The 57,671-nt window shown below is 41.1% G+C and carries 52 protein-coding genes (2 of these 52 cut by a window edge); 21 read left to right on the forward strand and 31 right to left on the reverse strand.

All coding sequences use genetic code 11. From position 1 onward, the window contains the following. From LEP1GSC050_RS19995 to LEP1GSC050_RS20045, 11 genes are all read right to left on the reverse strand, one after another. A protein-coding gene (locus LEP1GSC050_RS19995) for a hypothetical protein (protein WP_010570134.1) crosses the window boundary here: on the reverse strand, nucleotides 1-277 show its 5' portion. It extends 179 nt beyond the left edge of the window; the window shows 277 of its 456 coding nt (coding positions 1-277); the start codon lies at nucleotides 275-277; the stop codon falls past the left edge of the window. 45 nt (nucleotides 278-322) lie between these two features. Then, nucleotides 323-1,327: an alpha/beta fold hydrolase gene (locus LEP1GSC050_RS20000; RefSeq protein ID WP_010570135.1), complete on the reverse strand. Its 1,005-nt coding sequence runs from the start codon at nucleotides 1,325-1,327 to the stop codon at nucleotides 323-325. A 1,171-nt stretch (nucleotides 1,328-2,498) separates the two neighbouring features. Continuing rightward, nucleotides 2,499-3,668: a serine hydrolase domain-containing protein gene (locus LEP1GSC050_RS20010; RefSeq protein ID WP_040911960.1), complete on the reverse strand. Its 1,170-nt coding sequence runs from the start codon at nucleotides 3,666-3,668 to the stop codon at nucleotides 2,499-2,501. Between the two features lie 27 nt (nucleotides 3,669-3,695). Beyond that, nucleotides 3,696-4,127 (reverse strand): HAD-IC family P-type ATPase, encoded by a 432-nt coding sequence (locus LEP1GSC050_RS21185; RefSeq protein ID WP_232225848.1) that lies wholly within the window; start codon nucleotides 4,125-4,127, stop codon nucleotides 3,696-3,698. Nucleotides 4,128-4,453: 326 nt separating this feature from the next. Continuing rightward, nucleotides 4,454-4,822 carry a heavy metal-binding domain-containing protein gene (locus LEP1GSC050_RS21190; RefSeq protein ID WP_010570139.1) on the reverse strand — a complete coding sequence of 123 codons (369 nt, stop codon included), beginning with the start codon at nucleotides 4,820-4,822 and terminating at the stop codon, nucleotides 4,454-4,456. 464 nt (nucleotides 4,823-5,286) lie between these two features. After that, a complete protein-coding gene (locus LEP1GSC050_RS20020; RefSeq protein ID WP_020987916.1) occupies nucleotides 5,287-5,655 on the reverse strand; it encodes a response regulator in 369 nt (122 codons plus the stop codon). A gap of 1 nt (nucleotide 5,656) precedes the next feature. Then, complete coding sequence (locus LEP1GSC050_RS20025) at nucleotides 5,657-7,195, reverse strand: MASE3 domain-containing protein (RefSeq protein WP_010570141.1); 1,539 nt, start codon at nucleotides 7,193-7,195, stop codon at nucleotides 5,657-5,659. A 360-nt stretch (nucleotides 7,196-7,555) separates the two neighbouring features. Further along, a complete protein-coding gene (locus LEP1GSC050_RS20030) occupies nucleotides 7,556-7,756 on the reverse strand; it encodes a DNA-directed RNA polymerase subunit alpha C-terminal domain-containing protein (RefSeq protein WP_010570142.1) in 201 nt (66 codons plus the stop codon). Nucleotides 7,757-7,902: 146 nt separating this feature from the next. Then, entirely contained in the window at nucleotides 7,903-8,448 is a 546-nt protein-coding gene (locus LEP1GSC050_RS20035; RefSeq protein WP_010570143.1) for a hypothetical protein, read from the reverse strand. Beyond that, on the reverse strand, nucleotides 8,441-9,055 hold the full coding sequence (locus LEP1GSC050_RS20040) for a hypothetical protein (protein ID WP_010570144.1): 615 nt from the start codon (nucleotides 9,053-9,055) through the stop codon (nucleotides 8,441-8,443). The genes LEP1GSC050_RS20035 and LEP1GSC050_RS20040 overlap by 8 nt, the downstream gene beginning before the upstream one ends. Then, complete coding sequence (locus tag LEP1GSC050_RS20045) at nucleotides 9,052-10,215, reverse strand: sialidase family protein (protein WP_010570145.1); 1,164 nt, start codon at nucleotides 10,213-10,215, stop codon at nucleotides 9,052-9,054. The genes LEP1GSC050_RS20040 and LEP1GSC050_RS20045 overlap by 4 nt, the downstream gene beginning before the upstream one ends. A 259-nt stretch (nucleotides 10,216-10,474) precedes the next feature. On the opposite strand from LEP1GSC050_RS20045, the gene fabZ reads away from it, so the two are divergent. Continuing rightward, complete coding sequence (fabZ, locus tag LEP1GSC050_RS20050) at nucleotides 10,475-10,966, forward strand: 3-hydroxyacyl-ACP dehydratase FabZ (protein ID WP_020987939.1); 492 nt, start codon at nucleotides 10,475-10,477, stop codon at nucleotides 10,964-10,966. Between the two features lie 105 nt (nucleotides 10,967-11,071). On the opposite strand, the gene LEP1GSC050_RS20055 is transcribed toward fabZ, so the two are convergent. The 8 genes from LEP1GSC050_RS20055 to LEP1GSC050_RS20095 all read right to left on the reverse strand — a co-directional run bounded on the left by LEP1GSC050_RS20055 (nucleotide 11,072) and on the right by LEP1GSC050_RS20095 (nucleotide 17,652). Continuing rightward, nucleotides 11,072-11,479, reverse strand: a complete 408-nt coding sequence (locus LEP1GSC050_RS20055; protein ID WP_010570147.1) for a response regulator — start codon at nucleotides 11,477-11,479, stop codon at nucleotides 11,072-11,074. Further along, nucleotides 11,476-12,588 (reverse strand): sensor histidine kinase, encoded by a 1,113-nt coding sequence (locus tag LEP1GSC050_RS20060; protein WP_010570148.1) that lies wholly within the window; start codon nucleotides 12,586-12,588, stop codon nucleotides 11,476-11,478. The genes LEP1GSC050_RS20055 and LEP1GSC050_RS20060 overlap by 4 nt, the downstream gene beginning before the upstream one ends. A 414-nt stretch (nucleotides 12,589-13,002) precedes the next feature. Further along, nucleotides 13,003-14,286: a hypothetical protein gene (locus LEP1GSC050_RS20065; protein ID WP_010570149.1), complete on the reverse strand. Its 1,284-nt coding sequence runs from the start codon at nucleotides 14,284-14,286 to the stop codon at nucleotides 13,003-13,005. Between the two features lie 270 nt (nucleotides 14,287-14,556). Next, the gene (locus LEP1GSC050_RS20075) at nucleotides 14,557-14,919 is read right to left on the reverse strand and encodes a rhodanese-like domain-containing protein (RefSeq protein ID WP_010570151.1); all 363 of its coding nucleotides are present in this window, start codon (nucleotides 14,917-14,919) and stop codon (nucleotides 14,557-14,559) included. A gap of 100 nt (nucleotides 14,920-15,019) precedes the next feature. Then, nucleotides 15,020-16,255: an RNA polymerase sigma factor gene (locus LEP1GSC050_RS20080; RefSeq protein ID WP_010570152.1), complete on the reverse strand. Its 1,236-nt coding sequence runs from the start codon at nucleotides 16,253-16,255 to the stop codon at nucleotides 15,020-15,022. 60 nt (nucleotides 16,256-16,315) lie between these two features. Continuing rightward, nucleotides 16,316-16,651 carry a YciI family protein gene (locus LEP1GSC050_RS20085; RefSeq protein ID WP_010570153.1) on the reverse strand — a complete coding sequence of 112 codons (336 nt, stop codon included), beginning with the start codon at nucleotides 16,649-16,651 and terminating at the stop codon, nucleotides 16,316-16,318. 67 nt (nucleotides 16,652-16,718) lie between these two features. After that, nucleotides 16,719-17,192 carry a carboxymuconolactone decarboxylase family protein gene (locus LEP1GSC050_RS20090; protein ID WP_010570154.1) on the reverse strand — a complete coding sequence of 158 codons (474 nt, stop codon included), beginning with the start codon at nucleotides 17,190-17,192 and terminating at the stop codon, nucleotides 16,719-16,721. 22 nt (nucleotides 17,193-17,214) lie between these two features. Further along, on the reverse strand, nucleotides 17,215-17,652 hold the full coding sequence (locus LEP1GSC050_RS20095) for a DoxX family protein (protein WP_010570155.1): 438 nt from the start codon (nucleotides 17,650-17,652) through the stop codon (nucleotides 17,215-17,217). 185 nt (nucleotides 17,653-17,837) lie between these two features. Between LEP1GSC050_RS20095 and LEP1GSC050_RS20100 the strand changes: the two genes are divergently transcribed. Then, a complete protein-coding gene (locus tag LEP1GSC050_RS20100) occupies nucleotides 17,838-18,608 on the forward strand; it encodes a helix-turn-helix transcriptional regulator (RefSeq protein WP_010570156.1) in 771 nt (256 codons plus the stop codon). Between the two features lie 64 nt (nucleotides 18,609-18,672). Here LEP1GSC050_RS20100 and LEP1GSC050_RS20105 read toward each other — a convergent pair whose 3' ends face one another. After that, nucleotides 18,673-18,975 carry an ArsR/SmtB family transcription factor gene (locus LEP1GSC050_RS20105; protein WP_010570157.1) on the reverse strand — a complete coding sequence of 101 codons (303 nt, stop codon included), beginning with the start codon at nucleotides 18,973-18,975 and terminating at the stop codon, nucleotides 18,673-18,675. A gap of 105 nt (nucleotides 18,976-19,080) precedes the next feature. Here LEP1GSC050_RS20105 and LEP1GSC050_RS20110 point away from each other — a divergent pair, with 105 nt between their 5' ends. Together LEP1GSC050_RS20110 and LEP1GSC050_RS20115 are read left to right on the forward strand one after the other, a co-directional pair. Beyond that, nucleotides 19,081-19,419, forward strand: coding sequence for an antibiotic biosynthesis monooxygenase family protein (locus LEP1GSC050_RS20110; protein WP_010570158.1), 339 nt, complete (start codon nucleotides 19,081-19,083; stop codon nucleotides 19,417-19,419). Continuing rightward, nucleotides 19,416-20,819 carry an alpha/beta fold hydrolase gene (locus LEP1GSC050_RS20115; RefSeq protein ID WP_010570159.1) on the forward strand — a complete coding sequence of 468 codons (1,404 nt, stop codon included), beginning with the start codon at nucleotides 19,416-19,418 and terminating at the stop codon, nucleotides 20,817-20,819. The genes LEP1GSC050_RS20110 and LEP1GSC050_RS20115 overlap by 4 nt, the downstream gene beginning before the upstream one ends. Before the next feature lie 119 nt (nucleotides 20,820-20,938). Here LEP1GSC050_RS20115 and LEP1GSC050_RS20120 read toward each other — a convergent pair whose 3' ends face one another. Both LEP1GSC050_RS20120 and LEP1GSC050_RS20125 read right to left on the reverse strand, forming a co-directional pair. Then, a complete protein-coding gene (locus LEP1GSC050_RS20120; protein WP_010570160.1) occupies nucleotides 20,939-21,319 on the reverse strand; it encodes an iron chaperone in 381 nt (126 codons plus the stop codon). Between the two features lie 134 nt (nucleotides 21,320-21,453). Next, nucleotides 21,454-23,364 carry an FG-GAP-like repeat-containing protein gene (locus LEP1GSC050_RS20125; RefSeq protein ID WP_010570161.1) on the reverse strand — a complete coding sequence of 637 codons (1,911 nt, stop codon included), beginning with the start codon at nucleotides 23,362-23,364 and terminating at the stop codon, nucleotides 21,454-21,456. A 514-nt stretch (nucleotides 23,365-23,878) separates the two neighbouring features. Between LEP1GSC050_RS20125 and alkA the strand changes: the two genes are divergently transcribed. The 4 genes from alkA to LEP1GSC050_RS20150 all read left to right on the forward strand — a co-directional run bounded on the left by alkA (nucleotide 23,879) and on the right by LEP1GSC050_RS20150 (nucleotide 30,290). After that, on the forward strand, nucleotides 23,879-25,309 hold the full coding sequence (gene alkA / locus LEP1GSC050_RS20135; RefSeq protein ID WP_010570163.1) for a DNA-3-methyladenine glycosylase 2: 1,431 nt from the start codon (nucleotides 23,879-23,881) through the stop codon (nucleotides 25,307-25,309). After that, the gene (locus LEP1GSC050_RS20140) at nucleotides 25,306-25,872 is read left to right on the forward strand and encodes a methylated-DNA--[protein]-cysteine S-methyltransferase (RefSeq protein ID WP_010570164.1); all 567 of its coding nucleotides are present in this window, start codon (nucleotides 25,306-25,308) and stop codon (nucleotides 25,870-25,872) included. The genes alkA and LEP1GSC050_RS20140 overlap by 4 nt, the downstream gene beginning before the upstream one ends. 387 nt (nucleotides 25,873-26,259) lie before the next feature. Further along, complete coding sequence (locus LEP1GSC050_RS20145) at nucleotides 26,260-28,683, forward strand: tetratricopeptide repeat protein (protein ID WP_232225851.1); 2,424 nt, start codon at nucleotides 26,260-26,262, stop codon at nucleotides 28,681-28,683. Between the two features lie 65 nt (nucleotides 28,684-28,748). Then, nucleotides 28,749-30,290, forward strand: coding sequence for an ABC transporter substrate binding protein (locus tag LEP1GSC050_RS20150; RefSeq protein ID WP_020987893.1), 1,542 nt, complete (start codon nucleotides 28,749-28,751; stop codon nucleotides 30,288-30,290). Nucleotides 30,291-30,338: 48 nt separating this feature from the next. Here the strand turns inward: LEP1GSC050_RS20150 and LEP1GSC050_RS20155 are convergent, their stop codons facing one another. Next, a complete protein-coding gene (locus LEP1GSC050_RS20155) occupies nucleotides 30,339-33,080 on the reverse strand; it encodes a TonB-dependent receptor plug domain-containing protein (protein WP_040912044.1) in 2,742 nt (913 codons plus the stop codon). A gap of 639 nt (nucleotides 33,081-33,719) precedes the next feature. On the opposite strand from LEP1GSC050_RS20155, the gene LEP1GSC050_RS20160 reads away from it, so the two are divergent. Then, the gene (locus LEP1GSC050_RS20160) at nucleotides 33,720-34,328 is read left to right on the forward strand and encodes a glutathione S-transferase family protein (RefSeq protein ID WP_010570168.1); all 609 of its coding nucleotides are present in this window, start codon (nucleotides 33,720-33,722) and stop codon (nucleotides 34,326-34,328) included. Between the two features lie 836 nt (nucleotides 34,329-35,164). Then, entirely contained in the window at nucleotides 35,165-36,082 is a 918-nt protein-coding gene (locus LEP1GSC050_RS20165) for an alpha/beta hydrolase (protein ID WP_051185019.1), read from the forward strand. 146 nt (nucleotides 36,083-36,228) lie between these two features. Here LEP1GSC050_RS20165 and LEP1GSC050_RS20170 read toward each other — a convergent pair whose 3' ends face one another. The 3 genes from LEP1GSC050_RS20170 to LEP1GSC050_RS20180 all read right to left on the reverse strand — a co-directional run bounded on the left by LEP1GSC050_RS20170 (nucleotide 36,229) and on the right by LEP1GSC050_RS20180 (nucleotide 38,499). After that, on the reverse strand, nucleotides 36,229-36,957 hold the full coding sequence (locus LEP1GSC050_RS20170) for a hypothetical protein (RefSeq protein ID WP_010570170.1): 729 nt from the start codon (nucleotides 36,955-36,957) through the stop codon (nucleotides 36,229-36,231). 69 nt (nucleotides 36,958-37,026) lie between these two features. After that, nucleotides 37,027-37,542 carry a hypothetical protein gene (locus tag LEP1GSC050_RS20175; protein WP_010570171.1) on the reverse strand — a complete coding sequence of 172 codons (516 nt, stop codon included), beginning with the start codon at nucleotides 37,540-37,542 and terminating at the stop codon, nucleotides 37,027-37,029. 360 nt (nucleotides 37,543-37,902) lie between these two features. After that, nucleotides 37,903-38,499, reverse strand: a complete 597-nt coding sequence (locus LEP1GSC050_RS20180) for a glutathione S-transferase N-terminal domain-containing protein (RefSeq protein WP_084695357.1) — start codon at nucleotides 38,497-38,499, stop codon at nucleotides 37,903-37,905. A gap of 145 nt (nucleotides 38,500-38,644) precedes the next feature. On the opposite strand from LEP1GSC050_RS20180, the gene LEP1GSC050_RS20185 reads away from it, so the two are divergent. Further along, complete coding sequence (locus LEP1GSC050_RS20185) at nucleotides 38,645-39,016, forward strand: TfoX/Sxy family protein (protein ID WP_040912047.1); 372 nt, start codon at nucleotides 38,645-38,647, stop codon at nucleotides 39,014-39,016. Between the two features lie 211 nt (nucleotides 39,017-39,227). Here LEP1GSC050_RS20185 and LEP1GSC050_RS20905 read toward each other — a convergent pair whose 3' ends face one another. Beyond that, nucleotides 39,228-39,476 (reverse strand): hypothetical protein, encoded by a 249-nt coding sequence (locus LEP1GSC050_RS20905; protein WP_010570174.1) that lies wholly within the window; start codon nucleotides 39,474-39,476, stop codon nucleotides 39,228-39,230. 512 nt (nucleotides 39,477-39,988) lie between these two features. Between LEP1GSC050_RS20905 and LEP1GSC050_RS20190 the strand changes: the two genes are divergently transcribed. From LEP1GSC050_RS20190 to LEP1GSC050_RS20205, 3 genes are all read left to right on the forward strand, one after another. Next, entirely contained in the window at nucleotides 39,989-40,579 is a 591-nt protein-coding gene (locus LEP1GSC050_RS20190) for an SCO family protein (protein WP_010570175.1), read from the forward strand. A 322-nt stretch (nucleotides 40,580-40,901) separates the two neighbouring features. Then, nucleotides 40,902-43,895, forward strand: a complete 2,994-nt coding sequence (locus LEP1GSC050_RS20200) for an MHYT domain-containing protein (protein ID WP_010570177.1) — start codon at nucleotides 40,902-40,904, stop codon at nucleotides 43,893-43,895. Beyond that, entirely contained in the window at nucleotides 43,892-44,887 is a 996-nt protein-coding gene (locus LEP1GSC050_RS20205) for a response regulator (RefSeq protein WP_010570178.1), read from the forward strand. The genes LEP1GSC050_RS20200 and LEP1GSC050_RS20205 overlap by 4 nt, the downstream gene beginning before the upstream one ends. A gap of 21 nt (nucleotides 44,888-44,908) precedes the next feature. Here the strand turns inward: LEP1GSC050_RS20205 and LEP1GSC050_RS20210 are convergent, their stop codons facing one another. Both LEP1GSC050_RS20210 and LEP1GSC050_RS20220 read right to left on the reverse strand, forming a co-directional pair. Continuing rightward, a complete protein-coding gene (locus tag LEP1GSC050_RS20210) occupies nucleotides 44,909-46,249 on the reverse strand; it encodes an ATP-binding protein (protein WP_020987858.1) in 1,341 nt (446 codons plus the stop codon). A gap of 430 nt (nucleotides 46,250-46,679) precedes the next feature. Beyond that, entirely contained in the window at nucleotides 46,680-47,015 is a 336-nt protein-coding gene (locus tag LEP1GSC050_RS20220) for a hypothetical protein (protein WP_010570181.1), read from the reverse strand. A 594-nt stretch (nucleotides 47,016-47,609) separates the two neighbouring features. Between LEP1GSC050_RS20220 and LEP1GSC050_RS20225 the strand changes: the two genes are divergently transcribed. Together LEP1GSC050_RS20225 and LEP1GSC050_RS20230 are read left to right on the forward strand one after the other, a co-directional pair. Then, on the forward strand, nucleotides 47,610-48,728 hold the full coding sequence (locus tag LEP1GSC050_RS20225; RefSeq protein ID WP_010570183.1) for a sensor histidine kinase: 1,119 nt from the start codon (nucleotides 47,610-47,612) through the stop codon (nucleotides 48,726-48,728). 17 nt (nucleotides 48,729-48,745) lie between these two features. Beyond that, the gene (locus LEP1GSC050_RS20230) at nucleotides 48,746-49,192 is read left to right on the forward strand and encodes a response regulator (protein ID WP_010570184.1); all 447 of its coding nucleotides are present in this window, start codon (nucleotides 48,746-48,748) and stop codon (nucleotides 49,190-49,192) included. A gap of 529 nt (nucleotides 49,193-49,721) precedes the next feature. Here the strand turns inward: LEP1GSC050_RS20230 and LEP1GSC050_RS20240 are convergent. Together LEP1GSC050_RS20240 and LEP1GSC050_RS20245 are read right to left on the reverse strand one after the other, a co-directional pair. Continuing rightward, complete coding sequence (locus tag LEP1GSC050_RS20240) at nucleotides 49,722-50,075, reverse strand: PilZ domain-containing protein (RefSeq protein WP_010570185.1); 354 nt, start codon at nucleotides 50,073-50,075, stop codon at nucleotides 49,722-49,724. 167 nt (nucleotides 50,076-50,242) lie between these two features. Beyond that, nucleotides 50,243-50,596 (reverse strand): PilZ domain-containing protein, encoded by a 354-nt coding sequence (locus tag LEP1GSC050_RS20245; RefSeq protein ID WP_010570186.1) that lies wholly within the window; start codon nucleotides 50,594-50,596, stop codon nucleotides 50,243-50,245. Nucleotides 50,597-51,491: 895 nt separating this feature from the next. Between LEP1GSC050_RS20245 and LEP1GSC050_RS20250 the strand changes: the two genes are divergently transcribed. The 5 genes from LEP1GSC050_RS20250 to LEP1GSC050_RS20270 all read left to right on the forward strand — a co-directional run. After that, nucleotides 51,492-53,084: a TolC family protein gene (locus LEP1GSC050_RS20250; protein WP_010570187.1), complete on the forward strand. Its 1,593-nt coding sequence runs from the start codon at nucleotides 51,492-51,494 to the stop codon at nucleotides 53,082-53,084. A gap of 45 nt (nucleotides 53,085-53,129) precedes the next feature. Then, nucleotides 53,130-54,905, forward strand: coding sequence for an Ig-like domain-containing protein (locus LEP1GSC050_RS20255; protein WP_010570188.1), 1,776 nt, complete (start codon nucleotides 53,130-53,132; stop codon nucleotides 54,903-54,905). A gap of 35 nt (nucleotides 54,906-54,940) precedes the next feature. Next, nucleotides 54,941-55,636 carry a lipoprotein gene (locus LEP1GSC050_RS20260; RefSeq protein ID WP_010570189.1) on the forward strand — a complete coding sequence of 232 codons (696 nt, stop codon included), beginning with the start codon at nucleotides 54,941-54,943 and terminating at the stop codon, nucleotides 55,634-55,636. Between the two features lie 76 nt (nucleotides 55,637-55,712). Further along, nucleotides 55,713-57,203 carry an efflux RND transporter periplasmic adaptor subunit gene (locus LEP1GSC050_RS20265; RefSeq protein WP_010570190.1) on the forward strand — a complete coding sequence of 497 codons (1,491 nt, stop codon included), beginning with the start codon at nucleotides 55,713-55,715 and terminating at the stop codon, nucleotides 57,201-57,203. Between the two features lie 32 nt (nucleotides 57,204-57,235). Continuing rightward, nucleotides 57,236-57,671 carry the 5' portion of an efflux RND transporter permease subunit gene (locus LEP1GSC050_RS20270; RefSeq protein WP_020987860.1) on the forward strand. The gene runs 2,648 nt beyond the window's last position, so only the first 436 of its 3,084 coding nucleotides appear in the window; the start codon lies at nucleotides 57,236-57,238; its stop codon lies beyond the right edge, outside the window.

Genomic DNA, 57,671 nt, shown 5'->3' on the forward strand with positions numbered 1-57,671 from the left:
GATGAAAAAAAACTTGGATGATGGTCATGCCGACTAAAAGCCCAGTGGTGAAACTTAAATATTCCACTCCCGAAAGTAACAGCAGAAGCATGAAAACGATCATCAGAATCAATATTACGGAATCGAAGATACGAATAATTCTTCCTCCTCCTTTTTCATATACGAGTTCCAGTCCTTTCATTTTTACTTCATCTTTCCGAAAGAAGAACTCGTAAAATTTGACCAACGAGTAGATTATATAAATCGTAAGCAAGATCTTCAGGGTTTTCTGTTCCATTTTTCCATTATACGGAATTATCCCTTTTTTTGTTGAGTATTTTGCTTATTTTTTCAAGAAATCTCGAATCTTGCGTATACTCTCGTCCGGCTTAAGCGTAATCATATTATGGCCTGTTCCTCGCATCAATAGATGAGTCGTTGAAGAAGGAAAGAGATGCTCATGATTCGCTCTTTGATAATCGAATCCGATAAAACTGCATTCGCTGCTAAGTAAAAGTATTTTGCCTTTGAATGATTTTATTCCGGCGGTAAGGTCATAATTAAACAGCTTTGGATCATCCATCAATGGAAGTATCATTTTACTGAAAACTAAATATCCCGCCCTCACGAACGAGCCGTCCGGAATCGATTCTCCTTCGCATTGATAAGGTTGTCCTTTTCCGATTCCCATCATTTTTGTTAGAATATAATCTTTCATTTCCTGGCCGTCTTTTGTCTTAACAAAAATAGATTTAGAAAATATTAATACAATTTGCATCATTTGAGAAAATCCGAGGTTATTTTGCGCCTGCTTAATTTTCTTCAAAAATTCGACAGCCGTTTTTTGATTCAGCATGCCGGGCTCCATTATTACTGCCGCATTGATTTCATTCGGAAACCTTGATATGTAGGCGGTCGAAAGCATTCCTCCCCATGAATGTCCGATTAGAATTACCTTTTTACCGTTAGAATGGACTCGAATCATGCTCCTCGCATCTTCTAAAAACGATTCGATCGTAAAAATCATATGATCGTTTCTATCCGATCTCCCGCTGCCTCTCTGGTCATAGAAGAGAATATGATATTCGTCGGACAATCTCCTTAATTCCTTCAGATACTGAAAATCACCTCCGGGACCTCCATGTAGGACAATGATCAAGGGATTCTTCGGGTCGCCGTAACTTTCCGTATAAAAGGGGTAACCGTTGATATTTGTCCGTGGCAAATTCAAATCCGTTCCAGTCGTCTCCGGGATACGAAACAAACCGATCGTAGACATGAATACAATAAGCAATACTAGGCATACTAGTGCAGCCGAAGATTTCTTTAGGAAGGACCATTCTTTCATAGATCACCTTTAATCGATTTATTTAAGTTTGATTCAGTTTTTCCATTTGATGTCAAACTGTACAATTGATCCTTAATTAAAACGAGCCTTCGCAGGATCTTTAACTTTTCCGAAAGCGTTTAGAGAGCCAGTACTATCGAATTTATCGATGGAAATCGTTTTCTATTTAGTCGCTGGATACTCCTTAATTAATCCAATATAAAATCGGAAAGATCGCTCTTAGGATTTATAAGAAAAGCGGAAACGAAAAATCGGCCCGTAAAGCCCCCGAACATAAAGCGAAAGTTGAAAATCTATAATTCGAAGTCGAGGCAGGTTCATTGCAACCGTTGCAGCTAGGAGCCCCGCAGGGATCATTTTGAATCAGGAGCCGGCAGATATTGATGGAAGATCTATCTAGATAGTCGTAATTAGCACATCCTGTTAAGGAATCAGCTTGCCTCTGTTGAGCCGATGTCGGCTTAGATGAACCCGATGATGAACTTGACGAGGAGCTTGGACCTCCGCAGGGAGTGCTTGCAAACATTAGCGAATAACTCGCTGTCCAGTTATATCCGGAGCTACCGAACTGAGGACATCTTTGCTGCAGTGCGGCAATATCGCCGGTCAAAAGTTGTTTTGCATCATCCCTTTTGATCTTATCTCCTCTAACCTTATAGAATTCTTCTTGTATATCTTGTCCTATGCAGGATGTGCAAAGCAAAACAATTACACAAAATATAAAATATAGAATTCGCGGACAATATTTAATCATAAAAATCATTTCCCTTACAGTTTCTCCCGTCACCATTGCTCGACAAAATGCTTACTTCCGTCCAAATCGTAAGAATGTTAATAGAATTCGGAGAACGACCGGCTTCCTCCGTAAATTGTCGTTGCAAAATTACATGGAAATATGTTCTACGATAAGCTCGAAATATACTGACCGATTTGTTTTACGATAGTGCACTGCGAACTCGAACTCAATTGCATAGAGTCTTTAGAGTATGAAGGATCGAATTCCGCAAATTCAAGAAATTTTCGAAAGGTATAAGAAATTTCCAAGAAAATGCGCCCTATGGGCCGCAACGCTCAATGCTAAACTTCTTGAAGCACAAATGTATAAATAAAAAAATGAATAATTTTATCATAGTTCTCATTTTGAATGAATTTCGTTTTAGAGGTGAAACTCTTAATGGAGGAACTCCGTATCGATAGTATTTAAAAAAGATCTAGTGTCAAAAATTCCGTTATTTGTGAGCACGACTGTGGCAATCCATAAATCAGGATATATGCGCATTTCGCTGTGAAAACCGGCGCCTCCACCCTCTTTATAAAAGAATCTCATTTGATCGAGCTTACCAATATGCCAACCGAGCGTCATTTCAATCGGCTCTCCTTTATTATTCAATTGTTGAGTAAAAAGTAAACGCTTCATTTCGGAGCCGATTAGCTTGGATTTATCTCTTAAAAGATCTTGTAAAATCGAGACAATCGCGTTACTAGTGCAAATTACGCCTCCAAATGCGGGGCCGTCGACATAATGATCCCGAATACGAAGCCAATTTTGTTCATACCCCCCTACGAACTTCTGGTCTATTAGAAATTTCTTAAATAAGTTTATAACGGACCACTTTCGTATATAACCTTTTGAATAAGTCGCTTGCTCGACAATCGCGAAATCGGCTTCATTCCTCGGGATATGTAAACGACCGAATATATTTTTACGGATATATTCCTTGAAATCGAGACCGGATGTCTTCTCTATAATCCGGCCCAATAGCCAATAAGAAATATTAGAATAACTGTATTTCTGTCCCGGAACGAAATTCAAGTCGGGATTTTTTTCTAATATACTTCGTAAACTTGAAATTTCATCAAAAGCGCCATCCTCCTCTTTGAGATGTACCCACCTCAATGGAAGCGGATTAGGAATCCCGGAAGTTTGAGAAAGTAAATGTCTAATCCGAAGTCGGTTCCCGTAAGGAATATCCGGCAAATATTTAATCACAGGATCATCAAGGGAGAGCTTACCAAGTTCCGCCAATTGAAGTATACCGATAGCAGTAATCGGTTTTGACATCGAGTATATCATCATAGTGGTTTTATCGTTTATGAGACGTCCAGAGGCGATATCGGCCAAGCCTCCGTTGAAACGAAAAATTTCCGAATCCGCCTTAACGACAACATACTGAATACCCGGGGTATTATTCTGTGAGATTTGTTCTTCTAAATAAAATCGTATTTTCGATTTTTGGCTTTCGTATCGATCTTCCATAAAACTACTACAGTCCAACATGGATAAAATAAAGACAGTAGTATACGATAATATAATTATATATCGATATCCTAATTTATTCACTTTCTTTTAACCCACCCTTAAAATACTTCATTTCGGACTGGAGACGAGAGGGATTTCAATTCGTTTATGCTCATTCTTTGCGCGAAAGACAAAGGTTCCCGTTCGGTTTGTCGTCGCTCCAAAAACCGTATCACTTCGCTTTTTTCCGACCGGGATCGGCTCTCCCATAAGCATAGATTCGTCGACATAGCTACTGCCTTCCTCGAGCACGCCGTCCACCGGAATTTTTTCACCGGGCTTAACCCGCATAGCATCTCCTACCTTAATCTCTTCTACTCGAATTTCTCTTTCGGATCCATCGGATAAGATCAAATTTGCCGTCTTAGGAGATAAGCCCAATAAGCTCCGAATCGCATCTCCGGTTCTTCTTTGAGCCCGGGCCTGAAGATATTCTCCCAATAACGCTAGGGACAATATCACTACTGCGGCTTCGAAATACGGACCGACTTTGCCGAGCATACGTGCGGAATCGGGAAATATTACCGGAAAGAAAATAGCCGTCACCGAAAAAAAAATACGCAGCGCTAACTCCGATCATAATCGGGCTATACATATTCAATTTTCTTGAAATAACTGAATTCACTCCTTTTTGAATCAGAAAGTATCCGGGACCGAAGTAAACGATAAAAGATAATACAAACTGAATCCAATCTCCCGCGCCGAACGTGATCCGGGATATTTCATGCGGAATAAACATTTCCGCCATTGCTATGAAAATGATGGGAATTGAAAGAAAGGAGGACAAAACCAATTTACGAAATAAATTACGAACGGCAAAATCATTCTCATCCATGTGCATCATTATCCGGAACAAATTCCATTCCGCAAATCGGACAATCCCCGGGATGATCCTGACGTATTTGCGGATGCATCGGGCAGACATATTCGCGCTTGTTAGAAACGGCAAACGTATCCGAAGCGCCGTCTATGCTGCGAGCCTTGGAGAATCTAGAAGAAGTGGCATCGAACTTAGCGGATTTTTCACGCTTAATTAAAGTCATGTTACAAATAGGACATCTTCCCGGAGAATTCTGGACAATTTGCTCGTGCATCGGACAAACAAATTCATATTCGGGTGTCTCTCTCAAGTTAGAATTCTCCGGCCCAATTTCACTACCCTGAGAAGAGTTACGAATCATTTTAGAATCTTTCATATCCATTCCTTCGACAAATCTAACGAAACATTTGCGAACGTATTCAATAGGATATTCGAAGCTGATAATTAATCCATTCAAATAATTAAACTATGTTTGACTATTATCAATCGCAAGGCGGCAAGGCGATAGCTTAAGTGGAATTCAAAAAGTAATGCAAAAACTCGACGAGTTCTACATAAAAGAAACGGAAAATATCTAATACAAGCGAATAAACTTTAACTTAAATCCTAAGGAGGATGCGTTCCCGATATCATTTCGCTCTTCGATATCTAACGTAAAAATGTCTCTCTTGTTTAAATCGTTAAAAAGGAAGTGAATTCGTATTTAATACGGAAATTTAATCAAATAGTTAAATTCTAAATACGGAATATTCCAGTTAACTCTCTTTTTTTGGGAGAATCGTCAACATTTATACAAAATACAAAGATTTAGATGTTGTCATGATGTCGAATACGGATAGTTCAGGAAGAACAAGATGCAATAATAGCTTTCAAATTATTCATTTCGATCGGTTTTACTAGATATGCTAGCGGCGAAATCTTCTCAGCACGGGCTCGAATACTCAAATCCGTATATCCCGTAATAAATATGATAGGAACATCGACCCTGGATCTCAATCGGGAAGCGGTTTCGATTCCATCCAACCCGCCTGCCAACATAATATCCATCAATACCAAATCCGGCGGATTTCGATCGGCGCTCGTTAATGCCTTTTCACCCGTGGTAACGTGTTCGAAAATGATAAATCCCGCCTTTTTCAATTCTCGTTCGATTAACATCGCGGTTAACAATTCGTCCTCAACTAGAAGAATACGCATCTGATTCTTCACTCTATACCCTCGCCTTATAAAGGTTGTCCGGAAATTCCAATAGAAAATTGAACCCTTTATCATTATTAATGACGACTCGACCTTGCATTTGCAATTCCCCAATACCGTAAATCAGTTTCAGACCTAGAGTGTATTGATTACGAAAATCGAAATCATCCGGGAAACCTATCCCGTTATCCGAATAGCGAAGTAGGAAATTTTGCAGCGAGTCCCCTTTCGCGAGAGAAATGTGAATGATTCCATTCCGATCCCCGGGAAACGCATATTTTAAGGAATTTGTAATTAGTTCGTTTAATATTAACCCGATCGGAATTATCGTATCGATTAAAAAGAATCGGTCTTCGATTTCAGTTTTTAGGGTCACTTTTCCTTTAGGGAGAGCAAAACTATCCACGACAAGAGAGAATAGTTGGTTTATATATTCGTTAACGGATATTCGGGATAAGTCCTGCGTGGCGTATAACATTTGATGAACCAGGGAAATCGCCTGAATTCTATCTTCCGTCTTCTTCACGACTAACTGAAGATCTTCGTTTGTCGGATAATCCGCGGCCTGGAGAACGATCATACTCCGAACTATCTGCAAGGTATTCTTAGTTCGATGATACAACTCGCGAATCAGAGTTTCCTTTTCCCGTAATGATTGTAGGATTTTTTCCTCGGCCAACTCATGTTCGAGTATCTTTTCCTGAAGTTTTACATTCGCTTCGGCCACCTGATCATAAGGGCGAATGACGGATGCTACAAACGTTCCTTTATATATTAGATAAAAGGCAAGTACTTTATAAATATGCCCTAATACATTATACTCGTCAAAAACGCTATGATAAACGGATAGGACCGATTCTCCGAAGATGCAAAGTATAAAAGCCGCCAGGTAATACAATATCTCCGATTCTCTCGTTAGTATCCATCGTCTCCAATAAGCGATCATCGACAAACACAGGATAAGAATGATGACATATTCCGATACTTTCTTAAATTGAGTCAAACCGACGCCTTCGACGAACGTAGCCGGCAGATACGAAGGGAAAAAAATAATAGCAACAAAGATCGTCCCCGTAAAGCAAATGCAAAACAAGAGTAGGTTCGATTTAGTCAGCCAAGGAAGACTCTTCTTTGAATAAATGAAAGCGCTTACGAGGAAGACGGAGGCGTTGAAAAACCTTGCGGCGATCCAAAATTGGGTGGACTTATTGGCGGAATTTGGGGTCACAAGATCGGACATGCCCGAATAGGCCAAAGTATGCATAAAATCCAAAACGCCGATCGCAAGAAATGAAGTTCCCAAAAAAAGGGCATGGTCATCCTTGCTACGTTCATACGTGAACCAGCATACTCCGAAAATCGACAGAGAAACAACTATACTAAAAAATTCCGTAATATTATGAAAAAGGAGATATGAAGAATGATCAATTTCAGAAGAAAGCGATTCATGCAACTGGACAATGATAGGAAACGGAATCGATGATAGAATCAAAACTCCTACTAACAACAGATACGGATTCTTCAATGGAGACAAAAGGATATCTTTATTCACAAGAGAATCCCCGGATGGCTAATCTTATCTTTTCCATTATAGAATATAATGAAAATATATGAGCATAATTTCCTTCGAATGATACGTTCCACTTCACCCTGCCCGAATTTTTCCCTTATCGCTTCTCAAAATTATTTCAAAATCGCAATATGCAAACGTAAAGAAATCCAACATACGAATTATATAAGACCGAAGCGCAAACGAATTACCACTAAAAACATGAGAGAATTTTTATCAATATTCGATTATGTTGTAAAATGCCCAGCTACTAAAATATTACGACTATTTGATAATTATCAAATAATCACAGGACTAACGAGACAATCGTCTCATATCGATTCGAGACGAGCGATACCGATATTATAGAGTATTCTTAAGCGAAAGTCCGTTTTCTTTTAAAGTCGATTTAATAACTGACATCGCATTCTCGCCGATCCCATGCAGTCGTAGAATTTCATCCTCCCGGAATTCAGCCAGCTGCTCTAAAGTTTTGATCCCTGCATTTTGTAATGCTCGCTGAGCCGGTTTTGCAATTTTTAGGAATAACAGATCGATTTGCATTCGAAAGTCTCAATAAACAAGAATTTCCGTAGAGCGGTAATTTAAACAACTACGCCGAAAATTTTTCCGACAAATGCGGCGATTCCCATAGCGAGAGTTCCCCCAAAAGAGACAAGAAGAATGTCCTTCAATATATTCAATAAACATTATGGATTATTCTCAGATTTTATCGCACAGCCTCGTGAATATAAATCGACGGACGCAGCGATAATATCCGATAAAGATGAAGGCGAAGATCTAAAGAGAGCTAGTGGTGTCAACAAGATTCCAAAAAATTCGTTGTTCCGTAAATCGTAACTACAGGAATTCATTAAACGCCCCGACTCAAAGACTCGAAAATGAATACTATAATTGACCTGATTATAGAATGGAAAAATAGATCCTGTCGCCGACGTAGCGATTAGATTTAAAATCCTTAGAATCGCCCTGGTCGTACCTCCCTCTTCCAAAATTACTTCCAATCTGGTTGACGTTCCATTCTGGAATATAAACCCGTTTTTTTCCAATCTCGATCGAATTTCAGGAATATAGCGCCCTTGATCCGACCAGGCTATAAACTGCAGACCTAACCCGTGCTTGACCGAACGATCCGGATTCGTATTTAAACTTCCGGAGTTTCGTAAGTCTCCGAAACCTACGCAAGCTATATCGCAAAAAGAAAGAAATATAAAGAGAGCTAGAACTTTACTCATCGTGCAATAAGTTATCTTGGGCGGCATCGAACAGAAATAATCGGGCAACTCTTGCCATATCATATCGTAAATATTTGGACTCGGAGGGTATTAATAGAAATAATGTTCCCCATCCCAAAACTGCCCAAGCATCGCTGTGATAAACGTACTCGTTTCGCAACTTTTCTCCTTTCCATACGAGAAAGGATATTTTTCTCTCTAAATTCAGTAGCACAGGGAAGAAAAGAAATGTATTGCTCGCGATAAAATTATTAATTGTGCTTAATAGAAATCGTCCGGGCCTATCGCTTAGCTGTCCCCCCATTTCCTTGTTACCGGGATACTTTTCCAATACCACTTGAACGTACCAACCGTCGGACCCTACTTCATTCTTAAATTTTCGAAATTGAGCGCTCGTTTCCAAAACTGAAATCATAGTCTCGCCCGCGAGAGTTCCTTCGATTTCCTCGGTTCGCCAATTGACCAGCTCAAAGGATACGGTTCCGAATTTATTCTTTCGGTAATCCGTAAGGTTCCTTGCATTTCGATCGGCACGAAAGATCGCACAGGAAAACAAAAGACAACCAAAAAGAGAAAGAAAGATCATCCGAAACTTATCGAATTTCAAAGTTTTATCTCAGTCCGAACTATTCTAAAAACTTTAACGGAATCCGGATAAGCTTGACTTAGGAGGAATCCTCCCGTTTCCGAACTAACATTCAAGTAGGAGCAAGCTCCATTATGCAATTCTGAATTTCCAGGAATAACTTTACTGATTTTAAGAGATTTAGCTTCCCTTAGAATCCTTGCAGATTCCAAGTCTTCGATCTCGAAGACCATACAACCGTGATAGGCAGGATTCTCATCGTTCGTGGTTGGAGTAACGATTAAATATGTTTTATTCCGGACGGCAATTAATTCGGGCGCGGAGAAACCGGTAAAAGAATTGCCGGCGATAAGAAGCCCCTCCGAGTCACGTCGATTATCAAGTAAAATGCCCGCGTAGTTCCAGTTTCCGTCTCGTCGACTCAGCAAAATTTGGCGACCGTTCCATGGCAAATTTCCATCCGCGCAAGATAGCGCTAGATATAAACTATTTTCCCTGATAAAAGCAGACGGTTCAGTGAAAGCCGCACAATCGCGTAGCTCCGAATGGATTTCGTTTAACCGAACTTGAGGAGTTCCTAGATATTGGTCTGCTGCAGAATCATAGTATTTTCCGGAAAATAATTTAATCTCCTTCGCGATAGCTAATTGTTCCGGGGATTCCGCCTGTTTAAAAGCTATCCAACCGTACTCGAATTTTCTTTCACCGTCGATCAGAGGATACCGGTGCCAAAATAATTTCCATCTTTCCGATCGAGGCGCGCTTGCGTCAAAGATTAGGGATGAAACCTCCTGGTTCCAAGTCATCGGTTTAGGCGATCGACCGAATAGCTTTAAACTCAATTTTTGACCCAGTTCATCTTCGGCTTCGTTTATCACAATGCCCGAATCGTTCCATGTTAGACCTTTATCGATGGAATAAGCCAATCGAGTGCTGACCGTATGAGGATGTTCGACAGGCCACCGATAGGAAGGATCAACCGCCGAATAACTCATGTAAATTTTGTTTAATTGACGATCCATGACGACGGAAGGATCGAAAATTCCGAAAGCTCCGACTCCTTTTATTTCCAGAAATTTTTCCGTCGATGCGGCTCTCCTTTCTATCGTCGAACAGGAATAAAGTAAGAAGAGAGAGAGCAGAGCGAAATAAAAGAAGATAATCGGAATTCTAATTTTCATACGATGGCGCCCGCCTGAAATAAACGGGCATAACTGTTGGAATTCTCAAAATCACAAAATCTCACTATCCTTCATCTCCGAAGAGAACCAAAGGCTCAATTAAAATTTTATACGAAAAAAAGTAGAAAATGTTAAGAGAATCGGTAAATAAGCAGTACCAACCTCTACCGATCCATGTAAGAAAAACGAATTAATTTTCGCTTGTTTTGATTGATTCATTTCGGATTCTAAAAATAGATTCATCAAAGGCCATATGTAAATGAGTAAATTGAAGATGCCTGTTAAGATAGGTGAAATTAGAAAAATTCTACCGCATCGTTTTCCTTTCTTAATGGTAGATAGAGTCATCGAATTAGAGGAAGATCGAATAGTAGCGATCAAAAACGTAACGGTCAACGAGCCCTTTTTTCAAGGACATTTTCCGGAAGTTCCATTAATGCCGGGCGTTATGCAGCTGGAAGCACTTACGCAAGCGGCGGGATTATTTCTGCCTCTGAGCGACCCTACTGTTTTCGGCGAAAATGGCGAAAAAATTGGAGTTTTCTCCAAAGTCAATAATTGCACGTTCGAATCCCCCGTTGTACCAGGGGACCAGTTGCGGTTGGAAGCTACTAAATTCCAGATTGAAAGAAATCAAAAAGGAGATCCAAAACGAGTGTCCGCGCACGCGGAGGCCTCGGTGGACGGAAAGGTCAGCTGTCGTTGCGATTTAGAATTTGCAATAATTCCGACAAAGCTAATCAATCGATAAAACTTTATAATATTCGATATTTTTAAAAAACCCTCCGAGGATATCCGTTCACGGGATTTTTACTCTTTATATTCCGACGGGAACATAAGCCTGAGATTCTAATTCCTATACTGGATTCTTGAAAAATTGTTCCAGGATGGTCTCCAATTTCTCCGGCGATAACGGCTTATTGATAAATAAGGAAATTTCTGAGAATTTCTGCGAACGTTCCTGATCGTCTGGATTTAAGGAAGTCGTAAGCATCAGAATGATGATCCTTTCCTTATCACTAGCGTTTAATTTCCGGTATTCTTCTAAAAATTCCCAGCCGTCCATTCTAGGCATTCGAATATCTAAAAAAATCAAATTGGGACTCCGATTTGATTTCAAAACATCGATAGCAAGAAGACCGTCGTGAGCTACATCCACTTGAACATCCAAGTCCAACTTTTTAATGGCTCTTTGATGAATAAAATTCGCCATCTCATCGTCGTCGACCAGAAGGATTCTTTCTAGACCCGCAATTTTTCTCATATCTCAATAGACTCCGGAATATAAAATATAAATTTACTTCCCACTCCTAGTTCCGACTCCACCCATATCTTACCTTTGTGCAATTCTATAATTTTCGCACAATGGGATAAGCCTATTCCAATTCCTTCATATTCTTCATCTCTATGTAATCTATAAAATAGCGAAAAGATTTTATCAAAATATCTACTGTCGATTCCGATTCCGTTATCCTGAACTGAAAATTCCCAGCCGTCATCGATCTTTCGAGCCTCTATACTAACTGTCGTCTTTAACGAGTTTCTGCCGTATTTGATCGCGTTACCGATGAGATTCTGAAACAATAATCTAAGCTCCAACGCATAGCACCGGATCGAAGGAAGAGCGGAGATATGTAATTCCACATTTCGTTTATCATTCGGAGAAATCAAGTCTTCAAGGACGGAGTGAACTAACCCGTTGCAATCAACCATCTCAAGCTTCCTTTTAACTCCGATCCGACTATAATCGAGAAGCGACTTAATAAGAACTTTCATCCTTTCAACGGACGCACCGATGGCTTTAAGAAAATATCTACTCTCTTCCGAAAAGTCCTTTTCAAAATCCTTTTCCAAAATCTCCAATAAACTACCGATCGTATTCAACGGTTGACGCAAATCATGCGAAGTGATATACGTAAACTGCTCCATCTCCTTGTTTTTCGCAATCAATTCCTCGTTATACCTTTTCAATATATCGGCAGACCTGCGCGCCTCCGTCATATCTCTAGTAACTTTGATAAACGCCACCACATCCCGATTATCGTCGTGAATCGCAGTAATCAGGATATTTCCATAAAACTTTGATCCATCTTTCCGAACTCGCCAGCCTTCGTGCCGAGCCTTGCCGTCTAGTCTGGCTTGTTCCAACAAATCTATAGGCAATCCATTTTGCAGCTCTTGCTTCGGATAAAAAATGCTAAAATTTTTTCCTATAATTTCTGTCGCCGAATATCCTTTAAGCTTCTCAGCTCCGATATTCCATGTTTGAATAAATCCATCCTGATCTAATATAATAACGGCGTAGTCTTCAATTTCATCGAATATATAGGAAAATCCGTGCTCAAAAATTCTCTTTGCTGTTGCTTCATTCATTATTCAAAAGCCTCGACTGAGAACTCCGATGTTCGATATCCGCTTTATTTATCTCCGAAAGGAAATTCCGTTTTTTCCCAAAAATCAAGTAAAAAAAGATATTAGTTTATTGTACGAGCTTTGTCCATTATAAATTCTAAGTATGTTAATATTATATATTCCTTTTTTAACTTAAAAGGGTGAACACTTAAGTCTCCCCTTTGGAAATAAATGTCGATTTCGCTTAACAGGAAGTATCATTTTATTATGTAATTCGTATTAATTTCAAGAACAAGCCGATATAATATATGAATGAAAATTCATAAATGAGTAAAAGAGAAAATACATTATCGCTTGAAGGGAGATAACCGATATTAGGTGAATCCGGATCGGAGGATGATTATCCGTGTGAAAACAGTAATTAGGTTCGGTCTTCTAATTCAATACTTGAACTATATCAGGCATGACATATACTGGCGAAAATCCGCCCCCTTTCGTACTAAAATTAGTCGTTTGACCCCGATACAAACGGGAAGCGAATAGCAATATTTCATTCCTATAGATATATGCTCTTAAATCCATTTTCATTCCAATTTTCGTTCCGGATATCGAAGTAGTCCGAACCGAAGGAGGAATTAATTCTTGATAAATGTAATCGCCATTTAGGATTTCATTATATTTCCCTTTGGTCAGCTTGCCGCCGCAATAGGCCGCCTTGCTTCCAAAGCCCTCCTCCGGTTTAAAAAAAATTGACTTTCTTTTATTCCAAATTTCGACCGACTTGTCCGGATTGACGAAACTAGTTTTCGGTATAGATCTTTCCAGAATTTCCAAAGAATGCTCGTCCAATCCCGCCGACTTAAGAAATGTAGAATCCGATAGAAATACGAGATTTGATTTCCTTGCGAATAGATCGTAATCCATTGGATTCGGAGTAAGAACAACCTCTCCGTTACTCCAAGCGGAATGCAAATGGGCGCATTCAGGAGAGAATAGATGAAAATCCGTAAGTCTATTATAGATAAGATCGATTTTTTGATCCTCGAAATAAAGATTCCCGTTCCTTCTTTCGATTTGCTCGGGGGATAGAATTATGCATTTGATTCCTTTCGATTGAAACAAATCTCGAAACAAAAGAAATTCTGAATATAAAAACTGAGCTTGAGGATTATTATCAACGATAGCGACTACCTTCGGCAAACCGGAATGACCGTTTGCCGACCATTCTTCAATAAAAATGGAAAAGAAAGTATCTTTCAGTCCTTTAAGTTCGTTGAGATTCGGTAACGCTAGGTCGACCGCCTTACAGCAACGAATCTGTGCCGTCATTAGCTTGAATTGCAGGAATGCTCCGCCGGCATTCGTATTAATTTCAATCAGCTTTGGTCCGTCGGAAGTTCTATGGAAATCCAGACTTAAAAAGACTCCACCTTCGCTGTTGCGGCGTGTTATCTCTCTAGGATACGACTTTAAGAATTCGTTCCTAATCGAAGGAAGCTGCAAGGCGGATCGAATCGAGTGCAGAATGTCCTTCATTCTTTCTACTTCCGATAAGTTTATAAACGAAGGTGTCTCCGAAAAAAATTGGTTTGCGGGAATCGGGCTATGAACGGCTTTCAAAGGACCTTCATTCAACTTATCGATATCCAACGAAGAGCAGGAACATGTATCATTCAGAACATCGGCAATCCTTTCGTCGCATATAGTCGAATCATTCACGTTTTAACCTCGGTTCGTTAATAATCTTAAAGACGACGAGCGATTTCCTCAAATCGTCCTGCAAATTTTCTCTACTGACTGAAAAATCCTCAATCATATCTTTGACTGTCAGAGCCGCAGTAAAAACTTTTATATGCCGGAAAATCATGGCTTGAGATAAATTAATCCCTTCGAGCGAATCTCCGCAAATAATTAAACTCCTTCCCAAGACCGGCCTCAAAATAGCGATTCCTGTGGAGCAATCCAGAAAATTTAAGTTTAGATGGAATATTACTTTTGGGAGGCGACGGAGAATAAATTTCGAATACCGCCCGCGTCCCGTACTTCGGTAAATCCTTCCTCTTTCAAAATTGTTTTTGCCCTTGCACTTCTACCGCCTGACTGACAGTACAATATAATTTTTCCTTGCTTCGGTCCTAACTCACCCAAATGCGAGTGCAGATCATTGATGGGAATATTGATCGCTCCCGGATAATGTTCGACTGCGAATTCCTGGGGAGTTCTTACATCGACGACGAGTGCCCCTTGCTCCAGCCAATTCGGAATTTCACGTCCCTCATCGTTTTTCCCGCAACCTATTTGCATAGTAGTTAACAGGACTATCACGCTTAGAAATAATTTATCGTTATTCATAGATACCGCCGTAGTTTTAAATTACCTAACTCAAAGGAGGCAAGTCAAGTTACAACTTCAATCTTAGAACCAGGGACTTTAGAATAAGGCACTGCAAAAATCATCCGATATCGTCTATTTTTTTCCGAATACCTAGTTTTTCTGTCTGCGTCTTGGCTAACGAATAAGCTTTTTGAAAATTCAATTTCGCTTTTCGGTCATCGACAGTTTTATAAAGTTCTCCTAATAGAACGAAGTAAAAATGATTATTTTCCAGCTTTAACTTCTCCGCCTCGACGATGGCTTCATCTCTTCCATTCGCTTTGTACAAGGCGAATGTCCGATTCAATGCTACGCTCGGAGAATAATTTACCATAAGAAGCTGATTATACAATTGAAGAATATCTTTCCATTTCTCCTCCGTGTCTTCCTTTATACAATGCCAATAAGCGATTTTCGCCTCTAAATGATACGAGCTTATCTCGTCTCCTTGGGCGGAAATATTCAAAAAATGAATTCCTTGATTTACCAACGCCTTATCCCATAATTCCTCGTTTTGCAGCTCGTATAGAACGAGAGGGTTTTCGTCGGTTTGTCTTGCACCGAATCTAGACGCATGAAAACACATTAGGGAAAGCAATGCATTCGTCCTAGGTCGATTCGTTCTCTCATACTCGGAGAGCATAACGCCGAGGCGCAGAGCTTCCAAACAAAAGTCCTTTCGCAGAATTCGATTTTGAGTTTTTGAATAATATCCTTCGTTGAAAAGAAGATAAATAATGTGTAGAACATTATCGAGCCGGTCGGCTATCTCATTTTCCTGCGGGAGCTCCATTTTTACTTTTTCAATCCGTAATTTTTCTTTTGCCCTAAACAACCTTTTATTGATCGTTTCCTTATTCGATAAAAATGCTTCTGCGATTTCATCTATACCGAAACCGCATAAAATACGCAGCGCCAATCCGATTTGAGCCTCGCTTGCAATAGCAGGATTGCAAATGGCAAAAAGCATCTGAAGCTGACTATCCTTGATGTTTTGTTCGGAGAAATTTAAATCGGCGGCTTCGGAATTCCGTTCCTGCCTTAAGGTTAATTCGGGAATTATTTTTCTTTCGAAAGTCTTACTTCTTCTGAAATGATGAAGAGTTTTTCGTTTTGCGACGACGTAAAGCCATGCCGTCGGATTGCCTGGAATGCCTTTAATTCTCCAGGTTTCCGATGCCAATAAGAACGTTTCGCTTACGATATCTTCGGCTAATTCTATGTGTTGTAATCCGAAACGTTTACTAATAACGGCAACCATTTTGGAAAATTCCTTCTGGAATAATTGCTTTAATGATTCGGATTCTTTTTCCATATTAAACGGCAAAGCTCTCTTCTTCCGGAAGAAAGCTTTGCCCACCTTAACGTAAATTGATCAAAGAACTGGTCGAATTTCCACGCTACCTTCGGCGTCTAACGCAGGACAACCGTGAGCCAATGTCGTAGCCTCCTCCAACGTATCAGCCTTAACGATGATAAAGCTGCCCAAGCGCTCTCTGATTTCCACGAAAGGACCGTCGGTAATAACCCCTCCGGCCTTCAGAACTTTTCCTTCCATCGATAGGCGGGGACCGTTATTCGCCAATTTTCCCTGTGCCGCTATGCCTCCGACCCAGTCTTGCCATTTTTTGGACAATGCCTGCATCTCTTGAGGCGACGCATTACTGTAATCATAGTTAGGTTGCCTGAATAATAGCATAAAATCTTTCATCGATTCTTCTCCTAATAATTTTTGTTAAACTTACGGAACAAAACGAACTTAAAGCTAGATTGAATCTCTACTTTATCAACGCTGCATGCTGACCGACCTGATATGTTCCGGCCGGCGTACGAAACGCAATATTAATGCGATTAAAACTGTTAATCGTTATAATCGATAAAGTTAGATCAATCAGTTCTTCCTCCGAAAATTGTTTTCTAGCTTGTTCAAAAACTTCGTCAGGAACGCGTGTTTCCTTGATTTCAGTGATTGCCTCCGCCCATGCTAGCGCTGCGCGTTCCCGATCCGAGTAAAAAGGAGTTTCCCGCCAAGCTTCCAACATATAAAGACGCTGTTCCGTTTCTCCCTTTGCGCGCAGGTCCTTCGAATGCATATCGAGGCAATAAGCACAACCGTTGATTTGCGACACTCTAAAATTTATTAAATCCAGGAGTGATTTCTCTACGATCGATTTCGCCAAGTACGTGCCTAAACCGAATAGAGGTTTCATTGCGTTACCACCTTTCTCATAAACGTTAATTCTCTGTTTCACCTTGGTTCTCCTAAGATCATCCTTACATCCAACCGGTTTTCCATTGACGGTAAGAAAGTAAAACCATGGAAAGAATGACGATCGGCGTAATGATCGCTCCGAAGCTATCGCCGGAAAACGAATGCGATGCCGCTGCTCCAAGAAGGTTAAACGAATACCCTGCATAAGCCCATTCTTTTAAGATCCGGAACCTATTCTGTAAAATGAAAATCCCGCCTAAAAGTTTTGCTACTCCCAGAATTTTGCAGACGTAAATTGGATACCCCAGGTGAACGATGCCTTCCACATTATAGGAAACTCCTGCAAGTAGCATGACCGCGGCCATCAACATCGTTACCACGAAGGATAGCGTTATCACCCAGTAGATCCATTTAGCGGTTTTTATCCATTTTGCCTTCTTTTCCGATTCCGAGAGTACGGCCTCTTCCTTCCCTTGGATCGAATTTATAGGATTTGCCATTTCATTTCTCCTTCAAATAATTTGTGAATGGTTTGAACTATAATCGAATAAGGATTGAGAATGTCGAAATTGGACAGCGTCGGGGAAAAATTTTCGGTAAATCCTGCCTTTTTCGAATAGACTCCCTGCCTGAAATTCGGGCATTTTAACTCGATTTCAGATCGAACTAGCTACATTGACACACTATGAAAATTGAGAAATACATACCGAGCGATCTCTTAAAACCGTTCGTTCAAACGTATCTCGTTATCGAGAGCGATAACGGAATGCAGAATAGAATTCTTCCAAGCTCCTCGGTCGTATTGTCTTTTCGTATTAAAGGAAGAGTTTCTTCCTTAGAGGAATTCGGCGAAAATTCGATTCCACTTTTAGGAATTTCAGGAATTAGAAGATTTCCCAGATTGATTCGCTACTCGCCGGGGGCTGCCGCGCTACTTGTGATTTTCAAAGAAGGAGGTGCAACCGCTTTCTTTAAAGAACCCATGCATGAAATCTTTGGAATGAATCTATCTTTGGATAATCTTACGGACCGAATCAAAATTCTGGAGACGGAGGAGAAACTATTCGAAGCGAATAATCACCGGCAAAGAATTTCGCTTATAGAAAGATTTTTGTTATCGGAATTGAAAGGAATCCGACCGGACATGCTGGTGTTAGAAACGATTCGAAAGATACGCGCTGCAAAAGGAGATCTTCGTATCGGAGAGTTGCTAAAAGGACTACCTATCAGTAGGGATTCCTACGAAAAGAAATTTAGGAGAATTATCGGAACCACACCTAAGCAGTTTTCGGAGATTGTACGAATGCGAAATCTGATCGATCAATATTCCCCGAATATAAGTCTGACCGAAACTGCGTATCAAGCGGGCTATTATGATCAGGCGCATTTTATCAAGGAATTCAAATCCTTTACCGGATTAACTCCAAAAGAATTTTTCAAATCTAAATATTGGTAATATATAAAATTATAATATATTACTATTCTTAATAATAATCATAATCACGATGCCCCCGTCGGCCTTATCCCATATCGTCGGATTCGGCGATCAGATCCCCCAATCTATCGAACTTCCCTCCCCGCAATGCACGCAAATCGGCAATCCAATGACTAGCGGCAGAAAATTCGGAAGGTTCGATTTGACAGATTCGTCCCCTGTCGATTTTTTTCATACGCACTAACCCGCTCTCTTCCAAAAATTGCAAATGTTGAGCTACCGCAGCTATGGAGATTTTGAGCGGCTTTACAAAATCCGAAGCAGACCCGGTTTCTCGATGATCTCTCTTCAGCTCGAAATCGTCGATTGTAAACTCCCCCTTCGACAAACCGGAGTTACTTTTTTTGCGATCAGCGAATGTGGTAAATTACTGATTTTTTACAATTTTTACCTTCGCTTTTAACGTATGCTGAACTTATACGGAGGTGATGGTATGCAGAAGATTTTAATCGACCGATTTATAGTTCCAAAAACGTCAAAAGAGGAATTCTTGGAGCGAGTTCGGATAAACCGGAGTTTTATTAAAACGATACCCGGATTCGTGAGCGATTCCGTTTATATACGAGAAGAGGAGGGAAATCGTTTTTACTTTGTCACGTTTGCAATTTGGGAAAGCCAAGAGGCACTCGAAACCGCAAAGAAAGCAGTGCTCGCGGAATATCAAAAGCAGGGATTCGTTCTGAATGCAATGTCGAATCGGATAGGGATTTCCTTCGAACGAGGAATCTTTGAAGAGGCAACTTCTAGTAAGTTTCAGGAGGTAAGCGCATGACAGGTTTCGTAAAAAATCAGACTCTCGAAGAATCGATGCCTTGGACAAGCGGCGGAATTTTGCGAATATTCTGGTCGGGTTTAGCTACGTCCGTTGGTACGGTAGTAGTCTCCACAATCGCAGTCGAGCTCGTGCCTCACGCTCGTGGGATCTCATTCTTTTCCGAACTTAGATACGCTGTCCTTGCGCCGGTCAGTATTTTGATCACAATTGCAGCTGCTTTTTTGTATGCCTCACTCTCCGGACGAATCGAACGAGCACGGTCCATATTCGCGATCATTCTATTAGTACTTTTCTTGTTCATTTTCCTGGGATTAGAATTGCTAGGAGTAGCCGGACTTGGCGCGGCCGCAATTCCTGCTTTATTTTTGGTCTTGCTTACCATAGTCTTACTTGTTCCTAGACTTGTCGATCACCCGATACGCTCACCTATCGGTATCGCAGCCGTCCTAATAATCGGAGTGTTAGAAATAGTCGGCATCGCGACTGCACTTTCAAGCGAACGAGCAAAGCCGAAGAATATCCGGGATCTCGCTATGGAGATCCCGCGCACAATCTTCGATGTAGATCATAAGTTTATGGATCTCTCAAGCGGAGCTCGCATCCATTACGTGGATGAAGGCAATGGAGAAACATTACTCTTTCTGCATGGGAACCCGTCGTGGTCGTTCCAGTGGAGAACACTTATCCAAGGTCTTCGTGGTTCATACCGATGTATAGCGCTCGATTATCCCGGTTTCGGACTATCGACTGCCCCGCCTGAATTCGGTTTCACACCACTTGAGCAAAGTCTTATTATCGAAGAGTTCGTCGATCGCTTAGGGATACGAAACGTAACCTTGGTCATGCAGGATTGGGGAGGTCCATTCGGACTTGGATTTGCAGAAAGGCGTCCAAAGCTTATTCGTAACGTGATTCTCGGAAGCACTTGGGCCTGGAAAACCGATACAAGTACTTCAAGGGGCCGATTCTCAGTCATTGCAGGCGGACCTGTCGGTGAATTCGTTCAAATGAATTTTAACGGATTCACTTCTCTCGCTATCAAGAACGGTGTCGTTCGCGAACTTTCTCCCGCCGTAATCGATGCATATCTGAGTCCGTATCGACCTCTCAATCGCCGCGGTATTGCCGCTTTCTATCCCGGACAAATCGTCGCTGCCACCGATTATTTCACAAAAATCGAGACCGAACTTCCTCGTTTAGCGGACAAGAAGGCGCTCATCTTTTGGGCCCTCCAAGATCGAGGGTTCCCGAGAGAGGATCTGATCAAATTCCAAAAAGCCTTTCCCAGACACAAAACGATCGAACTTCCGAACGCGAATCATTTCTTTTTCGAAGACTCCGCCGAATTAATGATCGAAGAAATGCGAACCTTCCTCTCTCGGGAAAGGAAACGATAAGTGAAATAGACTAACCTCAATTAGGTGCAAATTTCAATTAACTCTAAGTTGAGAATCGGAACCGATCCGAAACGTATTATTCGAATGTGATCGATCGCCAAAAAGAAGAAGATCGACGGTCAAGTTTTCTTCTTTTTAGCCTTGGCGATATTTTCTTTTACTCTATATTTCACGATCCTACTAATCAGCTTTAACGGTAGAGGATTATCTAACGGAAATTGGACCGCTCCTTTGGAGGTTTTATATCGTGATAATTCCGATTGAAATGATTTTATGCCGCTGGAAGTCGGATAAAATCCGATATGGTTTTTATATGCGGCAAAATATACGAGGTTGCCGTTTAGTTCGAAGGCCGGCATTCGATAACTGATTTTTTCAACTGCAGTCGGTGCGGAATTTATAATAGTAGAGCGCAGATCTTCGAGAAGTTTCCGGACTTCGGGAGAAGAATTTTCGATATACTCGTCTATATTCTTAAAGCTTGGTCCTTTAATTTTCATTTCATTACCTTCCCCCATTCATATTTGCATTTGAGTGATTAGCCCTTTATTAAGGCATCGCGCAAACCATCCAATTAATTCAATAAATATAAAATTCAAGTATTATAATATATTAAAAATTAGATCTAACTTCATTACTTAAATACGATTATCATTGTTTGTTCGAGACTAGGAACTAAAAGACCTACGTTTTTTTCGGATCCATCCCGATTCAACGCGATTGCATTTCCGAAGTTTTGCCCGAAAGGAACTGTCAAGACTGAAGTAGCTATTCCGCCTGCACTTAAATTTTGGTTTCCCGGGCCGGACACTCCCGTGCTTTTGAAGTAGAATACCGTGCCGGCTCCTGTCGAGGCGCTAACTAAGAGATCGGACATTCCGTCCCCTGTTATATCTTGAAGAGCCGTAAAAATTCCGAAATTTAAGCCGGCCCCGGAACCGGTTAAAACGGAAGAAGCAGTTCCGCCCGAACTTAAATCTACATTGGAAAATCCGATCGAGCCCGGGCTTCGAAAGAGGTATGCATTTCCATAACCTGCCGACGCAAGATACGCACCTACAAATAGATCGGAATAACCGTCACCATTCGTATCTCCGGTAGAAACGGAAGAACCAAACGAACAATTTGTACCGCCGGTGCAAGTAGCTAAAGCGGGTCCGATTAATGTAGCATTCGGAACCGAGGAATAGGGAGTGACCGATCCGCAATTCGAGTTAAAAACAAAAACAATTCCTTGATTAGTGTTAAACGTATTTCCTCCGACTCCCAAGTCGGCGCAAGAGTCTCCGTTAAAATCCGCGAGGACAAAAGAACTTCCGAAGTTGCAGCCGGTTCCGGCAGTGCAGCCAGGCGCAGGAGAGGTAGGACCTAGCAAATATTGCTGTGGAGCGCCAGGAATGGCGCCGGAATTGGAAACGAAAATATAAAGTCTTCCCTGTTGAGCGTTATAGGTAGGCGCAGAAACTACAAGATCCGTATAACCATCAGCGTTAATATCTCCCACCGCGGATTGAAGACCGAAATCGTCATTGCCCCCGAAGTTATACGTTATATCGGCAGAGGTTACGGATAGATCTTTAGAAGGAACGCCGGCAGTTCCTAGACTGTAGATAACGTATCCAAGGCCACCTGACCAAGGACTGGTTAAGATTGCGTCGTCGTAGCCGTCATTATTGAGATCGCCTCCCATTACAAAAGAGCCTAATCTATCCCCGCTCGCATGCCCTTTAATGAGACTATTATAAGTGCCCCCCGTGTTTATATTCTGACTAGTAACGCCGCTTTGCCCGGAGCTATGAAAAATGTAAACGTAACCGAATGTACTGAATCCGGGAGCTGCCTGGCTTCCGACTACGATATCCGCATAACCGTCCCCATTAAAATCACCTACGCCGATTCTATCTCCGAAGTATGAGCCACCGGCAAGACCGTCTGTCAGAATCGAATCGGGAGAACTGGAAGGTAATCCTGTGTTCCCGTGCGCCAAAAATACCAAGCCATAACCTTGAACGGCATTACTCGGAACGGCAGTAATGACTACGTCCGAAAATCCGTCCCCATCGGTGTCGTGATTGATTCCTTTAATAACCGTGAAGACTATAGGAGGTGTCCGATTTCCGCTCCCATCTGCCGCGATTACGGAAATCGTGTGCTTAGTACCTACATTCCAATGGGTTCCAGTAACTGCCTGGGCAGGAAGTTGGTATCTCCAATTCAAGCCGTTGATCAAAGCGTTGGAATACGGTCCACCGTCTAAAGAAACGGATACGGATGCCATTCCCAAACGAATTTGACCAACCAAGAATCCGGTTTGAAGAATAGAATGATTCGCAATATTTGAGACCGTGACCGAGGGGCTAAATGCAAATAGAGCCAAAAGTAATTCATTTATATCGGACTTAGGGCAACGAAAACTCGGAACTTGAACCCAACACTCAACGGTAGGAAGAAACATCGGATTCGACCAGCAATTTAAGCTGAACCCGCTGGTAACTATTAGATAGAAAGCATTGATAAACAATCGATTAAAATATCGTTTAACCACAAATCCAACCTTCTAAACATGAATAGCATTTAGGAACGATTGAAAGAAATAAGAGAAAAAGGCCAAGAAAAAATAATTTCCGAGCTGAATAACTTGCTAATTTAGTCCGTTCTAATTTATTTTCAGCATAAATATCTTTCATGCATATTAGTATTCGCTCTTCGGATAAGCCGCTGTAACCGATTTTCCTTGCTTCTTCCGTTCCTTCCCGATCGAAACCGTTAAAAATAATTTCAAGAATAGTTCCAAATTTATAACTGGAATCGATGAGTAAGATCGGCTCTTTGAATACCCATTACTTTTTACGCGGGAGCATAACCGAATAATTAGAAAAACCATATATTTTGATCGTATATTTTATAAACAAACAATTCGGGCATCGCGAAGCAATACGATCATTTATCCCCATTCGAGAACCGTCATATAATTGAGACTTCATATCCTATTTTTTTTACAGTATAAAGTCCGAAAACGGCGAGCCATCTTACGAAAGCTGTTTTATAATGCTATTAGAATGTTAGATGCAAATATTTGCTGCCAAGCCATGTCGACTCATGATACAAGATTCGACGGAATTTTCTTCGTAGCAGTCAAAAGCACAATGATATACTGTCGCCCCGTTTGTCGGGTAAAATTACCGCTTCGAAAGAACTGTTCTTTTTATCCGAGCGCTGCGGCGGCCGAAGTCGCCGGATACCGTCCTTGCTTACGCTGCCGTCCGGAACTTGCGCCTGGATATTCTCCGATGGAGGCGGTTAGTAGATTGGCTTCTCAGGCATTGCAAATGATTGACGAAGGAGCATTGAACAAAGGTTCAATCGAAGATCTCGCAGATGATTTCGGCGTTACATCCCGCCATTTGAGACGAGTTATAAAACTTAAATTCGGAGTATCTCCGATTGAACTAGCGCAAACGCAACGATTACTCCTTGCGAAACGTCTATTAACGGATACGAATCTTCGAATTACCGAAATAGCGTTTACGAGCGGATTCTCGAGCCTAAGGAGATTCAACACTCTTTTCAAGAGCCGGTATCGAATGGTTCCGGGTCAATTCAGGAAAGCATATCGTCCTACAACAAAGAATTCAGATAAAATCGATTGCGATCTTAGCTTCCGCCCTCCTTTCGACTGGAACTCTATTATCGGTTTTTTAGGTCAACGAATTCTGGCCGGCGTAGAAGAGATTCAGGATGAAAAGTATCTAAGAACCGTCTCCATTGACGGTGTCACCGGTATTATTTCGGTTTCGCCCGTTAACGGAAAAAATCTTTTACGAGCACGGATAAGCTCTTCGCTCCTCCCGGCTTTAATCCCGATACTATCAAGTCTCCGAAGATTATTCGATCTCAATGCGGAACCGATTTCGATCGCACATCATTTAGGTAAATTGTCCGCAAAGAATCCCGGACTTCGTGTCCCCGGCTCTTTTGATCCTTTCGAAGTGGGTATTAGGGCAATCCTCGGACAGCAAATCAGCGTCAAAGCGGCTACCACTATCGCAGCTCGTTTCGTGAGAATCTTTGGTCTTACTATTGAGACCGGCATTACGGGATTAACATATTTGACTCCGACTCCGGAGCGCGTAGCGAATTCCAACGTTAAGAGAATCGCAACCTTGGGTTTACCTGCAAAACGGGCCGAAACGATTCTCGCATTTTCGAAAGCAGTCGCCGAAAAGAAACTGAATCTTAAACCGGATACTAATTTCGAAAAGCAGATCGAGGAATTGACGAGTTTACCTGGAATCGGCGATTGGACCGCCCAATACATCGCGATGCGTGTCTTCGGCTGGCCTGATTCGTTTCCGCATACGGATTTAGGAATTTATAAAGCGCTCGGCGTAAATAATCCGAGTAACGTATTAAAGATAGCGGAGAATTGGCGACCGTGGCGATCCTATGCAACGATGCATCTATGGAAATCTTTGGAGGAGAAGATATGATATACTACGCAAAAATAGGATCACCGATCGGCGAACTTCTTATCATATCGAATGAAACGAACATCACACGCATTTGTATGAATAAGCAAAAATACGGCGCCGAAATCGCAGCGGATTGGATCGAGCATCCCGATCTCGAACCGATATCGCTCGCATCCGAACAGCTCACAGCATACTTTGCCGGACGCCTAAAAAAATTCGATTTACCGCTTACTATGATAGGAACTCCTTTTCAGAAACGAGTATGGACGGAGCTTGTGAAGATACCTTTCGGAAGAGTTATTTCCTATGGAGAATTGGCCCGTCGGATCGATAATCCGAACGCTTCCCGCGCCGTCGGCCTTGCCAACGGTAAAAACCCGATGGCAATTGTCGTCCCATGTCACCGAGTTATCGGATCGAACGGAAATCTCACCGGATACGGAGGCGGGATACCTAATAAACAGTACTTACTTGAACTGGAACGAAGTCTCGAACAAGGCAATATAAAATCTGACAAGAATTGCGAAGGGGAATTATGGATCTGGTCTGGGCAGAACGAACTACCTTTGAAATATAATTGATAAGAGACTGAAATAGTTCGAAAAAATGAAACACAGAAGTAATCGACTCTCGGAAAAATTCGCTTGAATCTAGGACCGAACAATACAAGAAGGCGCGGCATCCTTTTTACTTAAAATAGAAACCGATCAAGTAAAATAATTTCGTCTTAAAGATCGTTAACGGTGCCCCACTACTAAAATGCGAGTGGCTAAAACTGTTTGACAAATGCCAAAACACACGGCAATGTTTCCGCCTCCGCTTAAGGTTCGCCCAGAATGAAATATATTTTTTCCATTTTGAATAATCTTAAAATTCGGACAAAAATGATTATATTCGTATCAGGGATAGTCCTTCTCTGCGTACTCCCCCTCTCTATTATTGTGTTGTACCGGAATCAGGCTATCGTTTTGGAAAAAACGTTCGAAGTGTGTCGAAACTTGGCCAATAATATTGCGAATTTAGCTACCGAAGAACTGCTAATCAATGAAACATATGATGCAACTAGAACGAGCTTACTCCGATTACGGGAAAGTAATATTTCGGGACTAATCGATTCGTATGTGATCAACGTAGATCGAAAATATGTCGCAGATCTCAACGAGGATAAAATCGGGAAAGATATACCCGAATCGGAATTTCAAAAAATTTCCTCGATCAAAGAACTTACTCTAAACGAAATTTCCATTAATGAAAAAACCGTTCTAAGATTTTCTTATCCTATTTTCATAAACTACCAAGGCCAAAAAATGTGGGTGGGAGTCGCCATATTCGAATTCGATAAGGACAAAGTTTATGAACCGGTATATGCGATAAGGCGAAGCATTATCAGTGTCGCTAGCGCATTATTCGTATTAGGAATCATAATAGCGATTTTAGTTGCAATCAACTTCTCAAAACCGATTCGTACTCTGTCCCAGGGAGTTAAGATCATCGGCGAAGGAGATTTAAATTTTCAAATAGCGATCAGCGGAAAGGATGAAATCGGAGTCCTAGCTTCGCAGTTCAACAGGATGACTTCGCAGATCCGAGACTTTACTCAGAATCTTGAATCGATGGTCCATCAAAGAACGGACGAACTCAATCAGACTCTAGAAAAAGTTCAGGCATTAAAAGTTTCGCAAGACGCGGATTACTATCTCACTTCCGTGCTATTGGAACCTCTACAGCCGAACAATAATATTTCGAAAAGAGTAAAAACCGAATTTTTCGTAGAGCAGAAAAAGAAATTTTCATTTCGCAGATGGAACTCCCAACTCGGCGGAGATATCTGCATAACCGATCGTATCTGGTTAGACGGTCGAGAATATACGGTCTTTGCGAACGGGGACGCGATGGGTAAATCCATGCAAGGAGCCGGCGGCGCTCTCGTTTTAGGCGTGGTCTTTAATTCCGCTATCCTCAGATATAAGAGATCGAAAAATCAGAAGATTTTTCCGGAGGCTTGGTTAAAGGAAAGGTTTTTGGATCTACAAAACGTATTTTTATCTTTCGACGGATGCATGTATATCTCGGTTTGCATGGGACTTGTAGACACCGATTCCGGACTGTTATATTATATAAATGCGGAGCATCCTTGGACCGTTCTTTATAGGGATTCCGAAGCTTCCTTTTTAGAGACAAACTTAAGTTTAAGAAAATTGGGAATGCCCGAACAGGAAGATAAATTTTATATCAGACTTTTCCAGATGCTCCCTGGCGACGTTATCATCATCGGCTCGGACGGGAGGGACGATATATTAATTTCCAAATCGGGAGAGGATGATATTATTAACGAAGATGAAACGAAATTCCTGCAGCATGTCATGAACGGAAAAGGCAATTTATATAAAATAAAAGAAGAGGTCGAAAGCTCCGGAACTCTTATAGATGATTTTTCCATATTGAGGATATCATACTTAGAAAAGCATGATATCCCCATGATCGCAAACTACATACCGATTGAAATTCAGAAAGTAATACGGGATACTTCACGGCTGTTTGAAGACGGAAGATTCGAAGAATGCATTACGATGATAGAGGGACTCGGAGAAAAAAAGGATTCATATCCGGATCTTCTAAAGATCGCCGGAAGCATTCACTATAAAAATAAAGAGTTCGATAAAGCTCTGCCTTTCTTCGAAAAATACATAGCTGCCATACCCGGCGATAACGAGTGTATCTACTGGATTTCCAATAGCCTCCGATTACTCGGGAGATTTTCCGAGGCCGCCGACTATGGCGAAAGACTGTTTTTAAGAGACAGATTTCACTTTATGAATTTATTGAATTTGGGCGATGTCTATCTCAAGATGAAGATTTATCCTAGGGCTAAGAAAATCGCCCATCAAGCGCTGGAAGTTCAGCCCAATCATCCTGATGCCGAAGCTCTTAACGAAAATATAATATCCGGAATGAGCGAAGACGGCTTTGTCGAGGAAATTCAAATATTAGACGAAGCCAACACCAAATACGTCAACCTAGAGGATATCCTCACGAAGGCGGACTATTTGTACCATAAGAAAAATTACGGCGAAGCTTTGGAATCTTACGAGAAAGCAAACAGAATAGAAGGAAATAACCCCTGGACACTGTTCCGAATAGCCAATTGCCATTCTCTACTGAACGATCTAGCGAATGCCGAGCGTTTCTATCTGAAATCGATCGAAAAAGCTCCTAAAAACCACCATGCCCACAATAATCTCGGAAGCATCTATTATAGAAATGGCAATATCTTTCAGGCTAAGGAAGAATGGAAGAAAGCCTTGGAAATAAAACCCGATTTCAAAACAGCCATTTTAAATCTTGCTAAAATCGAATCTTTAGAGTCGAACCGATTAGCTTCCGAAGTATAATTTTCATAAGTAAATTTTTTGCCATGGGTAATATCAACGTTCATAACTTCGGATTAAAAGTGACCATGATTGTCCTCGTAATCTTAGTCTTATCGAAATTTCCGAATAATTTATTTTCCGCACCGGGCATTCCACCGGGCAATATAGAGATATTACTGTCTTCCGACAATAATATCTACGAACAAGCTTTGTACGGTATTCAATCCACTCTCGAACACCCGGTTAGAGTCTCTTATGTAGACCTCATTCAGTCCGAAAACAAAGATATCACCAGCTACTTTAGAGAATTGGAAGCCACCAATACGAAACTCCTAATAGCGATAGGACCCATTGCCCTGAAATTAGCTAGCGAGAATATTACGAAAATACCTGTAGTCTTTACTATGGTAAGCAACCCGAAATCTTTCGGAATGAATTCGAGCAATATTTGCGGCATCGGCATGGATATTTCGATTGCGGAGTTCTTTAAGGCAATAAAAGAACTTTCTCCGAATGCCGAAAGAGTGATTACATTCTACTCACAACAGGAGGGGGAGTTCTTTGCTACGGAAGGAGATTACGTAGATTTAAAATATCGATTGCTATTCAGCAAATGGAAAGTCGGCGAGGAAAATTTTCGAAGCAGCTTGGAAAAAATAAAGGGAGAGTATGACGCATTTATAATAATCAAGGACCCGCTTTATAATAGGGCAATTTTCGAAGAACTGTCCGCATTCGCCCGGAAGAATAAAATAATATTAGGCGCTCCGTTCCCTGCCCTAGTAAGAGCGGGGACGACGTTTGGAATAAGCCCTGAATATAATAAATTAGGAATTGAAACCGGAGAGTTAGCGAATCGAATATTGTCCGACAAATCTTCTTGTAAGACTGAAAAGTTCATCCTACCGGATAAACCCGCCTTTTTTCTGAATGAAAATTACGCTGCCGAATCTGGATTGAACATCCCCAATGAGATAAAGGAGAGAGCTAAACTCACTCAATTATTCACGGTTGGAATCAACCTATTAAACGAAGGAAAACTAAAGAGCGCGAGAGTCATCTTTGAAACTATCCTAAAAAAGGATCCTAACAACCAATCGGTTTCTTCTTACTTACAGCTAGTGATAGAAAAAATGACCGGCGGAAAAACCAAAGAATTGCTTTTGTCTGCCGAGGAATATTACAAGAAAGGAAATTATCCCCAAGCAAGAACCGAATATCAAAAAGTCCTATTTATCAACCCGAATTTACAAATCGCCAAAGAAGGATTGGCGACTGCAACCTTTGCTCAAAGCGAAGCGGAAAGAATTTCGGCCGAGCGTCTGGCCAGGACCGGAAAAGTATTCGATGCGATTAAAATGTATCTTTCTTCACTTAGAACCTATCCGCAAAATTCAAAATCCGTCGGAGAGTTAAGTCATATCCGAGTATCCGAGCTTTCGAAGATATCGGACTATTTGAAAGAAGGCATAAACCTCTATTCGCAAAGAGAATACGAAAATTCAATTCGGCTATTCGAACATATTCTTTTAATAGACCCTTCCGACAAGAGAGCCCAGGAATACTTGCGCCTCTCGAATAAGAAACGTGAGGCAATTCAAATTCTGCAAGCAAAACGAACCAATTAGCCGGATTCCGTCTAAGTCATGTTTAGATTTAGAATATTCTAATAATCTTTAAAAAGAGGCGTTTAGGTCGACCATAGCCTGCCTTTGCGTATTCGAGTAGTCGAAAGGAAAGTTGTTAATTTTGATCAGCTTCTGTTGATTGTTTAACAAATTCGAAGCGAAGAAGCCTATACTAATCTTTTCGGTAATGTAATATGCTAATCTTACATCCACGTTCACCCAGTTTCCCACATAGTTAGGCCGATATTGCGGATATTGCAGTCTCGAATCGCTTTGCAAGATCCCGGTAGTCGGGTCGATCGGACCGAAATCCGATGATCTTCTATAAACGGTTCCTTGATAATGGGCCTGAATGCTGCTTTCAATCTTACTAGTAACATATCGTATTCCCATATTTGCAAGATGGGAAGGCGCCCAAGTCATTTGATTCTGACTGGGCGAAATGGTTTTGTCCAAAATCTTTTCGCTTAACCGATGAGCATAAGAATAGTTGAAGAAACCCGAGAATTGATGGAATGTAAAATTGATTTCGGATTCGACCCCGTTCGTAACAGCCGAGTAAATATTCGTGCTTAAATTATTGTTTTGCAGACTGTAAAATATTTGGTTTTGAAAATTCCTTACAAAATAGTTTACGCGAAAGTTAATATATTGATTTAAATTCCAGTCGAGAGCGGCCTCGTAATCTCGCACAATTTCCGGCCTCAATTGTCTAGGGTTCGATGCAAGGGAAAAAGTATTCGCACCAAACATTTCCGTAATCGACGGAGTTCGAAACGCTTGCCCGCCCATCAGCTTTAAATTTAAACTATTCGTAATAAAGTAAACTAAAGCAGCCTTAGGGCTCGTCTTTCTAAAAACACGCTTTTCATTCGGTGCATACGGAAATCCTAAGTAGTTGCTATAAGGATTATCAATTCCCCTATAGTGCTGGGTGGTTTGATCGTTTCGCACTCCTACAGTCAGCTGCAACTTATTATATAAGAATTTAGGGGAAACCATTTGTCCGAATACACCCACTGTCCAGACGGGCTTATTCTTAATCCAAGCTAACCAGGGCCCGAGAGTTCCGTTTGCATTGTTTGCGAACGGAGGAAAGGAATCCGCAGCATCGGAAAGATTGGCATTCGCATAATGACTTTGATCGCCGGTATAAATGAATCTTGTGGTTTCAACGCCGGCCAAAATACTTCCCGAGTTCCCCAAATCATACGTTAGCTGGGCCCGCCCGAAAAGACTTTGTCCGTTAGTTTTTAGATATTCGCTGACCCCGGCCGGATAGAATCCCGCTGAAGAACCGTTTTGAGCGTAACGAGTGTTCCAATCAATACTATGTTTTTGGTATTGCAATACGTATTCGTGAGTGAGCTTGGAGCCTATTTTATTTTTATATTTCATCGAGGCCATGTCTCGATACTCGTCCATTTTTCCGTTATAATCGGGAATTGCCCAAAGCCAACCGTGCCCGGTTTGAAAATTCCAGTATTGTCTATGATATTGAATCGTTAAACCTTCTAATATATCCTTACCTTCCAACTTCGCAAAAAGATAATAATTCGATCTCGCGTCTTGAACGGGAAACTTAGCTAAGAAAAATCCGGTGATATCCGTTCTACCCGAACCGTCGTAATCCTTATAGTTATTTCCGTTTGTTTCATATGAATTGTAACTCATGACATAATCGAACAACTTACCCGTATTACCAGTCCTAAAATCATAAATCTTAGTCCCTGAAGTTCCCATCCGAACTCTAGTCTGCATCTCTCCCCTCAGATCCTTACCCGAATACGTATTTAAAGAAATGATTCCGTTCATGGCATTACTACCGTATAAGGCCGATCCCGGACCTCTTACCACCTCGGCGGATTTAAGCATATTCAGAGGAGTTATTTCCGACGTCAAAGCCGAGCCGTATAAATTATCGTTAAACTGAACCCCGTCCACAAGCATTAGAAGATGATTATTATTCCAACCTTCGAACATTCCTCGATAGCTAATCGTATTTCGATCATAGTCTTGAGACGGTGCATATCCCGGTAGATTCCCAAGCACATCATTCAAGGATATCCTGCCGTAATGTAATAACTCTTTATCGGATATCACGGAAACAAGGTCCGGAGCATCGTGAGTCAATAATTCGGTTTTAGTGGATGCCGTCGTGACTTGAGATTGGAGTAAATTAAAGACTTGTTCTGTAGATTTTTTAATATCTTCCTTTTGAACCGGAAAGATAAATTTCTTACTTATAGGGTTGGATAAAACATACTCGTTTATATTCTCTCTTCTTTCTTGCTTGTTTTTATTGATTCGCACTGACAATACGATTTTTTGCGTAAATTGGTCAATAACGCTTTCATCCGATTGATGCCCCTCGTCTTTCGGTAAGTCATTTTTTATTTCCTCCAATCCTTGCACTTCGTTATAACTATTATAGGCATCTATTAAGAATCCTTTTTCGGCATTATAAATCTGTCCGTACAATATGAGTCGGCCGGTATTTTTCTCCCTCCGATAGAAACCGGTCAAGTATACGTTCCCCTTGGAGATTCGTTTAAAGTTTTCCTCCGGATTTAAAGGCGGTAGAATATCAACGGAATAACGTAAGGTTTCGAGTTGGCTTTTAAGTTTTTCAATAATTTTTTTCGAAATTTCCGGCTCCAACTTTGAGTCGAAAGTTTGAAATTGCCCTATGTAAATCGGCTCGGATGAACTTTGAGCCTCGAGCGGATACCCTAAAACGAAGTAAAAGAATGTTACAATTAAGCAGCCAAATATATTGTATTTATTCATCGAAATATTCAGCGTGATAAAGGTTCGGCCCGAAAGGTTCGGATTATCTATTGAATTTTCCAAGAAAGTCAATATAAAAATTATTTCTCCATTTACTAAAATGCCGCCCGGAGGTATGACGAATTTTGTTAGATCCCTCATCGCTACTTTGATTTTCGTTACCCTTAATCTTCGCATCGATCACTTACACTGTTTTGACAAATTAATAGAAATATTTATACATTTTCCATATATGGATGTTTTTAACATCCATTGTAAAAGGACACGCATTAAGTTCAAGATGCGAGATCGATATCAAACCGACTCAAGTAATATTCTTCGAATTCAAATTCATAAAGAATTCAGAAATATGTAAAAAATTGTAATCTAAAACTTCCTTACTTTGCAGATTCCCGAATGGAAGAAGCATTTCTAAATCCCGTTCCAATTCGATCCACAATCCATTAAATATATTTCAATATTCTACCTATTGAACGCAATCAATTGAGCGGAAGATAAACCTTCGGAGGGAATCGATGCTGACCGTATTTCTTCGCGAATCCGCGTAAAATCGACTTTTAGTACGACAATCCCCTATAAAAATGCTTTACAACTACCGACCGTTCGGTAGCCTTTCGAGCGGAGCAAAAATAAAGCACGATGGAAAGAATCCTTTATAGCCATTCAATATCCATAAACTCATACCGAGCAAGGCTGATACTGAATCTTTTAAATTTAGAATTTAGCGAAATTACCGTCGATCTTTTACGATCGGAACAAAATGAAGAGCAGTTTAAAAAAATAAATCCCCTCTCTCAGATACCGGTGTTGATGGAAAATGATATCACTATCTGGGACAGTCACGCCATATCAATCTATTTGGCCGAAAAATACGGGCAGGATAAATGGTTTCCGCAAAATATACAGAATAGAGCCGCCGTTTTACAATGGCTATTCTTCGACGCGAACGAGTTGCATAACGGAATCGGTTTAGCTCGAGTTCATTATAAATTCAAAATCGGTAAGGATGGAGAAACCTATCAAAAAAGAGGAAAGAAGGCTTTGAGTGTATTAAATGATCGTTTAGAAAATCGTGATTGGATCGAATTAAATAAACCCACGCTGGCGGACGTATCCTGTTTTCCGTTTTGCGCGGTGTCCAAAGACGCGAAAATCGATATTAACGAATATACTAATGTGCAAAAGTGGATGGAGAGATTTTCCAATCTGGAAAATTTCGTTCCTTTTCGAAAATTCGAACGTAAGTAACTATTTTATTTCCGCTTGAAATATTTATTTTTTGGAGATTCGATTTTCTCGGGTTGCACCGAAATATTTTCGATCGGTTTCTCGGAGTAAGAATAAATTCGCTTTTCGAATCGGATGAACCGCCTTGTCTATGAGGAACTCGTCGGCATTGATTTTCGAAATGAGTTATGGCTGCCGAAATTTTCGCTATATTTCGAACGTTCTTAAGTTAAGTAATAATGTTTGCCTCTAAAGCTATCCTGTTTTTTGTAATTCCGAATAGAATTCAAATCGAATTAATTCGCTCTTGCTAAAATTTCAAATTCGGATCAACAGATACAAATATAAATTCGTAAAAGGATCCGAATATCGGAAATATACTCGTTTCTAACGGAAGCCGCCTCGAGCGCTCTCTTTAAACTTCCATTATTCTTGCCATATAAACGAACTAGTTTGGGCCGTGAATATTCCAAAAAAGGATTGTCCGGTAAATAATAAACGCTCGTAAAATCTAAAGAATTACAATTGTTCAAAATAGAACGATCAAAAAGCGTTTATACGTATAGAAATTTTCTTTCCCTACTATTAACGAAATTCTATCTTAACTGAATGAAGCGAACATAGAAACGGAATTATTTGTGCAGAAAAACTAGAATAAGATTCGGAATCTCACAGACTTTGAATGTCGAATGCCGTTATGGAAATCTCCTTCATAGACATATCAAAACGATCGAGTCTTGGAAGAAATAACTGCGAAGGAATTGGGAAAAATGCAAATGAATCAGAAATTTTACGGGAAAAAACTTATGCAATTTATTTTTAAACGAAAGATCTTAAAAGTTACTCTGACGTATCTAATGATATCGGTTTCTTTGACTGGAGTTCTCCAGGCGAGTGATGAAAGTAAATCTAATTTAGAAAATTCCTACCATATTGAAGACGGAAAATTCACAGGCGTGGGTAATATTTCCATCCACTACCGAAGCTATAGATCGAAGAATGCCTCCAAACCTAGAGTTTTAGTCGTTCAACACGGAATCGGAGAACACGGCGGGAGATACGAAAATCTATTAGAGGCCCTGGCCGGAAAAGGATATAACGTTTATTTAATTGATTCTCGCGGTCATGGAAAATCGGAAGGGGATCGCGGTGTCATAACGGATTTTAACCAATTTCTAACCGACCTGAATCAGCTGATCGGAATCGCAAAACAAAAAGAAGGAGTTTCCAGAGTAACGTTGATGGGTCATTCGATGGGGGCACTGATCGCTCTCTTCTATGCGGGAGATCCTAGCTACCAGGCAAATTTAGATCGATTGGTCTTAAGCAGTCTGCCCATCGAGGTAAAAACGAATTTTATCGCAAAAGTAAAAAAAGCGATGCTCGGATTAATTGCGGGCACCTCACCCGGCTTTACGATCTCTACCGGTCTCGATGCTGCGACGCTGTCTAGGGACGAAAAGGCAGTGGCTGCTTATAAAAACGATCCGCTAGTCCATGATAAGGCGGGCGCATATCTAGGTGATTTTATACTTAACTCGAAGGAAAAAGCTTTGGAAAAAGCTTCCAAAATTAATCTTCCAGTTTATTTGTTTCACGGAAAAGAAGATGCGATCGCACTTTCGGTCGGAACGGAAGAAGCCTTTGCAGCGATTCCCTCGAAAGATAAAACGATGAAGATCTATGAAGGACTCTTTCACGAAACCATGAACGAACTTCCGCAGGATAGAGCTCAAGTCTTGAAAGACTTAGTCGCTTGGTTAGCGTCTCACTAAAAACACATAGGGCAATTATAGAGAGCAGCCTCTATGATTACCCTAATATTTCATTCATTCCGATTAAGATTGTTTGGAATTAGAACCGAGTAATAAGATTGATTAAAAGACTAAGCAGGAGCAGCGCGACTTCTCGGTCCGTCAAGTTACTCTTTTATGCACCAATAACCTGCAATGATAGTATCAGGTTTACCGTAGCATAAATTCTCTTTGTCAACTGTAGTTATCGTACAATTTTTCGAATATGCCGCTCTAACCATCTCGGTAGGTAGCTCGTCTTCCTGATTCAGAAATCCGTTCAGCGATTCGTAATATTTTATTTCTATCACCTTCGGCCTGGACGGCTTTATGCAAGGTTTTCCTTCCGCATCACGCCCCCGGTTACAAAGAATAATTTCCTCGGATCCGGATACCAATGTTATGAAAATGCTATCATCCGAAACTTTATAAAATCCGATTTGCTTTACCCTAACACTCTCTTCCCCCTCGTTCGCGAAATCGGCGTAGTAAGTCGCCTTATTTTCGGATAACAATAATCTTTCGGACGAAATACTAAGGCAGGTTGAATTTTGCCTAGTTAATTCTAATGACTTGATGTAAGCAGACTTTTTAATCTTAAGCGACCGTATTCCGTTGATGTATCCTTTTCCGCTCGGAAAATAATACCAATGCTTCTCATTCTGCTTGGAGGATTGCCAAGCTTTAGCTTTAACGACCTCCACCGAGGTTAAAGGTGGAATTATGTTTCGGACTTTAGAGTCATTCGAAGGTTTAGTTCTAAGTTTGGTCGGCGAGTTTCCGGAATGGTATTTTTCTTTCTCGGAATAAGCATTAATACCGAAGATTAATAGGCAAAATATTATGAGTTTATTCATGATGGATGTCTCGTAAAATTTGATCATTCCCATTGTGACTACAAATTAATAATCGAAGTGCAGCCTGCGCTAACCGTTAAATTCTTTTTCAGGATTCCAAATGAATTCTTCGGTTGGCCATTCGATCGGAAACGTATAGCCAGGCCCCTTAACGATTTTACGGATCTCCCAAATTTTCTTGCCCAAGGAATCGAAATATAGACGATGCTCTAAACGAGAGCCGTTTACAGAGCCGCCGGTAATAAAGACGAAACGCAACGCTTTTAGATCATCGTAATAGTACTCTATTTTTATTGCGGAATCGTCCGAGCCCATTTCTTCCACATACTTGCAAATAATATGCTTTTTATTGAAGAAAGCGATTTTCAAAGTCGGTTTATAAGGCTTTGAATACTCGAACTCCTTTTTACTACTAGCTAGCTCTTTGTTTTTAATCTCTTTCTCTATCCTGTCGTAGATGGAACGGATTTCCTTGATATCCGGATGAGTTGTCCAGTTTTTACCGTTTATTTCTTTTCCCGAAATTCCGTTTGAGAATAAAAAAAGGAGCAGCAATAAGATAAAATTAAAATTTCGAATTCCCATGCATAACTATCCTGGACCTATGCAGCCTCATTGACTCGGAACAGAACTATTAATCCTTCGATTTCTAAGTCTATAATTTTTTAACGAATTCAGATCGGGGAATTCGATGCTTATCATACATCGAAAATCTTTTCGGATTGCCTCTTAGCGTACTTTAGGAAAAGAAAAGTGTCCAAGTACGACCCTCAAACTTTATTTTCAATACATCGGACTTAGAACCGGGAAACTTCTAGCATAAACGATGCGGGAAATCTTTGAATATAATAATTTGCACGTCTTTAATAAAACTCTATCGACGACCCTTGCATCGGGAGAACATTACTATCGAGATCCCGAAAACTCGTGTCGTAAATATGTTGCCTATCCTAGTTGTGGAACGGTGTCTGAAACACTTTTTCGACGACTGATCTCTTGCGACCAATTTGATAGTTTCGAAAATTTCGAATAATCCACAAGTTCCGGAATTCGGAACGTTATGGATCCCAGTGCACAGATCAATGATATAGTATCGAATTGAAAAGTTTTCAAATCGTCGATTCTATCTTCAAAAAATCGTAAGTATGTTTGAACCGCCAATTCCTTGTTCCTTTGAAATTTTAAATTTATATCATTGCCGTGATTATTTTTCTCCACATAAAGAGCCAGTCCCGCCTCCAACATAGCATCCGCTATCGCAGCTCTATGTAATACTTCGAATCTCTCCTCTCCGTTTCTAGGGATGAAGATCGGCGAGTCGTTGAGTAAATCGATATATTCGCAGATTACAAAACTATCAATAAGCGGTTCGCCGTTCTCCCTCAGTAAGACGGGAATTTTTCCGGCAGGATTTTTTTCCAGAAGAAAGGATCTCTTTTCATACGGATTCTCCTCAGTGAGTTTCAATGGTATTTCTTTTTCTATTGCGAAAATTCTGACTTTACGAGCGAATGGAGAAGTCTTAGTGTATAATAGTTCCACCGGACAAAAATATTTCCGTCTTCACTTATTGTCATCTAATAGAATATTTACTCGAGCAAAGGACGTTCTTAAACAGATATTTCGCTTAATTAAAATCGATAATCCAATTAACTCTACGACAAATCATCACGGTATAGAAACGACTATGGCATACAGCGAAACACTAGCGATCCGGATACGAGCGGCCTTAGCCCACCTACAAAATTTGGAAGAAAAGAAAATGTTTCGAGGAATATGCTTTATGTTAAACGACAAGATGTGCATTTGCGTATCAAACGATGAAATAATGTGTCGTATCGATCCGGATATATACGAGTCCGTTTTAGAAAAAAAGAAATGTCGGCCGATGATTCATAACGGTAAGGTAATGAAGGGATTTGTATACGTTAACGAGAAGGATATAAAATCAAAAAAAGAGTTTCAGTATTGGATCGATCTATCGCTTGATTTTAACGGTAGAGCAAAAGCCTCCCCTAAAAGAAAGAAGAAGAAGGCACTCGGCTTTAAGTTACCTTAGTCCGGTCGAGTTCGGAGAAAAAATTACTGCATGACCAGGTACGTTTTTTCGGGGGAACTCCAAAGTATGAATTCTAACAAAAAGGAAATAATCTTGGCGATAACGGACTATACATTTCATTAGCACCTCTATACTTTTCGTCCGTTCACTTGTCAAATGAGAGTTAAAAGAGGAGAAGAAGGGTGATATTCTGGAAATCTAATTTTTCGAATTAGAAGGGCCATCCAAGCAGCTTAAAGCGATCTATATTCACTATGATGCATTTCTTCTGCGGATAAAACGGAAGAATAGTCTCCATCCGGGAACGAGAAAAATATCGCTGAACGGCCAATTCATCCATACGTTTTTGCAATTGTGATTTCAACATTCCACCCAAACCGTCCCTGCGCAGTTGTCTTAGATCGACCAAACTAGTAGTTGCGATCGCCTTTAACCTATGTTCGGTCTGTGCAGCATTCAAGCTGTACCTGCCGCCGGCACAAATACCAAGCGATCCGAATTCTAAGTTTATCTAAACGCTTTCCGCTAGCGAAACTATGTCGGTCCGGGAAGTTTCATGAACCTTGAATTGCGATTTTAGCGTTATATCTGCATTTTTCAAAACATCAAGACAAAGCATGAAATCATCTATCCGAACGATCGGCAATAAATAACTACTCTAAACACGGGAAATTAAACGAACTCGAACGGAAGCCATATTTTTCCCCGCAAATTTCCGTCGAATCCAAGCAAAGTGAACTAACGTGAATAGGATAAGGATTCCGTCTAAATTCGGCAAAATGACTGCCTAAGCGACGTCCTGTTTCGAAATGATCGAAAAAGTAAACTCGATGAAGCTGAGAAACTAAGCCATTGTACTTATTAATTCGGATTTTATTTAAAAAAAATCCCGAACATGGGAAATTTTTTGAATTAAAAGAAGTGAATTTATTTCTGGTAAATTGCCTCGGATTCTAAATTCGAATTTTTCTTATGAAGACGGAATTATGGAAAATAACGATAGTGGGAGCCGCATTGATCCTTGCATCATTCTATTTTATTTCCGTTAAACCCAAAAGGATGTTGGAAGTTGACCGAATCGCCCCGTCCTTTCCGTTGAGTCTAAAGGGTGAAGCCGCCACCGATATACGGGATATTCTAATTGGAAAGGAGAATCTTATCTATTTCGGATATTTGAACTGTAAATCCATCTGCCACGGAACTTTAGCTAAATTGAAAAGCACACTTACCAGAAGAGCGGATCTACGTCTGATATTTATCAGCTTAGATCCGAAGAACGATTCGCAGAAACGTTTCAAGGAGTATTTCGCCGAGGACGAAAAACGATCCATCCTGATCCGTACGGAATCGATGGAACAATCGTTCGAACTCGCTAGACGTTTCGGGGTCCAGGCGTTTCCGAACGAACAATCGGGAGAAATAGATCATTCCGATTCGATATTGTGGATAAATTCCAAGGGACGAATTAAGGGCATTTTTTTGGAATTCAATAAGTGGTGGAATCTTGAAAGCGAAGACGAATTTATAAGAATATTAAAAAATAATCAAGACGAAAGAGAATAATAATTTAATATATTTATAATATTATAGGGTTGGATGCGAATCGGATCCCTTTTTTAAACCGGCACATAGATTGGACGGAATTGTTTGAAATTTTCAGTATTCGAATATGCAATCTCAAAAAAATAACCCGAAGATGGAAATTTTGGACAAACTTAAATTCAGAAATGAGAGGAAGGATCGTTTCTTTATTATCTACGATTGTTTAAGTCTAATTCCTTTTTTGAGGATCGGGAACTTGGGTATTCGTTCGAATACCTCGTCTTTGAAATTCGAATTCGAGAATCTAAAACGTGAATCCTGATTTTATAGAGGTACGATTTCGATGACTGAAACGATGCGACAATTCTTTATATCCGATCAATCGGCCTCCTTCCTGGATAGCTCTTACGATCCCGGACTGATCGTCCTCTCCGTCTTAGTCTCGATCTTTTCCTCATATATCGCGTTGCGGATGGTCGGACAACCCCTTCCGGAAAGCCTTCCGCCTGCGAGCAGATTTCTGATCCTGTTTGCGGCGAGCATTGCTTTAGGATGCGGAGTCTGGTCAATGCATTTCATCGGAATGCTTTCCTTCAAACTCTGTACGAATGTAACTTACGACCGAACACTTACTATCGTTTCCGTTCTCCCGAGTATCGTCGCGTCTATGGTCGCATTAACCTATGTAAGCCGCTCTAAGCTTCGAATCCGGGAGTTAATCATCGGAGGCGTTCTCGTCGGTTCCGGAATCGGATCAATGCATTATACGGGAATGGCAGCAATGCGTATGAACGCTTCCCTTCGATACGATCCTTGGATCTTCGCATTGTCCATACTAGTCGCCGTCGTACTTGCTATTCTTTCGCTTTGGATCCGTTTCGGGCTGCAGAGCCTCAGGCTAACTTCGCATTGGCCCACGCTTATATCAGGCTCCGTTATGGGCATCGCGATATCAGGAATGCATTATACTGGAATGGCCGCCGCCCGTTTTATCGGAAGTCAGGAAACCGTTACCCCGAATAACCAGACCGACCCGATGTTTCTGGCTTTGTCCGTATCTGTCATCACAATCGGCTTCACCCTATTTACCTTCTCAGTGAACGCTTTCTTTATGTATCGAAAGTTAGTGAACAATCTGAAGGAAAGCGAAGCTAGAATGAGGGCAATCATTTCAACCGCAGTAGACGGAGTGATTACGATCGATATCAACGGCAGGATTATCGATTTCAATAAATCTGCCGAGCGCATCTTCGGATATACGAATTCGGAACTCTTCGGAAAGAATATCCGAGAACTCATGCCGGAACCGTATCATTCGGGAGAGGGGACCTATTTAAAAAATTATATCAGAACCGGAACGACCAAAATTATCGGAACGGGGAGAGAAGCCCTAGGACGCAAAAAGGACGGTTCCATTTTTCCAGTGCGGTTGGCGATCGGGCACGTAAAGCTACCGAGAGAGGTGCTATTCGTAAGTTTTGTAACGGATATCAGCGAAAGAAAAATGATCGAAACTGCACTCAAGCAAAGCGAGCAGCAGGTAAGATCCCTTATCCAAAACATACCCGGAATCACATATCGATGCCTCTTTAACGAAGATCGGACAACTCTATATATGAGCGACGCGGTAGAATCCATGACCGGATATCCCGTTTCGGATTTTTTTCCTCCGAATCCGATCCGATCCTATAACGACATCATCCACCCGCAAGATCAGGCCGCCGTCTACCAAGCTGTTGAAGACGCCGTACGAGAAAAAAGGACCTTCGTATTGGAATACAGAATCATACATAGAAACGGAGAGATCAGGTGGTTTTGGGAAAACGGTAGTGCGATCTTCGGAAGTAACGGCGACATACTTTTTCTGGACGGAGTCATCTTGGACATCACCGAAAGGCACAATATGGAAGAAGACTTGCGGACGTCCAAAGAAAAGGCCGAACTCGCTTCCGTAACCAAAACTTCCTTCTTGGCGAATATGAGCCATGAAATCAGGACTCCAATGAACTCTATCATAGGATTTACTGAAGTTTTACTTTCCGGAAAATTGGAGAAGGATCAAAGAGCTCATCTAGAAACCGTAAAAGGTTCTGCGAAATCTCTATTAAGACTTTTGAACGATATCCTAAACACGGCTAAGCTCGAAAAAGGCGCTGTCGAACTGGAGTCCGTAGGCTTTTCTCTTTTTAGACTTATCGGAGAACTCAAATCCTTTTTAGGAATTAGCGCTATCAAAAAGCGCTTGGATTTCGAAGTAATCCAGGATCCGGAACTATCCGAATTCTATCGAGGAGATTCTCTTCGGATCCGTCAGATCCTGATCAACCTGATCGGAAACGCCATCAAGTTTACCGACAAGGGGAAGGTGACTCTAAAGATCGAAAAATCGGGAAAGGAACTTCATTTTTCCGTAATAGACACCGGCATAGGAATCCGAACGGATCGACTGGAAAGAATTTTCGAACCGTTTACTCAAGCGGATATCTCTACGACCAGACGATTCGGAGGCACAGGATTAGGAACGACTATCTGCAAGCAATTGACCGAACTCATGGGAGGAAAGATCTGGGCGGAAAGCAGACTAGGAGAAGGAAGCATATTTCACGTCCTGATTCCATTGCAGAAAATCGACGGTCCAAAAACGGAAATCAAAAAGTCCATTCGCCGAAATCTTCCCTCTTTGAATATTCTGGTCGTGGATGATATCGAACAGAATACGGAGTTAGTCGAATTGCTTTTGAACAACGAAGGACATACGGTTTCCTCGGCTTACAACGGAGAAGAAGCGCTTAAAAAAGTACTGTCTAACAAATTCGATCTGATACTGATGGACGTCCAGATGCCCGTATTGGACGGATTGCGGGCAACGAAGCTGATACGACACTACGAGATAGAGGAACACGTACCTAGAACTCCTATTCTAGCCTTGACTGCAAGCGTCTTCGAAGAAGACAGAAATTCCGCAAAAGCCGCGGGAATGGACGGTTTTATATCTAAGCCGATCGATTTCAACCAGATGATCGAAGAAATCACTAAAGTAATGAATTTTTCCGGTCCGACGCTGAGCTTGTCCAAAGTCGCGAAAAGCGGAACCGGATCCTCCTCGGATTTCGAACGTGCCGAGGAACTAATCCGACTCCTCTTTAATTCTTTTCGGAAAGGCTACATCGAAGATAAGCATATGGACGAACTTCTTTCTCTTATCTCGGGCGAAGTCGAGGACACAAAACTTGATGAGTTAGTGTCTAAAATCGAGCAATTTGAATTCGAAGCCGCCCAAAGGATCTTGCAAGAACTGACTCGATCTCTCGGGATTAAAGGAGTAAACCAAGAATGAATCCTATCGCCGACTCTAGGCCGAAAATTCTGATCGTAGATGACGAAGCCTCGAATCTACAGGTGCTCCGACAAATTCTTCAAGAAGATTACAAACTACTTTTCGCTAAGGACGGAGCGAAAGGAATCGAGTTAGCCTTGTCCGAAAAACCGAATCTGATTCTTCTGGATGTGATGATGCCCGGAATGACCGGGCACGAAGTCTGTAAGATCCTGAGCGAAGATCCGAAGAGTTCTCGAATTCCGATTATCTTCGTGACAGCAATGGTGGATGAAGAAGACGAAGCGGGCGGATTTGAAGCGGGAGCCGTGGATTATATTACGAAACCGGTCAGTCCTTCGATCGTAAAGGCAAGAGTTCGGACCCACCTATCTTTGGTTCGCAACGAGGAGCTAAGGGAAACCCGATTGCAAATCATCCAACGATTGGGTCTCGCGGCGGAGTATAAGGACAACGAAACGGGGTTGCACGTTATCCGAATGAGTCACTACTCCAGAACCCTCTCTTTGGCTTTGGGATCCTCCACGGAATTTGCCGAAGATCTGCTGAATGCATCTCCCATGCATGATATCGGAAAAATCGGGATCCCGGATGGAATATTACAAAAACCGGGTAAACTGACTCCGGAAGAATGGGAGATCATGAAAAAACATCCCACTATCGGCGCCGAAATCATAGGAGATCATAACTCTGCCCTACTCCAGTTGGCCAAGAGCATCGCTCAAAATCATCACGAAAAATGGGATGGCTCCGGCTATCCGAACGGATTGAAAGGAGAGCGGATCCCGATAGAGGCCAGAATTGTAGCCTTAGCCGATGTATTCGACGCATTAACTACGGAAAGACCCTATAAAAAGGCATGGGAAATACCGGACGCCATACAGTACATCAAGACGGAATCGGGAAAACATTTTGATCCGTCTATCGTTCCGATCTTTCTAGACCAGATGCCGGAAATTTTGAAAATCAAGGAACGTTGGGCGGAGAAATAAGGAGGCAAGGAGACTACTTAGTTAGATGCCGTTTCGAGCTTTTAAATTTTCTTTAGGTAAACAAACGTAAAATGTCGTCCCCAGTCCTTCCTGACTTTCAAGCCAAATCTTTCCCTGATGTTTTTCAACAATCGTCTTAACAATCCACATTCCTAAGCCTACGGTTTTTTCACCAAGCATCCCTTTTCTACGAGCTTTAGAATATTTATCAAAGACGTACTCTTTTAATTTTTCAGGAATTCCTATGCCGGTATCCTTGATTTCGAGCCATACTTTTCCTTTCTCTTCAAAGGAATTAATTTCAATCTTTCCGGATTCTTCCGTAAATTTCAGCGAATTTGTTATTAAATTTTCTAAAACCCGAGCAAACCTGTCTCGATCGATCATCGCAGAAAGATCCGGAGGATGCACCGTAATTTTTATTTCTATCTGTTTTTCGGAAGCTTGGTATCGAAACGGGGAAAGAACTCGCACAACATATGGATCAAGTTTAGTAATCTCCTTTGTCAAAGAAAATTCCTCGCTCTCAATTTGAGATAATTCTAGCAATTCGCGGATTAATTTTTCGGCTCTCGAGCAAGCATCTTGAGCATACATAAGAGTTTCCACGTTTTTAGCGGAAATATCCGGGATTCTTTCTTTTAGAAGATCCAAGGATATTTGTATGATATTAAGCGGATTCCTAATGTCATGCGCGATCGTAGCCATAATCAGATCTTTACTTTCGTTCAAGCGTTCGAGTTTTTGTTCTCTCGTTTTTAATTCTTTAATTATCGGTCGAAATATGAATAGAAACTCTGCGGTAAGTAATAGTAACGACACCACAGCTAATAATATTTCGACTACCTCAAGTCGGCGGACACGGGCTTGAGATTCTTTTTCCAACGTATCTACGATGGAATCCATGAGAGGTAGATACGCTTCTTCATTCCTTAAAATCTCGGAAATCGTCCCGCGTATCTGAGAACTATTTCCAAGACTCAAAATCGATAAATACAATCCTTTTTGATAAGGATCGATATCGCCCAGGAGCTTAGATATCTCCTTCGAGTTATTCGCAGATAAACCGATTTCTGCATTTCCGCGTTGAAGCCCGAAATGTGTACGGTTCCAAATCTCGGTTTCCTTTTTTAATTCGATAAAATTCCTAGGATCATTTATGGACATCAGAGCAAGTTTAGTAATTCGCTGACTAAGCATCCGTTGTTTTCCGGCAATATTAATAACGAATGCATCCTTCCGAACTTCGGATAAAAGAGTATGAATGATAACTTGATTTATAATTATTAAGACTGCGACTAAAACAATAGCCAAAACATACAGGTGCGTTTCCGCAAGTCTACCTACGTATGGCTTCTTCATAATAATCTTTGGATTTTAATGGCCAGGAATCAGAAAGAAAGTATTTTTTTCCTAACAATATAATTTGCTTAGTTCAGGAAAATGGCAGGATGGTAGCTGCGCTATCCAGGGTCAACATGTCCCCCCGATCTAAGTCCAATCATCTCTGAGCTTTCATCTATTAGTTAAATAGAATCTTACCCCACTTTATCGGGTTCTTCCGTTGCTTAAATTCTTTACCGAATCGGCGATTCAAACAACTATCTTTATTAAATGAATCCAGATCTTGAACTTCGCTAAACTTGCAAAAGGCAGAGATTGAATCTAGAAGCTGAAAGTCACGTCTTTTGAACTGCTCTTTAATTAGGCAATTCATCCTCCAGTGTGATCTCTACCGTAAAACCGAAGCCTCTCGGACAAAGTAAGGAAGCCGCGGTTTCTCGTCAGCACACTACCAGTGATTCGTCCTCTCCAGGAATATTACGAACTCCTCCAAGGTCATAATGTTCCTGTCATACGTGTAGTAAAGGTCCTCATAATGGGTATGTCTAACCTCGAACGGATCGACCCGACCTTCAGTGTCCTTTCGGGTATCATAGAGGCGCTCTAACTTTTCAAGATCGAACGGCTCTTTACCCCTGCGTTCTGCTTCCTTCTTCGCATCGGCAAGTCTTTCGGCGCTCGCTTTCGTGTTGCGCTCTACTATCCTTCTGAAGAAGGCGTCCGCAGCATCACCCTTTAATACGAAGTGTTCCTTCTTGCTTTCTTCCTTATCATTCGGGGACATTCGTCTCTCCTTGATGTCTTACGAAACTACACCGGCTTTCAGTACAAGCTCCGACATATCTCGCAAGAAGAAAATGGTCGAAAACTCGGTACCGAAAAACTTTCGGAAGTATAGTAAATTGTACTAGATACGGTAGTTACTGAGAATAACTTAGTAGCCCTATACTACTTTCAATACTGCTTGCTCTAAAGATCTTAATTTAATATTCAACAATAAACGACTCCGCTTAAGCCCTCGACTATCACAAATCTTGATTCGCTCTCCTGCGTTCTCGCCTTGGCCTTTCTTTCTCATCCGTTCGGAAAAGGTATATGACCATTCCGGAATATGTGAAATGAAATCCAAGGAATTGCCTACAGATTCAAAAGGTATGCCTTAGATGGAATTATATAACAAACGAATAAATGAGGAAAATAATATTTTCCTTATTAAAATCCTTTACAGTGGTTTAAATTACCATTATACTTAACGGAAATCCGTTAAAATCGAGTCCCTCTCATTTCCGACAAAAATGCGGGGAACGATTTAAGGACAAAGCATAACATTAAAAAATTCGCGTATTATTAATTAGAGCAGGATCGAAGGAGGCATCAAATGTTCGAAACTTTAGGGACGATTCTCAACGGCGATGGATTTATGCCTCACGGTCATTGTTATCTTTGGATACCTAGCCTCGTTTGGACCATGGTAATTACGGATTCTCTTATTTTTCTTGCCTATGCGGTAATTTCCATTTGTCTTTATGCTTTGGTTAAAAAAATCAAGCTCCCTTTTAGCGGTATGTTTTTAGCTTTCGGACTATTCATAGCCGCATGCGGTATGACTCACCTTATGGAAGTTTATAATCTTTGGGTACCGAACTATTCGCTTGCTGCCGCGATCAAAATTGTTACAGCGACCGCTTCAGTTGCGACTGCTATCTGGCTATTCCCGACTATACCGAAAGTCGTTACTCTCGCAAAGACTGCCCGACTTTCCGAAGAGCGTCGTATAAAGTTAGAGGAAACGACTCTCCAACTTCAAAAACAAACCCTCAACCTCGAATCGGTGAATCAGGAACTAGAAGCATTTTGCTATTCCGTTTCTCACGACCTTCGCGCCCCGTTGCGAAGCATAGTCGGTTTCAGCAGCGACGTGTTAGAAGAATCCGGAAAGGATCTAAGGTCTCAAGGTATCGAGGATATGCAAAGAGTAATAAGCTCGGCCAAAAAAATGGGAGAGCTTATCGATGGTCTCCTCGGATTGTCTAGACTTACTCAGGGAGAAATAAAAAATGAAACTGTAAATCTATCGCAAATAGCTGCCGTAACTATCGAAGATCTTATGAGAGACGAGCCGGAGCGTAACGTTAATTTTGTTCTTTCGGAAGAAATTGTAGTAAACGGTGATGCCTCTCTATTGAGAGCGATGATGACTAATTTGTTGAGCAATGCTTGGAAATTCACCGCAAAAAAACCTGATGCCAAAATTGAATTTGGCAAAGAGGAAAGCGGAGGCGCCCCGGTTTACTTTGTAAGGGACAACGGAGCTGGGTTCGATATGAGATACGTTGATAAACTATTTGGAGCCTTTCAGCGTCTTCATTCGCTGAAGGAGTTCGCCGGAAATGGTATCGGTCTAGCCACAGTTCAAAGGATTATCAGAAGACATGGCGGGAAAGTTTGGGCAGAAGCGCATCTCAACGAAGGCGCCACCTTTTATTTTACGGTTTAATAAAAAATAAAAACAAAATGTTTCAAAATTGGATTCTACTAGTTGAAGATAATCCCGACGACGAAGAATTAACGCTAAGAGCCTTAAGAAAGACCAGGATCGACAATAGAATCGAAGTGGCACGTGACGGCGAAGAGGCGCTTGATCTATTATTCGGTAAAGAAGGAATCCGCTCCTCTATCGACGCGAACGCGATGCCCCAGGTAGTTTTGCTAGACTTAAATCTTCCGAAAATCGACGGCAAAGAAGTTTTGCGACAAATCAGATCCCGCGAAATATCGAAGTCCTTGCCGGTTATTATTCTAACTTCTTATAAAGAGCAAAAGGATTTGCTTCAATATTATTCCAGCGGAGCAAATAGCTGCCTTGTGAAACCTGTAGATACAAAAAAGTTTGTGGAGGCTATCAACCGATTAGGACTCCACTGGCTTGTCATAAACGAACAGACGTCCGAGAAAGGCTAATTATTTTCGTCTTTGAAGCCGGTAGCCGCATCGGCTCTAAAAAAAGGAAGAAACACGATTAAGATTCCCATAACATTGCATCGAGCGATCGTTCTCCGAGCTCTCCTCCGGGATTTTATATTCAATTTCATAGTCGGCAAGTTGCTGGGAGTTGGAAATGGAATGAAAAATTGGGTCGGGCATTCGGTTCAAGAAGTCCGATCACTAACTCAAGTTAAACTGACTCAACATCCGGCGAACGATTACTTACCAAAATTCCGCCGTTAAAACTTGCTTCTTATTATGCGAAGCCGCGGGAAATCGGTTCCGTACTTTCGCTCTCAAAGAAAGAGTTTCCTCGTTAGATTAAAAAACCGATGCAAGCGCATTACGCCGAACCGTTTTGTTGTAAGAAACTGAAAAAGGGATCGAAATAAAACTCCCTGAAGCTACATACTGAGAATTTAAAGTCTGATTTAAACTTAGATTCGGACGGTTAATAAAATTCTGAATTTTAATTTCTATAATGAACTATTGGAATTTCTTCGTTTTATTTCGAATACGCCGAAATTAATGCCTTTAATTGCTCCGAAGCTAGGGCTGGATTTGAAAATTCAATTGCCATAAATCCTTTAACTCCAAAGGACGTTGCTACGGTTTCAGTCCGAATGATTTTTCCTGCGAACTTTATCTCTTTCATCGAAGATCCGGAAATCACACACCGAATCGGAGAACCGTCTTCGAAATTCTGATAATTCCCGCTATCAATTTGAATCGATAGTCCGGTATCGGAAATATCCGAGACATTCCCTACAACTATCGCCTCTCCGTTGATAGCTATAACAAAAAGTTCGAATAAATCCCAAGAATGAATTCGATCGGTAATTATGCTTGTTATGTCCATAGCAAAATCCTCGATCTCTTATATCCGAATATAATTAGACGTAAGTTTAAATCGATTTTCAAGTTGATATTTAGCAACCGACCTAAAGGGGACTTCGAAGTCTTAATAATCTAAAAGGGCCGAAGAGTAATGGGCGTACGTTTAAATCAACGGCGGAAATTCGATCGCTAGTTGAAAGCGGTTAAGCTTAAAGCCATAACACGGTCCGAAAGTTGAATGATTTTGTTAAATTCTACTCCGATAATGCCTCTAATTCCGCTTGAAGTGGCGACTTTCTCTTTTCTAATAATGACCCCGCCAAATTGAATGTCTTCCATAGACGGCCCTGACACAATGCCCGAGATTTTAGATCCGATTTCTTGATTCTGGATAGATTCCAAGTCCGAAAGAATTGCAATACCAAAGTCCGAAATATCCAAAACGTTTCCGACTAAAGCGCCGTTTTCACACGACGCTAAAACAAGAAGTTCTAATAGCTCTTTTGAAACGAGCCTCTCCCTTCTTCTCCTTTCCTCTGCCATTCAGAATTTCCTCCCGCAGGTTTTTACCCTTACAAATTTATCAGACGGATCAATAAGAATCAAGATTTCATCGTATTTCGGTAATATTCTTAGGTTTTGTCTGCCGGAAGTGATCGAGCTTAAAATGCACAAAATAAGCCCTAATTATTAATTTACGGAATTATATTGTCTGACTCAGGCTATTCTTGACCGAACGCGCAATACCGCAATCACAAGATGGTGAACCACCCAGCACATTCAAAAGATAATAGATATCGCTGAGCAACGAAAGAAGGTATTTGGGTTAGGTGCTATCTGGCAGAATTGGAGGGAGTGGATTGGAGTCGAAGTTGGTAGGGATTATATGAACGCGGATAGAGGATCTCTTCTTATATATCTGTAACTGTTAAATTTTCGATATATTTATCTTTCATTAAACGAGAGGAAGGCAAAATCCAACATGCCAATGAATTCTTTTTAGAACGATTTATTACATTTCTCCATATTCGTCCGGAGAACTTTTATAGCCTTACCTTCCCGATATTTAATCAATTGATTAGGCACTGCCTCGCTCAAATAGGCAACGGTAGCGACTCACTTTGTATGCGCGATACGAAACTTCGATCCGGACTTTATTGATATCTATAAACCAAACTGCCCGTCTCCCGATTCGATTCAAATGATAGCTGCATAACTATATCATGTTTTCTTTTAGTAAGAGACATAACCATATATAAAAGAACGAAGATAATAATTTCGCTCAGTTGACTTCATAAGGCCCTTTTCAACGATGATAATTTTTAAACGAATTTTAGCCATGAACATGGTTTTTTCGCGGAGGAAGCGGAGGAAATTTTACATCTTTCTTTAAGAATGAAATTATGGAATACGATATTAGAAGGTATACAGCTTTGTTATGGGAAAATTCAGACGAAAATATTCTCTTATACTGAATCTTTTAATCATTCTGATATTATTTTACCAACTACTTTCGGCTCGCGTTATCGCTGCACCTAGCAAAGAGGATGAGAACTTAAAAATCACCTTAACTCTCGAGCAAGCCGTAATGATCGGCACTACCAACAGCGTAATTTTAAGAACTCTCGAGGCCAAAAAAGAAATCTTTAAAATGCTGATCACTGAGCGATGGCGCGAATTTCTTCCTAAAGTAGGAGTCCAGTATTTTGGTCTACGAAATATCAATGTCGGCTCTGCGGATAATATTTATAATGACGTTCGCTTAACCGTTCAACAACTCGTTTTTGACGGAGGGGAAGCCTCTTTGAATTTGGAGACGTCCAAGTTAAATGAAGTCCTGAATGAGAAAGATTTCAAAATCAATTACGCAAAACTAAAACTAGAAATTCAAAAGGCTTATTTTAAAACGCTTGGCGCTAAGGGGAAGGTCTTTCTCGCCAGGAAAACGTTGGAGAAAATGGAAGAATCATATTCCAAATCTCAGGCGGAGTATAAGCAAGGATTCATTCCCAAAATTCAATTGATAGAAACCGCGAGCAGACTTCGGCAGGCCCAATATTCTCTTCAGAAATATAAGAACGAATACGGACAGTCCCTTTTGGAGTTGAAACAGATATTAAATTTGGATTATCAACTTCAGCTTAACTTAGAGGAAAATTTATTCACCGATTTTATCCTCGCCCCCCCTCGTTTGGATGTAATGAACGTGATCGCGAGAGCTAGAGAAGAACGTGAAGACGTAAAAAAATCCCGCGTAGTAATTCAACGTCTTAAGGATGAAAAAACTATCGCGGAAAACTATTGGATACCTAAGTTATATGTAGGCGGCTACGCGGGTAGAAACGGAGATCGCCTTCCTCTACAGCACGATATTTACGGGGTAAATTTCAATTTAACTTTTCCGCTCGGTAGCAATACCGTGCAGACCAACGGGAACTTAGGCGTTCAGAAGGACGGAACAGGTATCCAAACCTATCCTGGTTTCGGAAACCAATTCGTAGGGCCTGGATTGAATGGGTATAATTCCAGCCAGATAAAATTCTGGGATAATCTTAGCTACGCGAGAAAGATTGTGGAAGGCGAAGTCCAGTTAAGCGAAGCCATTCTAAATCGCAAAAGTTTGGAAAACCAGATCGGCCTTGAAGTGCAAAAGAGCGCAGATAAGCTATTAGAATCATGGGAAATTATTAAAATTGCGAATTCGAAGGTATTACTTCAGTGGGAATCCTTAAAAATTGCCAGCACGAAATATAGAGTGGGTCAAGCCAAACGCGAAGATATGTTGGCTGCCGAAAGCGAATATGTCAAATCCCAGGAAGAGTTAACCGATGCGCTGTCCATTTACGCGACGGGGTGCTATGAACTCGCATTTACGGGAACGATTGAAGGCGAAATAAACAAGTTAATCCAATATAAAAAAGGTAAGGGAAATTCGTTGATATCCGCTTTATTAAACAACGAACATATCGATGATATTTTCCTGCCGGACGATATAAAAGGTAAATCTATACAAGGTTTGATAGAGGATTAAAGCGTTTTCTAATCCATAACAAATAACTGATATAGAATAAAAATCATGAAAAACAGTATTTCTTTTTTTAAATTAAGCTTTTTTAATAAATCGATCTATATTATGACGATTGTAATTTTTCTATCCTCGTGCAAAAATCTGCAAAATAGTCTCCTTAAGTTCGATCCTTTTATCGGAGAATCGAACGCTCCGACTGTTTTATTCAGTAACCCGGTTTCCGGATTGCAAAATCTCCCAAGTAATCAATCGTTTCAAATTGCGTTCAGTAAGGAAATGAACATGAACGCTTGTCAGATCGCGTTTTCTATGTCGCCGACGACGCCCGGCTTTTTTAACAACACTCCGTCGGTTTTGAACTTTCTTCCTTCTGCCTCCCTTAAAGCAGGAACTTATACATTCTCTTTAACTAAATCGTGCGAGGATAATTCCGGAAGGGATCTGAAAGACCCTTTTAGCGCTTCAGTCTCGATTGGAAGCGCGGCAAACGTAGGAACGAATCCGACAATCAATAATATGTACGTTTATGCCGGAGCGCTTGCCGCATGCAACGCTGGAACCGCCGCCTTGGGGGATTTTTTAAATTCGAATATCGTAACTGCCTGCATGGGAAATCCGAACCAAAATCAGATTATTCTGAATTTTTCACGGGCGATGAATCCGCAAATTACGCAAGGTGCAATCGCAATTAGTCCGACTTTACTCGGCAGTTATACATGGACATCCGCTAGTTCCCTTTCTATAATTCCTGATTTTCCGTTAACGGCTGGACAGCGATATAGTGTTATCGTCAGTACTCAAGCCGTCGATACGAATAATATCGCTTTAGCTGGAAACATAGCGGGAAGCTTCTTTGTAGGAACAAATAACGCGCTTCCCGGAGTCACTTCGATTACCGTCTTCACCGGAACAATCCCGACATGCAAGGCGGGAGCAGGCGCCCTATCCGACATTCTTGCCGTGGCAGTAACGAACGGCTGTTTAGGGAATCCTGGAAATAATACTCTCACGTTCAATTTTTCGACTCCGATGGATCCGCTCAGTACTCAAGCTGCGATTAATATTTCGCCTGCAATACCGGGCACTTATACCTGGTCCGGTGGAAATACCGTATTGACGTTAGTTTCGGATTCGGTTCTCACCTACGGAACTAGATATAGCGTAAGCATCTCAACTAGCGCACTTAGCTCGAATTTAGTGGCTTTAAAAACCCCCGTTACTGGTAGTTTCGTCGCGGGTGCAAACAACCCCTCACCTCACGTCCAATCTATCGGAGTCGCGAGCCAACCCGGTTGCGCGATTGCATTGCCGGGAACAGGCAGTGTAGCTGGCGGAAGCTGGACCATTGGATCGTGCTGGTGGGATGATAGTATTTCGGTTCTATCGCCCAGCTCCTACCAATTCAGGGGAGGAGATGACGGCACTGGAACAAGTACCGCCTGTACCGATCGGAATACGGATAATTTTAGATTGATCTTCAGCAATTATATGGACCCGGGTAGCACTTTAAATGCGATTTCATTGAGCCGCATTTCGCCTCCCCTTACAACTCTTAGGCTTTCAACCTGGAATTGGCAGGATTGTCAAGCTGTGGCGCCATTCGGTTGTCGCGTCCTAAATTTAGTGTATTCGGAAATGGAAGCGACTTGCGGAACGACTACGGCCTTCGGAACGAACGGCGACTTCAATATGACCAACGTCTCGTTATCTCCTCCCGTTTCGCCGAACTCGCCGATCTATACGATCCAGGTGAACAGTACCTCCTTAGATGTGAACGGGAAACCGTTATCGCCTCCGTTCTTGTTTTCTTTCGTTAGTCAATAATTACGTGATATTATAATATAGGAAGTTTACATACCGTGCGATTTAACAATATAAAATATGGAATTCTGAGCATATTACTATTTGCTTCAATGCAATCTTGTACTTACTTTAATACCGGTTCCGTTAGATATGCGGAACGAAAGGACAAAGCGAAGGGAGTTTATCTATTAGGATTTATAGAAAATAGAGATTCCCATTTTGATCCGTTTAGTACGAAGAATCTGGGCAGTATGCTTAAGTTCGAACTTTTGTTTTCGGGATATGACGTTCTGGTGATCGGAGATTATTTAAAAACGATCGAAGATAATGTAGCCAAGGAAAAGGCTTTCAAAAAGGAAAAGTCGACTGAATCCAAAGATAACACGAATTTTCTACCGGATTCCGCAAAAAATGTGGCAGGTGAAAACTTCTGGCAAAACATCGAATTGGATCCCAGAAACCTAAAAGAACAGGAAATTAAAAATTTATCCGGTACCGTTGCTTTCGACTACTTTATTCAAGGCGCGATCTCTATGAACGATAACAGGAAAATCCTGGATAAAAAAGAGAGCGCCATTATCTTTTTGGAAGTCTTCGATAAAAAAGGTAAAATCATCAGTAGCGTAAACTATACCGTCGAAGATCGTACGTTTACCGAAGCGAATTTGTTAAGGGACGTATGTACGAAAATAGTAGATAAGCTCGACAAACGAGAAGAAAAGAAAAACTGGATGATGCTATCCCTGTTCTAAAGACAGTTAAAAACGTCTGAACTCATCTAGATAAAGTGGAAAAGCGGACATTCAACGTTACGTTAAAGGAAAAAGTTTGATATTTTCGGTTTTAAAGGCAATTTTCAAGAACATCGCGGCTAAAATCATTTTGTATTTAGTGGTGATTTACTTCCTACTTTTCGCCGCCTACTACAGATTGAAAGACAATCCCACTTATCCGGTCGCAAATAAAATCGGGGTTACTCTCTTTAAACCGCTCTTTTGGATTTTTCGCGACGGTAAAACGGCAGTCGCCGGAGATCAGGCTGGACCGGTCTCGGTCTCCGCTTACAAAATTGTTATCAAAAATATCGCTCCTTCCGTAAGTTCTTCCGGAATGATCGATTTTAAAGATAAAGTCGACGTATATTCGAAATTAAGCGGACGCATTGAAAAAATATTCGTGAAAGAAGGAGATAAAGTCTCAGTCGATCAGAAACTATTTAAGATTGAAAGCCTCCAGTATGAATTAGAGCTAATGAAGCAGGAAGCGACGATGGAGTCTTCCCGTTCTCAAGTCAAGCTTGCCGCCGAAAAATACGAGAAGGCTAAGTTCGGAGTGGATGCAAGAATTAGAGAAATGGAGAAGAGTAAGACTCTTATCCGGCGGGCAAAAGACGAGTATGAGAAAGCCAAAAAAACATTCGAAGGTAAAGAAGAGATCTATAAAGTCGGAGGCATAAGCCGCGAAGAATTCGAGGTAGCGAGGCTAGAGGTAGGAAATAAAGAATCCGCATTTGCGATTGCGAAAAAAGATTTAGAGATTCATTCTTTAGGTCTTAGCGACGAAGATATTATTCGAAACGGTTACTCCGTTCCTGCCTCCGAGAAGGATAGAATTTCGATTATTAAGGATATTAATACCAAAATCGAGAAAGCTGAATTGGAGGTTGCCGAAGGAGTTCTTAGGTCGCATCAGGCTCAAGTAAATGCCACGAAAATTCTGTTAAAGGAAGTTATGAACTATTCTCCTATGTCCGGAATCGTCGCCAAAAAATATAAGAGTCAAGGAGAAGTGATTTCGGGCAATTCCGGTGGAAACCAAGCCGTCCTTACGATAATAGATATATCTCAAGTTTATGCCGTTTTCAATATCTCCGAATCGGAATCCATTCACCTAAAAAAGGATATGAAAGTCGACTTTACGGCGGACGTATTTAAGAAGGAAAATTTCACCGGAAAAATAGTCCTTATTAGCCCTTTAGTGGATCAGAAATCACACACGACCGAAGTTAAGTCTTTAATAAAGAATACTGATAATCGCCTAAAACCAGGAATGTTTATCCGCGCGAATGTTCTAACGGGAGAACCGGTTCCTACAATTTTAATACCTGCTGCCGCGACTATCCCTAAGGAAGAAGATAGAGCGGTCGTACTCCAGGTCCGAGATGGCAGTTGCTATAAAACGGAAATAAAGACGGGAAAAAAATATGACGATTATATTCAAGTCGTAGAGGGATTGCAGCCAAACGATATAATCGTTTTGGATAAACTATCACAGCTGCGCGACGGAATACCGGTAAAACCGATTCTCGGCCAAGACTAAAAATATACACCTCCTCTTTGTTCGGCTAAATCATGGAATCTATTATAAAATTCTGCGTATCCCGCCAAATTACGATTTCCATGATTTGGTTGGCTCTATCGCTGTTTGGAGGAATCGCTTTACAAAAAATTAAAATGAACTTAATGCCGGAGCTTAAGTTCCCTAAAGTTACCGTCATCGTCAATTATCCGAACGCCTCTCCGGAAGAAATAGAAAGCCTTATCACAAAACCTATTACCGATTCAGTGGGCACAATCGGCGGATTGGATAAAATCAATTCAGAATCCGTAGAGGGAATGTCGTTAATTACCCTTCAATTTTCGAACAATATATCCGTCGATTATGCTATCATCGAGATCCGAGAGCGAATCGATCTAATTAGGGATTTTTTACCGCAAGACGCCAGTCGTCCGATCGTCACTCGATTTGATCCTTCTCAATCGGCGTTTCAGGAGATCGTTTTTTTCC

This window comes from Leptospira broomii serovar Hurstbridge str. 5399 (assembly GCF_000243715.2).
Taxonomy (GTDB): domain Bacteria; phylum Spirochaetota; class Leptospiria; order Leptospirales; family Leptospiraceae; genus Leptospira_B; species Leptospira_B broomii.

Bases quoted from the DNA above. Each gene is read 5' to 3' on its own strand.
- LEP1GSC050_RS20000 (WP_010570135.1), bottom strand. From the start codon at position 1,327: ATGAAAGAATGGTCCTTCCTAAAGAAATCTTCGGCTGCACTAGTATGC.
- LEP1GSC050_RS21185 (WP_232225848.1), bottom strand. From the start codon at position 4,127: ATGCTCGGCAAAGTCGGTCCGTATTTCGAAGCCGCAGTAGTGATATTG.
- LEP1GSC050_RS21190 (WP_010570139.1), bottom strand. From the start codon at position 4,822: ATGAAAGATTCTAAAATGATTCGTAACTCTTCTCAGGGTAGTGAAATT.
- LEP1GSC050_RS20030 (WP_010570142.1), bottom strand. From the start codon at position 7,756: ATGCAAATCGATCTGTTATTCCTAAAAATTGCAAAACCGGCTCAGCGA.
- LEP1GSC050_RS20035 (WP_010570143.1), bottom strand. From the start codon at position 8,448: ATGAGTAAAGTTCTAGCTCTCTTTATATTTCTTTCTTTTTGCGATATA.
- LEP1GSC050_RS20045 (WP_010570145.1), bottom strand. From the start codon at position 10,215: ATGAAAATTAGAATTCCGATTATCTTCTTTTATTTCGCTCTGCTCTCT.
- fabZ (WP_020987939.1), top strand. From the start codon at position 10,475: ATGAGTAAATTGAAGATGCCTGTTAAGATAGGTGAAATTAGAAAAATT.
- LEP1GSC050_RS20055 (WP_010570147.1), bottom strand. From the start codon at position 11,479: ATGAGAAAAATTGCGGGTCTAGAAAGAATCCTTCTGGTCGACGACGAT.
- LEP1GSC050_RS20060 (WP_010570148.1), bottom strand. From the start codon at position 12,588: ATGAATGAAGCAACAGCAAAGAGAATTTTTGAGCACGGATTTTCCTAT.
- LEP1GSC050_RS20075 (WP_010570151.1), bottom strand. From the start codon at position 14,919: ATGAATAACGATAAATTATTTCTAAGCGTGATAGTCCTGTTAACTACT.
- LEP1GSC050_RS20080 (WP_010570152.1), bottom strand. From the start codon at position 16,255: ATGGAAAAAGAATCCGAATCATTAAAGCAATTATTCCAGAAGGAATTT.
- LEP1GSC050_RS20085 (WP_010570153.1), bottom strand. From the start codon at position 16,651: ATGAAAGATTTTATGCTATTATTCAGGCAACCTAACTATGATTACAGT.
- LEP1GSC050_RS20095 (WP_010570155.1), bottom strand. From the start codon at position 17,652: ATGGCAAATCCTATAAATTCGATCCAAGGGAAGGAAGAGGCCGTACTC.
- LEP1GSC050_RS20100 (WP_010570156.1), top strand. From the start codon at position 17,838: ATGAAAATTGAGAAATACATACCGAGCGATCTCTTAAAACCGTTCGTT.
- LEP1GSC050_RS20110 (WP_010570158.1), top strand. From the start codon at position 19,081: ATGCAGAAGATTTTAATCGACCGATTTATAGTTCCAAAAACGTCAAAA.
- LEP1GSC050_RS20115 (WP_010570159.1), top strand. From the start codon at position 19,416: ATGACAGGTTTCGTAAAAAATCAGACTCTCGAAGAATCGATGCCTTGG.
- LEP1GSC050_RS20120 (WP_010570160.1), bottom strand. From the start codon at position 21,319: ATGAAAATTAAAGGACCAAGCTTTAAGAATATAGACGAGTATATCGAA.
- alkA (WP_010570163.1), top strand. From the start codon at position 23,879: ATGTTAGATGCAAATATTTGCTGCCAAGCCATGTCGACTCATGATACA.
- LEP1GSC050_RS20140 (WP_010570164.1), top strand. From the start codon at position 25,306: ATGATATACTACGCAAAAATAGGATCACCGATCGGCGAACTTCTTATC.
- LEP1GSC050_RS20150 (WP_020987893.1), top strand. From the start codon at position 28,749: ATGATTGTCCTCGTAATCTTAGTCTTATCGAAATTTCCGAATAATTTA.
- LEP1GSC050_RS20155 (WP_040912044.1), bottom strand. From the start codon at position 33,080: ATGAATAAATACAATATATTTGGCTGCTTAATTGTAACATTCTTTTAC.
- LEP1GSC050_RS20160 (WP_010570168.1), top strand. From the start codon at position 33,720: ATGGAAAGAATCCTTTATAGCCATTCAATATCCATAAACTCATACCGA.
- LEP1GSC050_RS20165 (WP_051185019.1), top strand. From the start codon at position 35,165: ATGATATCGGTTTCTTTGACTGGAGTTCTCCAGGCGAGTGATGAAAGT.
- LEP1GSC050_RS20170 (WP_010570170.1), bottom strand. From the start codon at position 36,957: ATGAATAAACTCATAATATTTTGCCTATTAATCTTCGGTATTAATGCT.
- LEP1GSC050_RS20175 (WP_010570171.1), bottom strand. From the start codon at position 37,542: ATGGGAATTCGAAATTTTAATTTTATCTTATTGCTGCTCCTTTTTTTA.
- LEP1GSC050_RS20185 (WP_040912047.1), top strand. From the start codon at position 38,645: ATGGCATACAGCGAAACACTAGCGATCCGGATACGAGCGGCCTTAGCC.
- LEP1GSC050_RS20190 (WP_010570175.1), top strand. From the start codon at position 39,989: ATGAAGACGGAATTATGGAAAATAACGATAGTGGGAGCCGCATTGATC.
- LEP1GSC050_RS20200 (WP_010570177.1), top strand. From the start codon at position 40,902: ATGACTGAAACGATGCGACAATTCTTTATATCCGATCAATCGGCCTCC.
- LEP1GSC050_RS20205 (WP_010570178.1), top strand. From the start codon at position 43,892: ATGAATCCTATCGCCGACTCTAGGCCGAAAATTCTGATCGTAGATGAC.
- LEP1GSC050_RS20210 (WP_020987858.1), bottom strand. From the start codon at position 46,249: ATGAAGAAGCCATACGTAGGTAGACTTGCGGAAACGCACCTGTATGTT.
- LEP1GSC050_RS20220 (WP_010570181.1), bottom strand. From the start codon at position 47,015: ATGTCCCCGAATGATAAGGAAGAAAGCAAGAAGGAACACTTCGTATTA.
- LEP1GSC050_RS20225 (WP_010570183.1), top strand. From the start codon at position 47,610: ATGTTCGAAACTTTAGGGACGATTCTCAACGGCGATGGATTTATGCCT.
- LEP1GSC050_RS20230 (WP_010570184.1), top strand. From the start codon at position 48,746: ATGTTTCAAAATTGGATTCTACTAGTTGAAGATAATCCCGACGACGAA.
- LEP1GSC050_RS20240 (WP_010570185.1), bottom strand. From the start codon at position 50,075: ATGGACATAACAAGCATAATTACCGATCGAATTCATTCTTGGGATTTA.
- LEP1GSC050_RS20245 (WP_010570186.1), bottom strand. From the start codon at position 50,596: ATGGCAGAGGAAAGGAGAAGAAGGGAGAGGCTCGTTTCAAAAGAGCTA.
- LEP1GSC050_RS20250 (WP_010570187.1), top strand. From the start codon at position 51,492: ATGGGAAAATTCAGACGAAAATATTCTCTTATACTGAATCTTTTAATC.
- LEP1GSC050_RS20255 (WP_010570188.1), top strand. From the start codon at position 53,130: ATGAAAAACAGTATTTCTTTTTTTAAATTAAGCTTTTTTAATAAATCG.